We start from the raw sequence: 55,760 nt of genomic DNA, 5'->3' as shown, positions 1-55,760 counted from the left end.
CGCTGCGACGCAAGCTCGAGGAGTTCGGCCCCCGCATCCTCCACACCCGGCGCGGCATCGGCTACGTGTTGGCCGCCGACACCGTGAGTCCGACGACATGACGACCCCACCCCGTCGCGGTCTCCGCACCGGATCTCTGCGACTGCGGTTGCTGGTGTCGGTGATGTCGGTGGTGCTCGTCCTGCTCGTCGGCATCGTCGTGGCGACGACGGTGTTGCTGCAACGCCAGCTCGAGGCCTCCGCGGGAGACAGCCTCGCCGGCCGCACCGCCACCGCGCAGCAACTGCTGGACAACGGTGCCGATCCCACCGAGATCGTCTCCGCCACACAGGGAGAGAACGTGGCGGCGCAACTGGTGACGACGGACGGCCGTGTCGTCGGCGACCTCGCGCTCCGAGCGACGACACCGCCGCCCGCACTACGCCCTCCGACGACGCCGGGAGACGGTCCCCCGCCGGGACCCCCACCGGGCCCTGAGGAGACGAGGCCGACGCGGGTCTCGACGACGACCCTGACCGATGGATCGGTTCTCACGGTCGCCGTCGACACGTCCTCGATCGACGCCGTGCAGCGGCAGTTGCTCGTGGTGCTGATTCCGCTGGTGCTCGTCGCGTCGGCGGTGGCGGCACTGCTCATGGCGGTGGTCGTCGGCGCATCGCTCCGACCGTTGCGCAGCATGACGGCACTGGCCCGCTCGATCACTCGGGGTAACCGCGGTGATCGGCTCGCTCCCACCCGGTCGGACACCGAGCTCGGGAAGACCGCAACGGCATTCGACGAAATGCTCGACGAGCTCGAAGGAGCCGAGGCGCGCGAGCGTGCCACCGCCGATCGCACACGGCAGTTCGTCGACGATGCTGCTCACGACCTGAGAACGCCGGTCGCGGGGATCTCCGCCGCCGCCGAGACGCTGCTGCGGGGCGGCGTCGACACCGAGCGCGAGGTGCGGGAACGACTGCTGGCGTCCATGATTCGTGAATCACGTCGTGCGTCCCGGCTGATCGACGATCTGTTGATGTCGGCGCGCACCGACGACGACGTGGAGCTGGACAGGAGCGACCACGATCTTCTCGCTCTGGCCCGTGCCGACGCCGACCGGGCGCGGCTGCTCGCACCGGACTCGACCGTCGTGGTGACCGGCGAGAGCGTGGTCGCACCGGTCGACGCGGCACGTATCGCCCGAATCCTGGCCAACCTCAGCGACAACGCACTGCGTCACGGGCCACCGGAGGGCGTCGTCACCGTCGACGTGCGTGACGCCGGTGCCACCGCGACGATCCGGGTGTCCGACGAAGGACCGGGCATCGGCACTCGAGATCGCGAGCGGATCTTCGACCGGATGGTGCGACTCGACAGCGCTCGCACCTCGGAAGGATCGGGACTCGGCCTCACCATCGCCCGAACCTATGCGCGGGCCCACGGCGGTGACGTCGTGTACGACGGCACCGCCTTCGTCCTCACTGTGCCTCGGTGACCGATTACTCTGCGGCGGAGCGGGTTCCGAATATCACGCCTCCGAGGCCGATGATCGCGCTGACGAGCATGGTGACGGCCATGGGCACCGCGGTGCCTTCGCCGCCGAGTCCCACCAGCGGCGAGATGACCGCGGCGAGGCCGAACTGGGCCGCACCCATGACGGCCGATCCCGTGCCCGCGGCCCGGCGCGCCTCTCCCAGTGCGAGAGTCGTCGCGTTGGCGATCACCAGACCCAAGCTGGCGACGGCGAACCACAGAAGTACGAGGGTCGCCCACAGGTAGGGCCCGACCACCGCGTCGACGACGAGCAGCGCCGAGAAGGCGACCATCGCGACGAGACCGATGCGCAACAGCGCCTCCGGACGAACGCGATCGACCAGCTTGGCGTTGGCGCCACTGGCGACGACGATGCCGAGTGCGTTGGCCGTGAAGGCAATGGAGTACCACGTCGTCGAGAGCCCGTGCACCTCCTGCAGCACGAAGGGCGATGCGGAGATGTAGGCGAACATGACGCCGAAGCCGAAGGCGAACGCACCCCCATAGCCCAGGAATCGTTTGTTGGACAGCACCTCCCGTGCGTCGGCGATCATGGCGGAGAGTCCGCCCGTGCTGCGGAGCTCGGCGGGGTGACTCTCCGGCAGGACGGCGAGCACACCCACTAACATCAGGACGGACACACCGGCGAGCACCCAGAAGACTCCACGCCACCCGGTGAGACCGATGACGGCACCGCCGAGCAGCGGGGCGATGACGGGAGCGACGCCGTTCACCAGGACGAGCAGGCTGAACAGCTTCGCCGCAGCCGCACCGCGTGCACGGTCACTGATCACGGCGCGGGAGAGAACGACGCCGGCGGCACCGGTGAAGCCCTGAACGAACCGGAACACGGTGAGCCACTCGACCGTCGGAGACCACGCGCACAGGATGGTCGCGATGATGGACACGAAAGTGCCCACGAGGAGCAAGGGGCGTCGACCGAAGCGGTCGGACAGCGGCCCGATCACCAGGTTGCCGATCGCGAGACCGACGAGGAACGTCGTGAGCGTCAGCTGGATCGCCGAGGCGCTGACACCGAACTCCTCCGCCATGCGGGGGAATGCCGGCAGATACATGTCGATGGACAGGGGCGCGACGGCGGCCAGGAGCGCCAGCATCGCGATCACGCCGGGCGACACCGGACGCGCGGCGGTCGAGTCGACGGTGTCACCGGAACGGGTGTCGACGCTCATCGGACGGCCTCCATGTTAGATATAACTTTATACATACTCACATGAGTAGAATGGCAGTCATGGCGTCCGGAAGTCCAGTGAGCGAGTCCGATGTGTTCGACATCGCCCGCGAGGTGCGGGCACTCGTGTGGTCGCTGCGTCGGTTCGGTGAACGCCAGTCCGGTCTGCCCGCCCTCCCCCATTCCGAACTCGAGGTTCTGCGTGTGGTGGTGGACCACGAGGGGTCCACCGTCTCGGACGTCGCTCGCATGCTGGGCCTGCACAGCAGCAACGTCAGCACGACGGTGCGACGTCTGATCGACAAGGGACTGCTCGCACGGGACACCGATCCCGGTGACAGACGGTCGAGTCGACTGCATTCCACCGCCACGGCACGTCGACACGGTGAGATGATCGACGACGTGTGGATCGACGCGATCGGACGCCGACTCGCGGGCATGTCGCCGGAGGATGCGGCCCTGCTCACCCGTGCTGCGCCGCTCCTCGCGCACCTCACGTCCATGCCGACCGAACCCTGACGACTCCGCGGGGTGACGGAACCGTCATAGTGACGCCATGCTGATGTCGCTCCGCCTGCTCCGACAGATGGCGCCGTGGCGCACGGGACGCGGGCCGGTCCGGGTCGACCCGACCCGTACGTGGTTCCGCGTCGCGCCGTCCGATCTGGACGTGCTGATGCACATGAACAACGGTCGCTACCTGTCCGTTCTCGACGCGGGTCGAGTCGACATGTTCGTGCGCGGTGGCCTGTGGCGAGCCCTGCGCGGACGCGGGTGGCATCCCGTCGTCGCGTCACAGACCATCACGTACGTTCGCTCCCTCACCCTGGGGACGAAGTTCTCGGTGTCCACCCGCTTCCTCGGCGTCGACGCGAAGAACGCCTACCTCGAACAGATCTTCGACGTCGACGGCCGTGTCCACGCGACCGCGATCGTCGCCCTCAGGTTCCTCGACGACGCCGGATCCTCGGTACCGACCGACGACATCGTCGCCCTGTTCGACGGCGATGCAGCCCCACTCCGCCGCCCGGACGCAGAGATTCCGCTCGGCCGACGCACGCAGCATCTCGTGGTCGCCGCATTCGAGGACGCCTGACCCTTCTGCGCGCGCATGCTCCTATATGGTCTCTTTCAAACCGCATCTGCGGCGAAAGGAGCCGACATGGTCACGACGAGAACCGCAGTGCTGGGGTGCGCGGTGGTGGCGGCACTGTCGCTCACCGGCTGCTCCTCGCCCGAACCCGCCGGAGACAGCATCACCGTGTTCGCTGCCGCGTCGCTGAAGGCGTCGTTCACCGAGCTGGGTGAGCAGTTCGAGCAGACCCGCCCGGGTACCACCGTGACGTTCACGTTCGCAGGGTCGTCCGATCTGGTGTCCCAGTTGTCGCAAGGTGCGCCCGGGGACGTTCTCGCCTCGGCGGACACGATCACCATGGACAAGGCACGAGACGCCGAGTTGATCGACGGCGACCCGGTCACGTTCGCGACCAACACCTTGACCATCGTCACTCCGCCGGGCAACCCCGCCGGGATCGGCTCGTTCTCGGACCTGGCGACGTCCGGGGCCACGGTCGTCGTGTGCGCGCCGCAGGTTCCGTGCGGCGCCGCCACCGAGAAGATCGAGACGGCCGCGGGGGTGAGCCTCACCCCTGCCAGCGAGGAGTCGTCCGTGACGGACGTTCTGGGCAAGGTCACGTCCGGTCAGGCCGATGCCGGCCTGGTCTACGTCACCGACGCGGCCGGCGCCGGTGACGCCGTCGACACCGTGCCGTTCCCGGAGGCGTCGGGCGCGGTGAACTCCTATCCCATCGCGGCACTGGCCGACTCCGGCGCACCGGACATCGCGAGCGCCTTCGTCGACTTCGTCTCCGGTCCCGACGGACGGAAGGTGCTGGCCGACGCCGGGTTCGGCGCGCCCTGAGAGACCGCCGCTGCGCTGAAGATCCGCCGCCACGGGGGAATCATTCCCGCCCGGACGGGGTTGGCCGAACGAGACGTTCGTTGCACGACCGAAGGAGAAGCACGTGAAGATCGGCATCATCGGAGCAGGCGACATCGGCGGAACCCTGACCCGACGGCTGCGCGCCGTGGGCCACGAGGTTGCCGTCGCCAACTCTCGGGATCCGGAGACCCTCGCAGATCTGGCGTCCGAGACCGGCGCCACTGCGGTCTGGGCGAAGGACGCCGCCACCGACGCGGACCTCGTCATCGTCAGCATCCCGCAGAAGAACACGCCGGACCTCGCGTCCGGCATCCTCTCGGCCCGCAAGCCCGGTGCTCCCGTGATCGAGACGAACAACTACTACCCGCAGCAGCGGGACGGAAAGATCGACGCGATCGAGGACGGCACACCGGAGAGCGTGTGGGTCTCGGAACTGCTGGGCGAGCCGGTCGTGAAGGCATTCAACGGAATCTGGTGGAAGCACCTCCTGAACAAGGGCGTCCCGGCCGGCACCGAGGGCCGCATCGCGCTGCCGATCGCCGGCGACGATGCCGACGCCAAGAAGATCGTGTCCGCCGTCATCGACGAGATCGGCTTCGACGTCGTCGACGCCGGATCGTTGGCCGACTCCTGGCGCCAGCAGCCGGGTACACCCGTGTACGGCAAGGACTTCGGTGTCGACGCGACGGTCGATGCGCTCGCGCAGGCGACCCCCGAACGCACCGCGGAGTGGAAGGCCTGACACCTCTCAGGTGGTGAGCACCGCGTCGTAGGCCCAGTAGGCGCCGAACAGCGCACCCGCTACCGCGGCGGCACCGAGTCCCGCACGGATTCGTGTCGCCGCGGTGCGGCAACACGCCAGCACGAGGACGCCCGCCAACGCGGCTTCCACGAACCAGTGCGGGCCGCCGACCACAACGAGCCCGTACACGGCCTCACCGAGCACGATCCCCGCCATGACCACCGTCCCGCTCACCCGGCGGCCATGCCCGACAGCCGCACCGGCTGCGCCACACACCACGCCCGCACCGAGTCCGACCAGAACGAATACCAGCACTTCCCGCGCAGTGATCACGTTCGGGAACAACAGGATCCACGCCAGGACGAGCGCGAGCATCGACGCGACGCCGAGTGCGGCACCGCGTCCGCGCGGGGACCGGGCCGCCACCGCGAACGGCACCACGCCCCACAGCGCACTCGTGTTCACGAGCGCATCCCACGGCGGCGGCACGATGGTGAACAGAACCACGAGCGCGAGACCCGCAGCGGACCCGAGCGCGGTCGCGGCGACGAGACGCCGTGCGCCGATCAGCGCCCCGTCCACCGGGGTTCGCGCTTCTCCATGAACGCCATGATCCCCTCGACCGTGTCGGAGGAGGTGGACAGCTGCGCGAGCGCGCGGTCGGTCTCCTCCCACGCGGACGCTTCGGACGGGATGCGCCCGTCGACGATGCCCCGGGCGATGACCTTGCTGGCGCGGATGGCGAGAGGCGCTCCCGCCGCGATGGTCTCGGCCAGCCGAAGGGCTGTGTCGAGAACGGCGTCCGGTTCCACCACACGATTGACCAGTCCCCACCGCGCCGCGTCGTCCGCACTCATGGGCTCACCGGTGAGGATCAGTTCCATCGCGATCGCTCGCGGGATCGCGTCGACCAGCCGGAAGAGTCCGCCTGCACCCGCGATCAGCCCGCGATGCACCTCGGGAAGCCCGAATCGTGCAGTGGTGGAGGCGATCACGACATCACCGGACAGCGCGATCTCGGTCCCACCCCCGAGCGCGTTACCGGTGACCGCGACGACGATCGGCGTGGAGATCGGGTGCCTGGTGACACCGGCGAAGCCCCAGTGTGCCGTCTCCGGAGGCGTCACGCCGTCGGGGCCCCGCGTGCCGAGCGCCTTCAGATCGGCTCCGCCGCAGAAGGTGCCGGAGCCCGCCGCCGTGAGCACGACGGCACGGATCGACTCGTCGCCGTCCGCCAGTTCCCACGCCTCGCCCAGCAGGGTGTGCACCTCTGCGTTCACGCTGTTGGCCGCGGCGGGGCGGTTCAACGTCACCAGCAGCACGTGTCCGCGCCGTTCCGTGAGAACGACGTCCTGATCGCTCATGCCCGTACTCCCCTGCCGTTCGCCGTGATCGAGTCGAGGGTGATGTCCAGGTTCCCGCCCTCGTCCACCACGTCGATCGTGAGGCCGACCGGTGAGACGTCGCCGTCGGTGACCACCCGATGAAGCGCCGCCGCGGCGTCCGCACCGGTACGACCGGCGATGCGGTCACCCTCGGGTGTGCGGGCGACGACGAGCGCCTGTTCCGGTTTCCCGCCGCGTCCGAACATGACGGTCGCCGTCTCGATGGTCGCGCGACCGCTGTGGCCGTGCGTCACGGGTACCGCTGTCGCCGACACGGCCACCGCATCGGGGTTCCCGATGTATCCGGCCTCGTGCGGATCGGTCGACAACAGGATGGTGTGCTGGTGGGTGAGGTAGCCGCCGTTCGCATGCACCATCGCGATCGTCGGCGCGCGTCCGCCGCGGGACTGGCGCAGCAGCCGAGTCGATTCCGCGACCGCGTGCAACGAGTAGCTGCTGAGCGGCCCCCCGAAGAACGAGTGGCCGCCCAGGACCGTGGGAGTGGCATCCGACGACAGTTCCAGCTCGTCCATCAACAAGAGCGGCACGACGGGAAAGCAGCTGTAGGCATCGACGAAGGTGAGATCGGAACCCGCGACACCCGCCGCGCCGAGGGTGGTGCGCACCGCCGCTCGCAGCGCCGGTGAATGATCGAAGGTGCTGCGAGTCATGATGTCCGGTGCATCGAACGCGCCGGCGCCACCCCACAGGTACACGATGCGGTCCTCGTCCACCCCGGCCGCGCGCGCTGCCGCCAGCGAACACACCAGCACCGCGGCGGCCTGGTCGACGAACGGCATGGCGTTCATGGCGAGGGGATAGCAGTCGGACACCGCGCGATTCGACGCGTCCACGCCGGCGATGTCGTCGGGCGACCGCTCGACCGGACTCCACGCGACCGGATGCCGCGCCGCGACAGCGGAGAACCGCGAGTACAGCTCTGCCGACGCCGTCAGGGACTCGCTGGGTCGCAGACCGAGACGGTCGGCCCGAGCGCGGTCGAACAGCGGATAGATCTGGACGGGCGCCAGGATGCCCGCTCGCTGCATCTCGGCGCTGCCGAGGTCGTCCGGTGCGAAGGTCGGCGGACCGCCCGGCGCGACGGTCCAGCCGAGCTCGGCGGGATCCGTTCCGGCCTTCGTCAGTGCTCGCACGGATGCCTGCGTCTCGCCGCCGACGACGAGCGCCACAGAGTTGCGACCAGCGGCGATGTCGAGCCCCACTCGGTCCATCAGGCGCGCGGGGTGGTGACCACCGATGGTGCTGGTGGACCGCGTCGGCGCGGACGCCCCCAGCCGTGCGGCGATCAGGTTCGGGAGATCGTGGTAGTTCCAGCTCGTCGTGCGCACGGCGTGGATCGCGTCCACCGCAGCGCCGAGCGCGGACGTTCCGCTGTCGTCGAGCGCAGCACGGACCGCGCGCAGCACGAGCTCCATGGGCTCCACGGGGTCGGCCGCAGCGCCGGCACTGCCGGACACCACATCACCCACGCCCACGACGACCGGGATGCGGTCTGCTTCCTGTGACATGGGATCACCCTATTACAGACATCAGTTGTCTGTAATCTGGTGTCATGGAGTCGACCGACGGCACGCCGCGGCGGGGGCGGCCACGTGACCCCGACATGGAATCGCGGGTGTACGACGCCGTCGTGGACGTGTACTGGCGCACCGGGTGGGCGGGATTCACCATCGATGCCGTCGCCAAGAGCGGTGGCGTCGGCCGCGCGGCGATCTACCGTCGGTGGCCCACCAAGGAGGCACTCCTCACCGGAGCCCTGGAGACCGTGCTCCCCCTCGTCGACCCCATCGACACCGGCACCCTGACAGGCGATCTCACGGAGCTGGCTCGCCAACTCCTGCGGGGCTATCGAGACTCCTCGGGGCTCATCGCCGTACGCGTGGCCCTCGACGCCCGCGTGTATCCCGATCTGCTCGAGGCACTGACCGCCACCATCAGCACGAGCAGGTTCGTCGCCACTCGGGACATCGTCCGCCGCGCCGTGTCCCGCGGCGAGTTACCGGAACACGTGCGGACCACACTGCTGCTCGAGATGCTCACCGGCGCGGTTCTGAGCCGAGTATTGTTCGCACACGACGCGACCGAGGCGCCGTCCGCCGTCACCGCGGACGACACGTACATCGACGGACTGGTCGCGGCGGTGCTGGCGAGCGTTCGTCGCTAGCGCGTCGACTCGGGAGCGGACGACTGCCCGCGCGCCCTGTCCTCGTACGCGCGACGCCGTTCCGCGTCCACGTCGCCGAGGAAGATCTGCTCGGATCCGAAACGGCGACTGACGAACTCACCGAGTCGGCGCGGCATGAAGCGCTGGCTGACGACGATGGCGCCGGCCGAGGCCGGGATGCGCACCTTGGGTCGCGGCTTCTCGACGAGCCGGACCACCGCCTGCGCGATGTCCTCGGGTTCGGCCTTCTTCATGAAGGGCACGTCCCTCGTTCCCGCCGTGAGTTCGGTGTTGACGAACCACGGCAGGACCAGGGAGAACTCGACGCCCGAGGAGCGGTACTCCACCCTCGCGGCTTCGGTGAACGCGATGACCGCAGACTTGCTGGCGCAGTAGGTGGCCAGGCCTGGTGCCACCGTCTCCCCCGCCATCGAGGCGATGGAGACGACGTGTCCGCGCCGTCTCGGCACCATGCGGTGCAGCGCCGACTTGGTGCCGATGATGACGCCGTGCACGTTCACGTCCATGATCCGGCGCGCCACCGCGTCCGGCTCGTCGGTCAGAGCCCCGACCGGCATGATTCCGGCGTTGTTGACCAGGACATCGACGGGGCCCAGCTCACGCTCGACCCGGTCGAGGAAGGCGTCGAAGGACGCCGGGTCCGTGACGTCCAGTGCTCCGTACAGGTGCACCCGCGCGGACTCGGCCCCGGCGGCGAGGGCGTCCGCGTCCACGTCCCCGATCGCCACCCTGGCGCCGGCGGCGACCAGCGCGCGTGCCGTCGCGAGGCCGATTCCCCGTGCGCCACCGGTGATGGCGATGACTCGTCCCTGCAGTGATCCCGTCATCGTCTTATTACAGACACGCAGTGTCCGCAAAGTCAAGGGTCCGGAGTGCCGTCGCGGCCGCCCCGGCGATGCGAGGATCGATCCCGTGCAGAACCGTGACGACGACATCCGCCGGGTCCACCGAGTGCTCGACGACCTCCGCCTCGAGTCACTGGTGGACGTGCACACGCATTTCATGCCGCACAGCGTTCTGGCCAAGGTGTGGAACTACTTCGACTCCGTGGACGACCGCCTCGGCACCGCGTGGCCGATCGAGTATCGCGTGGACGAGGACGAACGCACCGACCTGCTGCGCAGGTACCGGGTAGGGACGTTCACGTCCCTGCTGTACCCGCACAAGCCCGGCATGGCGGAGTGGTTGAACGGGTGGGCCGCGGAGTTCGCCGACCGGACGCCCGACTGCGTGCGCACCGCCACGTTCCACCCCGAACCGGATGCTGCTCGGTACGTCCGCGCCGCCGTCGAGGACGGGGTCGGGGTGATGAAATGCCATGTGCAGGTAGGGAACATCGACGTCCACGATCCGTACCTGGACGACGTGTGGGCGGTTCTGGCCGACGCCGCCGTACCCGTCGTCATCCACTGCGGATCGGGCCCCGAACCCGGTCGCCACACCGGACCGGACCCGATCCGCGCACTACTGCACCGCTTTCCGACACTCACCCTGCTGATCGCACACATGGGAATGCCCGAGTACGAGGACTTCCTCACCCTGGCCGAGACGTTCGACAACGTCGGGCTCGACACCACGATGGTGTTCACCGATTTCACCGAACAGCTCGCGCCCTACCCGCGATCGGCGTTGCCGCGCCTGCGCGACCTGCAGCACAAGATCGTGTTCGGCAGCGACTTCCCCAACATCCCCTACTCGTACGCGCACGCGGTCGAGAGTGTGGTCGGCCTCGAACTCGGTGACGACTGGTCCCGCGCTGTGCTGCACGACAACTGGGCCCGGTTCAGCCGCCGTACGGCGCCATGACGTCGATGGTCCAGACGACACCGAAGCGGTCGGTGAGTGTGCCCGCTTGCCGACCGAAGTGCCGCGGCCGTTCCTCACCGAGTCGGACGAGTCCGTCGAGCACGTCGACGCGGACCTCGAAGACGTCTCCCCGCCCGATCTCGTGACGGCGACGGTCACGGTCGCGGCACGTCTCGGCCCCGAACGAGGCGACGCGCCCCCGGCGGGCGTTCGATCTGATACCACTGACTCGTGACGAGACTCGGCATCGTGTTCACCCCCGCCCACGACCCTGCCCGGCTGATCGCGGCCGCACGCGCCGCGGACGCGGCGGGACTCCATGAGTTCTGGCTGTGGGAGGACTGTTTCAGCCACGGTGGGCTGACGACCGCGGCCACCGTGCTGGCGAGCACCGAGCACATCCAGGTCGGCCTCGGACTCATGCCCGCGCCGCTGCGCAACGTCGCCCTGTGCGCCATGGAGGTCGCGTCGCTGCATCGACTGTTCCCCGGCCGGTTCCTCGCCGGTGCCGGACACGGCGTGCAGCACTGGATGAGGCAGGTCGGCGCCCGCGTCGCGTCTCCGATGACTCTGCTGGACGAGTACTCGACCGCTCTGCAGGCGCTGCTGCGCGGGGAGGAGGTCACCGTCGACGGCCGGTACGTCTCCCTCGATGCCGTGCGGCTGCAGTGGCCGGCGCCCGACGAACCGTTCTTTCTCGGCGGTACCGGCCCGAAGACGCTGCGCTACGCGGCATCCCACTCGGACGGCACCTTGTTCGCGGCCGCGATGTCGGACGACGAGCTGACCGCGTCGTGTGCCGAGGTGATCGCCGCGCGGCGCTCCGCCGACCATCGCATCATCGCCCCTCGACTGGTGGCGGTGGGCGCCGGCGCGGACGACCGGATTCGCGACGAGGTCGGGCGCTGGGGCAAGACCGATGCGAGCGGGCTCGCGGTCACGGGTGGCGCCGCGGAGGTGGCGGACGAGGTCGCCCGTCTGGGACACCTCGGCATCACGTCCGTCGTCGCCCACCCCACCGACGACGAGCCCGATCTCGAGGGGTTGATCGAGGTGCTCGGTCGGACGGCCGCGGCACTGCGGTAGCCGGTCGCGACCGCCCTCCGCGATGACTTCCGAACCGCTCGGTGGTCCATCTCGTCACACACAACCGAGGAGTGACGCCATGGGAACGATCACCATCGAGATGTTCGCGACGCTCGACCTCGTCGGGCAAGCTCCCGGCGGACCCGACGAGGACCCGGACGGGTTCCCGTTCGGCGGCTGGCAGGCGCCCCTGATCGACGACGTCACCGGCGCGCAGATCGATGCGGCCTACCGCGGCACCGATGCGCTGCTGCTCGGGCGGCGAACGTACGACATCTTCGCGTCGTACTGGCCGCACCAGCAGGGCGGACCGGACGACGGTATCGCAAGTCTCTTCGACAGGATTCCCAAGTACGTCGCCTCGCGCGATCGGCGCACGCTCGACTGGGCCGGATCCTCGGTACTGGGCCCGGATCTACCGACCGCAGTGCGCGAGATCCGAGAGCGGCATCAGGACATCAAGGTCGTGGGCAGTCTGGACCTGGTGCAGACGCTGTTGCGGGAGCGGTTGTTCGACCGCCTCGACCTGTGGCTGCACCCCATCGTGCTGGGTGTCGGCAAGACGGTGTTCGACACCGGCGCTCTGCCGACGAGCCTCGCCATCGTGGCCCCACCGCAGGCGAGCCCCGGCGGCACCGTGTTCCTGCAGTACGCGCTGGCGGCCGGCACGCCGACGACCGGTGACATGGGCGCTCCGGACCGGGGACTCTGACCGGCCCGTCGCAGGCGTCACACGAGGTGCCTCATCCCCCGATCGGCTTCCCGAACAGACCCGCGACGATCTCGCCCACAGCATCGACCCAGACGGGATAGGTGCGCTCGTCCAGTGCCATGGACCCGACGTCGGCGGTACGGCAACCGGGCTCCACAGGTACACCGGCGAACCGATCACGCATCCACAGAACGGCACTCGGGAACGCGATCACCTCCAGCGACAGGTGTTCGCTGAAGTGGTCGCGGGTGTAGGTGACGTTCGCTCCGGGCCGACTGCAGTACGCGTCGACCATCCCGTTCACCGGCCCGACGGGAACCAACCAGTCCGGGTTCGAGTGGTAGACGTAGACCGGCATGGTCGGCGTCGTGCCACCGAGGTTCAGCGCGTCCAGGGACTTCTTCACCACCGGTTGCTCCAACGGATCCCCCTCGGTCCGCAGGAAACCCTTCAGGTTCAGGAACGGCAGGAGGGCAGAGGTGTACCCCACGCACAGGTTGTCCTTGGCCGCGAAGAGGGCCCGACCCGCGGGATCGATGTGTTCGTCCACGAATCGCGCCAAGTTGGGGTCCTCACGGCTGGCGCCGATGATGCCGGCCGCAACGATGCCGGATCCGAGCGCGTTGTTCGCGTTGTTCACCAGGGCGGCGAGCTCGGCGGGGGTGCCGCCCTCCGTGGCGCCGACGATGCTCAGCTCCGGGGCGTAGGTCCCGGCGAGTTCGGCGGCGTGTCCGGTGGCGATCGCTCCGCCCGAGTAGCCGCTCATCCCGACCTTCGTGTCCACCCCGGACAGTCCCATGGGAGCGAAACTCTCTGCGGCCCGGATGCCGTCGAGCGTGATGCGTCCGGCGACCGGTCCGGCGGCGAACGCGTTGTTCGGCCCCTGATGGTCCGGAACCGACACCGCCCAGCCCTGGGCCAGTGCTGCCTGCACTTCGAGGAACTGCACGCCGGACGTCACGGCACCCGTCAGAGGCCACGGGATCGCGCCCTGGCGCATGACGTACGACGGCGCGCAGTACGCGGCCAGTGAGTCCTCGGCCATCTGCACCGAGAGCAGCGGACGCGGAGCCGAGGCGGCGCCGCGCGGGGTGATGACGGTGGTCACCGCCGGGATCGGCTCGCCCCGGCCGTTGTTCGACCGGTACGACAACTGCCAGGCGTCGACCTGCGTGGGGATCAGATTCAGCGTGGCCAGGTCCACGGGACGCGCGGCGATGATCTCTCCCGGGGCTGCGGCGGCGACCACGGCGTCGGGCGGCAGGTAGAAGTCGGTGTCGAACTCGGGGATCGCGGGGAAGTTGGCGGGCGCCGCGGACACGGGCGTGACCACCGTCGCGGACACCGCCACGGCGGCCACCACCACCGCGAGTGCGTACGAGGGACGGAACCGACGAGCGGACATCGATCTCACTCTTTCTGCGCCGAGCGTCGACAGCAATCGCATGTGCGCCCGGCAACAGTGTTCAGCACATCCAACATGTTGGACACGCGTGTCCATGATTGTGATCAGGACTGTAGAGCGTTGTGGGCTGGATAACAATCCCCGCTATCGGTCGAGGTCAGGAACGAACGCGCCGAGGACGGCGATCATCGTCTGGACGATCCCATCCACGGGTGGCCGGGGCGGCGGGGTGCGCGACCAGTCCGAGACCAACTCGGTGAGCGCCCCGAGGAAGGCCGTGGCGGCGAGCCGATGACCGCCCGGCGGGACGAAGTCGGCGCCGATCTCGGCACGGAGCGTCGCCTCGATGAACTCGGCCCAGGTCGCGCGGCGCCTGCTGCGGTGTTGCTCGACGTCGTCACTCACCCCGACCATCTCGAGGTACGAGATGCGTGCCCGACGTGGGTCCCGTCCCAACGACTCGATCAGCGCGGTCATCGCGGCGACGACGAGCGCTCGTCGGGTGCGGTCCGTCGCGTCGGCGAGCGCAGCGACGACCGCGGCGAGGGCATCGTCCTGCACGAGGTCGTACACGGCGACGAGCAACGTCTCGCGATTCGCGAACTCGCTGTAGAACTGGCTGCGTGCCAGACCCGCGGCCGAGCAGATGTCGGCGACCGACGTCGCGGCGTACCCCTTGTCGCCGATCACCTCGATGCCGGCCTGCAGGAACCGTCGTCGTCGGTCGGCACGTCGATCCGTCATCGACCGTCCGCCGTAGACGCGATCCACGTCCTCTGCCACGCGAGAACCCTATCGAAGCGGCTCTCGTCGATCGTCAGCCCGCGAGGCGGACCGTCCGCGCGCGCACGGCGAGGAAGAACGGGATCGCAGATCCGATGCCCACGCCGAAGGTGAGGAGCACGGTGGCCAGCCACCACCGGACGATGCCGAGTCTCCGCGCCTCCGGCAACGCCCAGACGTGGAAGGCGATCACCACCAGGATCAGATCCACCATCGCGAACCGTCCGGGCACGGTGGACCAGATCTTCCCGACGAAGAAGTCGGCGGCGGATCGTGTCCCGTGCTTCCGGACGTAGGGCAGGGCGATCGCGTTCTGCGCGACACCCGCCACTGCCGCGAGGGCCATGAGTCTGCGTTCGTCCGACGTCGTCACCGATGCTCCGTTCGTGGTGTGGATCTGATAAGTATCACCCGCCGGTGACGGTGGCCTGCCGTCTCTCGACGAACGACAGCATCCCCTCGGCCGCATCGGACGTCGAGAACAGTGCCCGGATGTCGGGGAGCAGCTGCCCCGCCGCGGGCCGCGTCCCCCTCGATCAGGCTGCGATGCGCGGACTCGAGCGTGGCCCGCACACCGAGTGGTGCAGCGGTCTCCGCGATGCGGTGAGCTCGCTTGATCGTCGCCGCCGGATCCGCGCAGACCGCCTGCACGAGCCCGCGCTGAACTTCCATCTCGGAGAACCGAGTTCCGGCTGCGGCGACCCGGATGTCGGACGCCGGCAACAGTTCGATGCCGAGCGTCATGCACCAGCCGTGCACCGCCGTCACCACCGGAGTGGTCCACGTCCCGTCGAGGCGCCACGGATCCCGCCCACCCTCGGCGAACGGCAGGCGATCGCCCGTCAGATGCTGGGCGACGTCCACGAGATCGATACCGGCGGTGACGTGCTCACTGTGGGCGAACAGCACGCCGGCACAAAGGTCGTCGTCCTCCTCCGACATTCTGTGGCGGGTCGAAACCCGGTTCCATGTTTCAGAAGTACACAGAGGCTGCCGGACCCGTACATGCAGAAAGCCGGTACCAGGGTGATCCTGGTACCGGCTTCCGTGGTGCGCCCGAAGGGATTCGAACCCCTAACCTCCTGATCCGTAGTCAGGTGCTCTATCCGTTGAGCTACGGGCGCATGCTGTGGTGCTGTTCAGTTGTCCTCCGACCGAAGTCGAAAGTGGCGGAGGCGAGAGGATTTGAACCTCCGGACCCGGTGAAGGGTCAAGTCATTAGCAGTGACTCCCATTCGGCCGCTCTGGCACGCCTCCTGGACCTCTTTCGAGGGCACCGGTCCTTGCGAACCGCCGAGAAGGAAGATTACACACGCCCCGGAGTAGACGCAAAACGGCTGGTGGGGCGGTCTTATCGGAGATGACTGTCGAACCAGTCGAAGATGCGACGTTGGGCGTCGACGATCGCCTCCTCGCCGTCCGACTCCTCCGACACGGCGGATTCCTCGTCCGCACGATGCTCGACACCGGCGTAACTGACGACGAGCGTGGCGACGGACGCCTTCGACACCGCCTCCTGCAACTGCTCCACGTGCTCCACGGGAGTGCGGACGTCGTCGCGTCCGTAGAGACCGAGCCAGGGCGCCTTGAGGGATGCCGCCGCGTCGACGAGAGCGAGCGCATCCGTGGTCAGCGCCTCGACGATGCCGGGAGCCGCGACACTCACCGCCGCGCCGATGGCTCGATCGGTGGCCACCAGGGCGGCTGCGGTTCCGGCGTCGTCGAACCCGATGACGCCGATGCAGTCGGTCGGGACGCCCCGGCTCTGCAGCCAGTCGACGGTGGCGTCGAAGTCCTCGAACAACGGCGTGCCGAACACCTCGTCGTCCCCCGCTGCCCGGTGGAACAGGTGCGGCGCCGCGACCAGCCAGCCGTCGGCGGCGAGGGACCGCATGAACTCGAGCAGGGCCTGCGGGAGCTCACGCGCCTCGTGCAACACGACGATGCCGCCGCGAGCCCTGCTGTCCGGCTCGAACGCGGTGAGCGGCACGCGATCGAGCGTGGCGGTGTCCGCACCCTCGTCGCGGGGGCGGATGGGCGCAGTGTCCTCGATGAGACCCGACATGGCTCCACGGTAATGGCACACAATGGCGAAAGCGAGGGTCGAGCGAGAGCCGCGACCACACTGTGTCCGATCGCCGCGCATAATCGGTGATCGTGACCCCACGCACGCGCCCCGATCTCGATGCCATCCCCGGTTACCTGCCCGGTCGCTCGTTCCCGGGCGCGATCAAACTCGCCAGCAACGAGACCACGGCAGGTCCGTTGCCCAGCGTTCGCGAGGCCATCGCCGAGGCGGCGGCCGGAGTGAATCGCTATCCCGACAACCAGTCGACAGCCCTCGTCGAGGCGCTCGCGGACTTCCTCGACGTCCCGGCCACCACCGTCACCGTCGGCTGCGGATCGGTCGCTCTGTGCCAGGAGCTCGTCCAGGTCACCTGCAACGCCGGGGACGAGGTCGTCTTCGGCTGGCGCTCGTTCGAGGCCTACCCCATCGTCACGCTCGTCGCCGGCGCCACCGCCGTGCGTGTGCCGCTCACTCACGACGACGTGCACGACCTCGACGCGATGGCCGCAGCGGTGACGGACAAGACCCGTCTCATGTTCGTCTGCAACCCGAACAACCCGACGGGCACGGTGGTGAACCCCGCCGACCTCGAACGGTTCCTCGACGCGATCCCCGACCACATCGTCGTGGTGCTGGACGAGGCCTACTTCGAGTACACCGACCGCGCGATCGACGGCGTGGAGATCGGACGCACCCGGCCCAACGTCGTGGTGCTGCGGACGTTCTCGAAGGCCTACGGCCTCGCCGGACTGCGGGTGGGGTACGCCGTCGGAGCACCGTCGATCATCACGTCGATGAAGAAGGTGCACACCGCGTTCAGCGTGAGCAGTGTCGCGCAGAGTGGCGCCGTCGCGTCGCTCGCGGCCTCGGACGAGCTCCTCGCACGTACGGCACTCGTGACGGCCGAGCGGTCGCGCCTCCGTGACTCGTTGCGCGACATGGGGTTCCAGGTGCCCGAGTCGTCCGCGAACTTCGTGTGGATCCCGCTGGGGGCGCAGTCGGGAGACTTCTCCGCCGCGTCCACCGAGGCCGGTGTCATCGTGCGGGCGTACGGGGACGACGGCGTACGCGTGACCGTGGGCGACCCACACGAGAACGACGCGTTCCTGGAGTTCGCCGCGTCGGCTGCCGAGAAGTTTGCCGGGGCCACGGCCTCGCGCTAGGGAGTGTGTGCACACCCCTGGCAGTGAGCGCACACCCTCAGCAGCCGGCAGAACAGGGTGTGCGGTCGACGCAGAGGGTGTGCACACCCCCGACAGCCGGGCGGATCGACGCGCACCACTCGGGCACTCGCCGAGAGCCGTTCGCTGCGGCGCACCAGAGAGTGTGCGTGCACCCCTGGCGGTGAGCGCACACCCACAGCAGCCGGCAGAATAGGGTGCGCGGTCGACGCAGAGGGTGTGCACACCCCTGGCAGCCGGGCGGATCGACGCACACCACTCGGGCACGCGCCGAGAGACCTTCACGGCGGCGCACCAGAGAGTGTGCACACCCCTGGCAGTGAGCGCACACCCTCAGCAGCCGGCAGAAAAGGGTGTGCGGTCGACGCAGCGGGTGTGCACACCCCCGACAGCCGGGCGGATCGACGCACACCACTCGAGCACGCGGCGAGAGACCTTCACGGCGGCGCACCAGAGAGTGAGCGCACACCCCTTGCGTGAGCAAACACCCTCAGCAGCCGGCGAAAAAGGGTGTGCGGTCGACGCAGAGGGTGTGCACACCCTCGACAGCTACAGGCCGAGCGCCCTGGCCACGACGGGCCACGAGTTGTGCATCTCGTCCTGCCAGTAGCGCCAGGAGTGCGTGCCGTACGGCTTGAACACGATGGTCGCCGGGACACCCGCCGCGCGCAGCGTGTCGGCGAAGCCGGTGGTGCAGATGTTCGCGGCGGCCTCGAGGGGGCCGCCGACGGTCAGCGCGTCGATGATCTCCTCACCGAAACCGCCACCCGCCTCGTACGGTCCGGGAAATCCGTTGCCCGTCGACAGGTACACCTGCTTGCCGCGGAGCGTCTCGACGCGGGTACTCGGATCGTTCTCGGCCCACAGCGGATCCGCGTTCGTGCCCCACATGTTGGTGGCGTCGCCCCCGGTGGACCCGACGGTGGCTCGCACCGCGTTCTTGGTCTCGTTGGAGCGATTGTCGTAGCAGCCGCTGAATCCGGCGATGCCCGTGTACAGATCGGGATGCTTGGTCAGCAGGTTCATCGCACCCTGTGCGCCCATCGACAGACCCATCAGCGCATTGACGCCGTTGCCGTCGAAGCGGGCATCGATCAACGGGGGCAGTTCCGACGTCAGGAACGTCTCCCACTTGTTGACGCCGAGTACGGGATCGGACTGGGCCCAGTCGGCGTAGTAGGCGCCGCGTCCCCCGACCGGAAGGACGATGTTGGCGGCCTTGTCCGAGAAGAACGACACCGCGTCCGTCTTCTGCGTCCACGTGCTCTCCGTGTAGCCGGACTCCTCGCCCGCACTGACCCCGTCGAGCATGTACAGCGACGGACGCGGTACCGATCGATCGGCGGGCAGCAACACCTGCACCTGGATCTCGCGGTTCATCGACGCGGAGAACACCGACATGACGGCCCGGCGATCGGTCGCCATGGTCACCGACACGACGCGGGTGGGTGACGACGCGTCCACGGCCGGCGTCGGGACGCCCGGCTGCGCACCCGCCACCGGCGCGGAGCCGAGAAGCGTCAGCGCGGTGAGGCACCCCGCAGCGAGCAGAGCGGGACGTCGCATCGACAGACCTTTCGTCCGATGTGGCTCGCTCGGAGCCACCGGTGAACAGAGAGACACGACGCGCGGAGCGTCCCGCGCGCCCGGAGGAACGCATACCAACTTACTTGCCGGTAGGTACGCCGCCCTCAGGTCCAAAAGACTGCTCGACGTCCTGTCTGCGGTCACAAGAACCGACGACGCGGACACCGAGACCGTGAATCGTGCCGAAAGCGTACCGCGAGACGGTCGACGACTGGCGAACCGGACTTCGAGGCACCAGTCACGTGTGTGACATTTCATGAAGTGGCTCACCGGCAATTGTGTGAAAGCAAGAGGAAAGTAGGTGAAAATGCGACTTGTTTTGCCTCAACAGGCGTCATGCATGGGTGTCATCGCAGGTCACAGCGGTTGGCCTGACAACGGGACCAAACACCGCAGTGGGCCCGAGGGCATACCGCGGCTCTCGAATAAGTATCTCGAAACAATCTCGGGACCCGTTAATGATTGTTACGGTACCCCGAGAACATGCACGACTGACATGAACTACACAGTCATGGGGGGATCGATGACCACACCGAAGACCGCGCCGAAGCCGCTTCCGGGACACATGGAGGCGGGCCTGATCGCCGGCACACGCAGCAACTCTCTGGCGATGAGCGATCTGCGAGGGGTGGCGCGTCATCTGGTCGATCACTTCCAGGCCAACACCCCGTGCGGAACGCTCCCCGGCGAGCTCCTGCACGGCGACGTCACCGAGGTCACCGTCAAGTGCCTGGGTCTCGCCGTCCGCATGCTCGAGTCGGGCAAGACGCCGTCGGACAAGGACCTCGCGAACGTCCACGACGCCGCCGCTCGCTGGGCTCGCGAGGGGGTGCCGCTGCGCTCGATCCTGCGCGCCTATCACGACGGATTCCGCTTCGGACTCACTCTCGTCAGCCGTGACGCCAAGGCTCAGAACATCGAGAACGTCACCGACAACTCACTCGTCCTGGTGAGCCTCCTCGAGGCCGTCACCACCGAGGTGTCCATGGCGTACGTGGAGGAGTACCGCTCCGTCGCGTCCGAGCACCACACCGCCACGCACACTCTGGTGACCACGTTGCTCAGCGGCGGTCAGAACGCCCTGTCGACCGCGCAGCAGTGCGGCATCGACCTCGCCGACGAGTACCTCGTCATCGCGCTGCACTTCCCGCAGCATCCCGACGAGGCGAACCCCGTCGTCGATCGCACCGTGTCCGCACGGCGCAAGCTGCGCCGCATCCAGGCGGAGCTCGCCACCATGTGCGGCAAATCGCCGCTGGCTCTGCTGAGCACCGACGGCGGCACCGTGCTCCTGCCCGCACCGCGCGAACGCGAGTGGGTGGACACTCTCATCGAGCGACTCTCCCGCGCCGGCGAGATCCCGATCACCGCCACGATGACGTCGGCCGAACGCGAGGACATCCCGGGTGCCGCCGAGCACGTCTACGAACTGCTCACGCTCACAAGGCAACTCGGCCGACCGGCCGGGATGTACCGCACCGAGGACCTGGTGCTCGAGTACCAGCTCACCCGTCCGGGCCGCGGCCGGGAGCAGCTGCTCCGTGCTCTCGAGCCCCTCGACGACGCGCCCGAACTGCTCGACACGCTGACGTCGTACATCGGTCACGAACTCAACCGCCAGCGCACCGCGCGGCACCTGTTCGTGCACGCCAACACCGTCGACTACCGCCTCAAGCGCATCGGCCAGCTCACCGGCATCGATCCCAGCGTGCCCTCGGGACTGCGCTACCTGCAGGCCGCCATCGTGGCCCGCGGACTCGCCGCCGCGAAGCAGAAGTAACGCGGCACCGACCGACACGAACGCCCCCTCCGTGCGGAGGGGGCGTTCGTCGTCGACCACGTCGCGCTGGCGGAGGTAAGTGCATGGCATTCAAACCTGTCGAAGGAAACTCGTCGGATGTTGAACAAGTGGTCTGAGCTGCAAGGCTAAGCGGCTGAGCCCTGCCGGTCGCTTAGCTCCATTGCGTCCAGTTCAGCCAGAACGAGGTCACGAGCGCTATTGAAGACCTCGAGCATCGGTCTCTCCGCCAACGAGAGAGTGATGCGCCATGCAGGTATACGGACACCTGCGTTGTCGTAGAGGTAGTCGGTCTTACCTGGGATCATGAGGAGGTGGTCGTCTTCCACCGGGATGCGGTAGGCAACATAGCCATGATCGGTGATCAGCGCGAACGCATAGCCACCCTCGAAGGCGTAGATGCCTGATCCGTCAGCTTGCGGGGCTTGTCGCATTGTGGAGGGTGCAGAGCGTTGGTCTTCGCGGGACGGAGGACTCGTTGCTTCGACAGTCGGATCGACGGCAGGCACGGGTATCGGTGGAAGCTGTCCGAGCTCACCTGACTCTTGCATCTCACGGCTGCGCTCCGCCTGTGCTAGCTGGATGTCTTTGCGGTGTTGTTCTAGCCGCTGTTCGTCGGGTATTTGATATTTAAGTTGCGTCATGGGATTACCTTCTCTGTCGTAGACAGATAAGAATAGTCATCAGCCCGTCAACTCAATTAACGGCGAGTCACTCAATATCGTTAGACTTTTGCGGGGCCGAGTAAAGCCAACGTAGAGATGACGAAGTGAGCCAAAGTTGTCAGCACCGCAGATGATTCCGTGATCATATTCGAGACCCTTGATAAGAAGAGTTCTTGAAACGATACGTTGGCGAGACTTACGGCCAGTGTATCGAAGTCGGTCACGAATAGTGGCTAGACTATCGCGTGGGCTTTGAGTTGGATCGAGCGCCGCAGCACGCAACGCAGCTAAGGTATCGCGCCATGCTTCATGGCAGTGTAGGCGACCTTCACCATTTCGCTCGATTGAGGTCATGGCTCGAACAAGATTCGTAATACTCGGATCAGCAGCCAGCGCCGACAAAACTTGGAGCGAAAGCACTATGTCCGGCCGCGATAAATCAGAGGTAGTTTCACCTCGCCGCAGCCTTCTCAAGACCGTTGAATCGAGTGTCGCAAATCCTGTAAAACACTTCTTAATGAAACCGGCCAACCAAAAAGGGTAATCCGAAAGATCTGCATCTTGGAGCACTTGCAAGCTTTCGTGCATAAATCGACCGTTCAAATCCTCCATAACAGAGTAAGCGCCTCCCAGACGATTTGCGGTACTCACATTATCCTCACGCCAGCGATTCATGATAGCTACCGACTCGTCATAGTCCTTGATCGCAAATGCTGCTGCCATCAGCTCCTCATGAGTGTTTGGACGCCAGCTCAAACCTTCGATCTGAATGGCAGAAAGGTCTATCGTATTCCCAGCTTTTAGTTCGTCGCGGATATCTAACAACCATTGACCTAGCGGCTCGTTGTAACCCTTCCACCGCCAGGCGGTGTGTGCACGAACAACCACAGGGAAGACAGGAGCAACATGAATATCCCAGTCGACCAATAGCTCGTCCTTGAAGTCAAAGATACCCTGAAGCCTGTCACCAAACACCGCGGTCGGCAGAACATTAGCAATCGCAGTGACAAGTCCATGTTGACGTACATTGCAGTCTTGATACTCATCGACCAACAAGATACTAAAGCTTGATGCGTGCATTACCTGGATAGCTTTTGCTCTTGCAACTTTCGTCGCGCCATCTACGTATTCGCTGGATTTCGACCAATCTGGCATAGGTGGTATCCGAATCCCCGCAAGTACGGGGTAGTGCCTGACTAGCTCGAACGCCCAGCTCGCGATCGTGTCGACATGGACATTGCTCTGTCTAACACCGAACTTCTTCAATCGAGTTCGCAGGGCAGCCACGCCCGCATTCGTGTGTGTCAGTATCAGGACAGATTGACCGTTATCTACAGCGACACTGGCCATTGCAGCAATCAACTGGGTCTTGCCAGTACCAGCAGGCATCTCGACCGACAAAGGAAGTTGCGCTAGAAGCTGAACCGCTTCGGACCGCAAGTTGCTATCCATCGACGTCTGACTCCGGTTCCGCATCTCCTTCTGCAGGTTCTTGCGGATACATCGCAGCCTTCACTTCCATTATTTTCGCCCAAAATTCTGAGCCGTCAAGGTCTAATTCGTGATCCAATACCCAAGCTGCAAGATTTCTTCCTTGATCTGGATTCTTAAACCAAGAGTATTCACTTGCCGCGCTAGCGATCAGTGCCCGACACTCTTCGATAGTCATCTCGTGATCTGCCACCCATGTGTCGACATCGAGATCTATCAACACTGCGCCACTAGTTAGTTTATTGTTGAGATCATGCAGAACAGTTCTCTCGTCAACTCTATTCTGAACAGCAATGTCAAGCAAATCTGTCAAAAGGTCGCTACTTAGACTTTCCACCAACTCAGCTTCAGTTGCCTTCTCGAGACTCCATCTGATTACCGTAACTCCTGCACGCCCGGCCTGCCGAACTGCTTTATCTACCCCGCGGTCGTCGTTATCCATGAGAACATAAGTCTCGTACCCAACACCTTGAAGCATCCGCGCGCGGACCGGTGCGGTAGATCCGCCGCCGCCATCAGCAAGTGCTGTACCCAGTCCAACTGCAGGCGTGTCACCCAGTACGACCCGTTCGCGGTCCCATGCCTCCATCAGCCCCAACAGCAGTCCGTACTCCGTACGACCCTCACCGAAGAACACTCGTCGCGCAAGCAATGCCGAAGGGTTCGATCTCAAGACGGCTTGCGCACTGTTGGGAGACCCGGAGAACGAGTGGACTTGCACACCTCCAGCACCGTCGGACCGCACGACGAAAACATCCGTCGCCTTCATTTGCTCGATCGCTACGGGTGAGTGTGTAGTGATGAAAGCCTGGGCGATGTCTCCCGATCCTTTGAGCTTGGAAAGCAGGAAGACGAGACGATGCGGTTCGAGACCGTACTCGACCTCGTCAATCATCAGGATCGATTTACCTGAATGTGCCAGCTGCTGGGTCGCGAGGCCGGCTAGACGTCGCGTACCGAGGCCATAGTTCATCAGAGGGACCTGGTCTTCATACAACGCCAGCAGGCCCGACGACGATGGCACTGACGTATCAAGCCCAGGACGCAGGGCCTTGAAGTTGCCGCTTCCAAGCTGGTTCATGCGGGTCTGCACTTCGCCAGTGAGAGTCTGTAGCTCAGCCGAGATTGCCTTCGTAACTGCCGCCCTAGACGCCCGAGTAGCCGCAGCCAGCGTTCCTGAGGTGTCATGCTCCGACTCTGTCAGCTTTCCGAGAGCGGAAGTCCGACTCCAGCGAAGATGTCCATCAATTCGCTCGTCTACCTTGAACACTGAGAGTTTCTTTCGTGCACCCACTCCGATCTGAGTGAACGGCTCCGTACCTCCTTCCCGATAGACAGACCATATAGGCTCTAGGTCTGCGTCAATTGACAGTTGTATCGTTAGACAGGTCTTATCACCATCTCCAGGGTCGTGCGTTAGGGTTCCATCCTCCTTAATTCCACCCATTTCCATGCCGAGAACGTTATGCTTCATGACTTCAGCACTTAACTCAATCAGCGTCACACGTATCGTGATTGGCTCATCAACGTTTCCTAAATAGAAGTCTGTGTCAGATAGCGACAATGAATAGCGTTCACTGAGGGCGAGATACAGAGCGTCGATAATTGTCGACTTAGTACTGTCACCGGGTCCAACTAGCATGAGAAGTTGGTGGTCCTCAGGGACAATCCAGCTTAGGTCGCGAATCCCGCGGTAATTTTTGATATCTAGGCGACGTATCTTCATGGCTTTCTTTCTATTTGAATTATCTCATGGATAGAACGAAAAGCGTAGGCTGACAACGAAGCCTACGCCATAGGTCTGACAGTGAAGTTTAGATGGGGTAGGTTTGTTCAAAATTAGTTAGTACAAAGTCAGCCACAACCTCTGGCCGATACTTCGCTTTATACGCGAGATCATTCTTGGACCACGAATCCCAGTACTTTTCGTTCTCATTGCCAGCATCTCGTGCGCGGCCGCGCTTGTTAGCTATATCAATCGGTGCATCTACCCAAATCTTGTAGTCGTAGTAGTGCGCAATAGAAGGGTGGTAGCAAGCTATACCTTCAATGATCAGGTATTTCGGGATACCAATCGATACGGGATCGCCGAGCGTATTTGTATCCCAGAGTAATTTTCGGTAGGTCACTGCAAGAGACTTGGAGGCGGGAGCAAGTACTTCCGACTCAAGTCGCTGCCTGTCAAAGACCAGAAGATCCCAGTCACCTGTCGATAAATTTTCTTTAACGATGAAGTCATCGACACGAATGACTGCCGCGTCGTGCAGAATTCCTGCTAGTTTCAGCGAGGTCGTAGACTTACCAGAGCCGCCAAAGCCTTCAATACCGATGAGAACCGGCTGTTTTTCAAGAGTTTGCTGCGTTATGCGCACAGCAATGTCTTCGACGTGCATGTTCCTATAATACCAAAATCGGCGGGAACGAAGATGACGGAATCTCGAAAAAGACCAAGCGAGATTTGAACCCCTACGACCTCTGGAAAACAAAAGTGCGCCGAGTTGGACCTAAAAAGTTCAAACTCGACGCACCCCTGTTATTTGAAAATGATTTTCATTTGGCGGAGCTAAGTGCATGGCATTCAAACCTGTCCAAGGAAACGCGTCGGATGTTGAGCAAGTGGTCTGAGCTGCAGCTCTAAGCGGCTGAGTCCTGCAGGTCGCTCCGCATCGTGCGTCGAGTTACAGATTGACGACGTCGCGGGTGCGTCCGCGAGACTTTTGAAGTATCAGTACTCAAGACGAGAGTGATGCGCCAGTCCATGTCTTGTGCGTGACCTGAAGTCCGGCGTTTCTTAATAACGCCAATAGAGCTGAGGCACGTGAGCGCGTCGCGACACGCCGGTATGTGGATCAATGCCGGTCGCCAACTTGTTCTGCGACTACTGTTTGGTGCACAGCTCTATTCACCGGTTATCCCCGGGCTGTCAGCAGCTGACCTGCCGCAAGCGCTTGATCCACAGACCTTGCCTGCAGCTTATCCCCAGGCAAAGTCCACCTCGTACGAGAACTCAGCCATTTGCGATCCCGATACGAATGACATCTGTGTCATCCCGACCAGGTAAACTGTGCACAGCACGAAGCCCAGACCAAAGCTCTGGGGTGCGGCCTTGGTCTGGGAACTTCGGATCTGCTGGCAGGCAGGATTCGAAGTTAACACCGCCGACGTGCGGGCAGTTCGGCGACCCGCCGACTTGTGACCTAGGTCTCATTGAGACGTGCGTGAGTTAATCCCGGCCTCTGTCGGGAGGCTCGAATATGACCAAGGAGGTCATCGTGGGTTACAGGTTCCACATCGGCGATAGCAAGGGCGGTCAACCGTCATGGTGGCTGTATGCGGGCAACAACGAGAAAGTTGCCTGGGCGGGTGAGACGTTTGCCAGCCTCTCGAATGCCAGACGTGCAGCGGTCGCATTCAAGGCCGGTGCGAGTGCTGCTTCATTCGAGGTATACGAGGACGCCGGAACGAAGTGGCGCTGGCGGGCGATCCGCGGTGGCAACAAGGTCGCTGCGTCCGGCGAATCCTTTGCCAGCCGGTCGAACGCTCAGCGCGCGGCAGACAACGTGCGTGACAACGCACGTTTCGCCACGATTGACTGAGCGGGCGCCGAATTGAGTCTCAACGAGGCACCTGGAGGGTCATACCCTTCGGGTGCCTCGTTGAGGTCGCGGCGAAAGGTGCTGTCAAGCCCCACACGGGGCGCAGCCCGCCGCTGAAAACTATGACGGGAAGGCACGCGAGTTCTCGTCAAGCAGCAGTTAACCAAACTTCGCGTGCAGGGGTTCGACGCTGGCCACGTGCCGTTCGTGCGTACCGTCGAGTCGGGGTCGAGCGTGACGGCGATGTAGGTAGATACTTTCAGATAGTTCCGCCTACCGTTTGCTTTGCAAATAGCACAACTTGTTTTCTTAATCTCGACTCAGACTAGCGTTATTGTGGTCTTGAGCTATACAATCCTACCGCAATGCGGCAACCTCACCCGCGCATTCGTTACCCGCTAGACCGGCAATCCGGGATTAAAGGGCTGTGAGCAGTTCGTCGAAGACAGCATTCTGTACGTACAGGAAGCTCTGGGGTGGCACGCCACTAAGGACGACATCCGCTAGCAGTAGCGGCGTTTCTAGCTCCACGACCGTTCCGATACGAATCCCGACGCCAGACGCGTGCTTCGCGTAATATTTATCGAAGTCCCCGCGTGAGATACACCCGCCTTTCCCAAATTGTTGCCATAATAGCGTCGGACTCATCTCTACTATTTCAAGAATCTCAAATCGGCCTATAACTCGTCGAATGGGTGTCGTTGCATAAACCCAGACTGTAGCAATGTCGTCCGCAAGTCTCCGCTTACGGAATTCTATCGTTTTCCGCCCACTCATTATTGCCGCAGCGTATACGGGATGTATCGACATCAACGCTGATCTACTAGCTGCGTGTTCACCCATGTGTTGCCGCGCTCCTTCACTTTCGTCACAGTTTGTGGCGGACCAACTACAACTGAGTTGGCGATCAGCTCACCGATTGACCACCCTGGATCCAACAGCCTGTCTTGACGGAACAGAACAACTAGGACACCCGAGGGATGGTCGCACAGCCCACCGACAGCCTCACGGCTATACACCGTCCGCCCCGCTACCGCGTTTAGAACCTCGTCTGCACTGTGGGATCGGAACGTGTGCTCGATCACGCCGACGGCTGTTACTGAGGCCGCACCATGCGATCTGTAAAAAAGGACAGTATCGCCGGGCCGCATCTGGTTGGTCGGTGCGTTGCAAAGATACGCTTTTCGTATCGCATTGCCCCACGGGTGGGTTGTCGTCCCTATCAGCTCTGGGAATGCCAGCTGGTCGTCGCGGTCCTCGATCACGTCGGGAAACAACTGCGAGTGCCATCGCGGAACAATGGGGATCACGAACGATGACGAGCCTTGTTGAATCGCTGGCGGGCCGTACAGGACGTGGTAGTCGAATGCTGAGATCTCAGCTACGTTACCCGTAGGTGGCCGATATCTCTTAGAGAACACAAGTTCATCTCGCACCGTGGTTGCCTCTTGGCGCTCGAATCCGAAGAGTCCTAGAAAATCAATCAATCTTTCGTGTTTAGGGAACACTTCGACGTACGTCGACGCAATCCCAAGGGCGTGGTGCGCGAGGAAGACGGCCTTGAGTAGCAGTTCGCCGTACCGGTTGCCGGCCCTCGGGCCAGCAACCTTGAAAGTGGATACCTTAGACACAGGCTTTGCTAATGCGTACCCGCAATCGTCCTCTACCAACTTAACGAGTGCGATCGCGCCGTAGGAGCCGTCCTGTTCACGAATGACAAAGCAAGCGCGATTCTCGGAATCTTCACGAACTTTGTTTATCCAGTTCGAGAACTCTGCGTAGTCTTGGCGTAGCTCATCAAACAGAGGCTGGTCGAGGTCGAGGGCGTACGCCTCGATTCGTTCGACTCGTGGCGGCTGCGTCGCAATTCCGGGCTCAAGGTCAACGAGCATCGCGGCAGCATCCGCGAGCGTCAGGACGCGGTCACCGACACCTGCGCGAACGGCACGACGACGGAGTCCAGCGTCGTTGCTAACTAGAAAGTGCGCCGCGTTTGCATGTAGCCCAGCGAGGATACGAAGGTCACGGTGGTCATTTGTATCGACTTCACTGTTACCGGCCGCTTCACGGAGCGCAGCCGCGATTGGCGATTCGCTAACCATCGTAAACTTAGCCAGCTCGGCGAGACGCTGAGCGGTCCGCGTCTTGTTCATCGCTCCAGCCAACTCATCACGAGTTGCTGGATGTACCAGAAGCAAGTGCCCCTGCCGTTGAGCTAGACGTACAAGCGTGGTGGCTGCGTCCATCTCCCTCTCAAGATCACCGGAGTACGGCTCCATGGCGATGAACGCGTTCGTATCCAGAAGAAAGCGCAGAGCCGACGGTTTCGCGATCGCACCGCCGTTGCTCTCCACGTATAGATGATCGACTGCCAAGCCCTGCCGATCAAAGTGCCACGCCGTCGGTAAGGCAGTTAGTTCGCATACCCGCGACGCTTTTCAACGAACTCAGCGATCACCCGCAGTTCCGATCCAATGGCCTCAGCTACGTACTTGAGTTCGATGATGTCGAGCCGCCGCTCCCCTGACTCGTACTTGCTGACGAACGACTGCGGCTCACCAAGTCGGCGGGCAACCTCGACCTGTGTCAGGCCAGCGTCCAGCCGCAGCTGGCGGAGGAGAGCGCAGAGCTGCTGGTACTCGGCCGAGTAGATCGACTTTTCCACCCCGCAAGCGCACCTTGCGGGATCGATTATCCCAATTTAGGATATTCATCTCCACGGGTGCTCGTCCGGTCAGTGGATCCAGCGAGAGCAGGGGAGGTGCACCATGAGCGGAGGCGGCGGATTCGTCAGCGGCGGTGGAGGCTTCATCTGATCCTCCGAGCCCAACCAAGCGGCCCCTGTACCCATCTGTGGATACAGGGGCCGCTTGCGTACGTGTCAGAAGGTCGGAAGCGAGAGAAGGTTGTCGTTGTAGTAACCGTTGGCGTAGGTGCGTAGGTAGGGCGTCGCACCGGCTTCGTGAACGGTCCCTACGTCCGATCGTGACTGTTGGCCCTGCACGTAGGCGTGACCGTTCTTGTTGTCGATCCAGTCCACCATCGTGGCCTTGCTGCTGTAGTTGACCTCGCCATCCGCGTCGTCCCTCCACTTCACATCGGTGATGTGCTCGTTGGGCGTCCCACCGGGCGACATCCGCCGGTGTGTGATTCTGAGTGCCGTCGCTGCTCCTCGTTCCTTCCGGGTTCCGACCCGTTCTAGGTCTACCCCCGGCGACCGACACGACCAGCAGCTCACCGTGTTCACCCAGGTCAGACTGCAATTCCGTATACACAAGCGTCTTCAACTTTGGTATAATTCGGACAGTTCATGCGTGACCCACTCCAACGAATCCACAACTTCAAGCTCGCGCTGATTGCCGTCAGTGTCAGCTTCGTTGGGTTCGTCCTGATGGTCTTCGCGCGGTGGCTGGATGGCCAACCGCTTCTCGCCGATATCACGTTCCTCCCGTGGGGCGAGGTCGGCGGAACCCTGTTCACGGCCGGAATCTTGAGCATCGGGATCGACTACCTCCTGAGTAAGGACGATGACGAGCGGGCAGAGGAGCGTATGCGCCGCATCCTCGCGACCCAAGCGCCGGCCATGAAGGCCGCTGTCATCGATGGGTTCGCCTTCAACGCCGAGGATCTTGCAGGCGTTGCGACACCCGACATGCTTGATCGCATCGTGCGCAACAGCCTGGCGCTCCGGCTGCATGATGCCGAGTTCGCTCGCGAGATTTACGACGACGTGCGTGACCAGGCCATCACCGCAACCGAGCGCTGGCACGATGTGAAGATCTCCATCCGCCTATCCATGGATAGGAACACGAGCGAAGCGAGTGTTCCTGCCTACGTCGCCACCATCCGGTGGGAGTACACCGTCGTCCCGAAGCACGCGGTTCGGCGCTTCGCCGTCGTGTCGGACAGGGCAGAGTATCGGGATCTCATGGCAGACCCGGAGGCCACATCGACGTGGTACATGCGCAAGGACAGCGGCATCGACGCTGGATCAACCGAGGCGTTCGAGATCGTCCAGTTCACCGTCGACGGTGAACACCGCGCTATCCGCCGCTCAGCACGCAAGCAGGGCCAGATCTACAGCGCGTCAATCGGCAAGGACGCCGTTGACGCCGGAGTCCCTGTCACCGTCAGCTACACCCAACGAGTCAGGCTCTTCAAGCATGGGCACCTGTTGCACCTCGACATGGAGCAACCGACCAGAAATGTCGACATCGATCTCGACTACAGCGAGACAGACATCGACTATATCAACGTGCTCGACTTCTTCGTCAGCAGCCACAAGACCCGTGTCGAACACATGCCACCGAGCGTGCCGGAACGGTCAATCTCGGTGTCGCATGACGGGTGGGTATTTCAGAGAAGCGGGGTGGCGTTTGTATGGGTAGCTACAATCGACCACGAACGGCGCGCCTCCCAACAGGAAACTTATGCCAGTCGGGGCTTAAGCCTAGCGTCAACCGCAGCTTCGCCTAGAGACCACTCATCAAATCTGTTGTGAACCACTCAGACCAAAGTGAAGCGATTTTCTCGCGGGTGGTATTGCCAATTTCTTGGATATTACCGAGGTGCGGCAGCTGACGCTTAGACAACATGGCGACGGCGGCAATCTTCTCGGCGTTGATCAATTCTAATGCGGGACCCTCGACAGCGCCGTGCAAAAAATTTGCAGGATCGCCCTTATTCACTAGAAAGAAACTGTTTCCATCGGGACCTATCGGCCGATATTCATCTAGACCATCTACGATCTCACTACTAGAGTAGGACTCGTCAATATTCTCGAATTGCAGTTCGGAATCCGCCGATGTGACTGTCGCAAGAATAGTCCCAGATCGTAGACCGTAGACAATCGGCATTGTGATCGCACCGGCACCGGTGGCGCTCACTATCATGTCGACGCGCGCGAGGACCTCGGGCAACGCACCGACTACTTCATACCCGTACGCTGAAGCCTCAGCGCGTCTAATCGCGTTCCTCTCGCAGACCACGGTAGGCACGCCTCGACCCCTCAACGCGTGGGCAACACCCGCTCCGATCTTTCCGAAACCCACCACACACGCCCGACGCCCTTGGAGCAGCTGCGTCATTGAACGCAAGACAGATTCAATGGAGAATACCACCCCCGCACCAACAAGATGGTCTTCCGCATTTTTCAGAGGACTCCGTGCAACACTAACGATGGGGACACTAGCTGGCACATTTTCTTCATAGCTCTTCAACCCGTTCTCGGTTCCTTCAAGAACACCAATAACGTCTACACCTTCAGCTAACAAAGCGTCCACCGTGCCCGAAAAGTAGCCACCGACGTCTGCGATTATGACCGGCCTTTCTCCGCAATACTCGCGAATTAGGCGAGCGGCCCGCTGGGGGTTAGCGGTAACCGTACGATCTCCTTTGATGACCGGGATTTTCAGGCTATTTTCGATAATTTCACGTTCGCGGGTATGATACGAATTGCCCTTGGCAAGCACAACACCGACATTGCCTATTGCAGACAATGCTCTCACAAATTGAGGCGAGTTTCCGACCGTGTGAGTAACACAAATTATCGAAACTTCCGGGTTCGACGGGAGTATATTGTTAAGCCTATTGTAAAAACCCCTAACTCGGCCAGCGGCTTCAGTCATCGTAACTCCCTTACTTTACGCATATGAACGACAAATTAGTATCAAGTTCCATCTGTCAGAACCAGAGGCCCGCTATAGCCGCGCAAATTTAGGCGCAAAGCCGACGTTTGCGCATCTGTAATCGAGCATAAATAATCGACAACGACTCGGCGCGCAGCCTTACCATCCTCGTTTGGGGATCCGTGCCGAGTGTAATGCTCTCTCAAACTGGGAGGAAGTTCCGCTGGATGTGTCACATCCGTTATCCAGTCCAAAATATCTGGAAGCAGTTCCATTACGATCGATTTGTGTGCACGCTCTTGTGTAGACACCGCACTCGATCGGATAATATAGGTTTGGGACACTTCTTTCATGATTTGGGTGAGAAACCATTGTTCAGGGGAAGGCATGATGACAGGTCCACCATCCCAGTACGGTTTATCGAGAACCTTAATCGACCGAATTATTTTGCCGAGCATTACCGTAAAGACTTGAGATATAACCTCACGAGGGTCAGAATACTGGTGCTGCACCAGTCCAGCAAGCCGTTTGAGTTGTGAAGTCGCAGAACGTAGAGCGGAAGTACAATGCTCCAGAGTCACTGGACTTGTCTCTTTCGGGTTCAAAAGAACAATGCTTTGGATCAACACATTGGGATCTTCGCGCAGGTCCCCAAGCTCTAGGTCGGATAACGTCTGACTGGTTATTGATAGCATTTCAATAACCTCGTTTATATCAAGCAAACCCAATCGTAAAAAATCTTCTAAATCGTGAGTGGCGTACGTGATGTCATCTGCCAATGACACTATGTTCGCCTCTAGAGATTGGCGCTCAGAAGCGCGAAGCACTCCATTCCGATCACTCTCTGGTAGTGCATCACGCGCAAACTTTAGCAGTTCTGGCTGGCCAGAATACATTGAAAATTTGTCGCTGCCAGCTTTGCGTGTATACGGATACTTCAACAAGGCAGACAAGGTAACGGCTGTCAGATCCAACCCGTGTGCACTCTCTGGCTTCGGCGCAAGCTCAGTAACAATGCGCAGCGTCTGGGCGTTGCCTTCATAGCCGTCGGTGTCAACTTCCCGAATCCAACTGTCCAGCAACCGCCCGACTGCATGACCATACGGAGAATGCCCAATATCGTGTGCAAGACCCGCCGCAGCACACGCCGTGATATCGATACCACCCGATTTAGCAATACCAACTGGGCTACGCACCCCACCGCGTCCCGCAGACTCCTCTAGGCGCGCGAAACGAAGAATGTCAACTGCAATCTCTCTTGATAGTTGAGATACGCGAAGAGAATGGCTTAATCGATTATGCGTCGATGTATCACGCAAAGACGGGCTTACGATCTGCGTAACGCCTGCCAGGCGCCTGAAATTTTCGCTATACAGCACCCTTCCGAGATCACGCTCGGTGGGAGTACGAAAATCGCCGCCACCTCGATCGATCTCAGCAGGACCAGAGCGTCTAGCGTACCGGGTTGCTATTAGTTCTTCAGCACTGAGGCTTCCGTCTGACATCCATCTGTACATTCCGCTTGCACTCTATTCTATGCGTTAACATCGGAAGCTGGCTCAGTACGCTCTAATCTATCTGCAATGCCGCTATCCGCTATCGATATATTATCATCCGGATCACATTTCAAGAGTCCACGATATATTCCACTTTCAAGCCCAAAACCTACAACGGCTGCATTGTTATAAACATTTTTTACCAATTTATGAACTAGAACTGGACGCGGCAGCAGACCGTCATCAGCATCGATCAACTGCGCAAGTGCAGCTTCTGCTATCTGATGCTTTATCTTTAGCCGGTCATCTCTGGGAAGATCTTGAAATTCTGTTTTCCGTGATCCGATACTTTCAATGCTCATCTAGTCCTCCAAATTTATGGTTTCATTACTCGGAACGGTTTGTGCGCCACTTCAAACAACTCCTGCCTCTATTTTAACTTCATTGCACAAAGCAGTCGTTGTGCAATTCGCTACAAGAGCAGTCTCTAGACATCCTTTCCCCTGGTCGTGGCCGCATCCCGTGACCCTACTAGCACCCACTGACACGTTCGACTCGAAGAGGCGTACATGGAACGACGCCGTAGGACACACCGCTCTTGGCCTGGCAAGCATCAAGGAGGGGCACCTACCGGAATAACGGACACCGATACAAACCGGCTGACACCTCCGCATGTGGCCGCCTGACCAGGTCGTCCGGCGTGTCGTCGGACACCCGGCACCCACACTTCCAACATTGATGCATCGTAGAGCGAATACCCGCCGACGTGTTGTAGAACACGCTAATTTATGCGCAGGGGGTCTGTAGATTCCATAGAAGCTAGTCGCACCGAAGACACGCTGGTCGTCGTCAGCTCCATGTTGCGAGGAAGGCGCGGGCAACCCAGCAAGTCGGACCGTTCCAATCCGAAGTGGCAAATGCTGAGTACAAGGAGAGCAATATGGCATTGGAAAGCAATAAGGCACCCCGCCGGTACGTGTCCCGGAAGAGATGGGACGACCTGTCGTGCGTGCATAGAAACTGGAGGGGCGCTGAGCGAATGCAAGTGCTCCACGGATACGCGCGAAGCGTCGAAATAGAGTTCATTGCAAGTCACCTCGACCATTCGGGGGTGGTGATCGACTTCTCGTCACTATCTTCGGTGAAGCATATTTTAGAAGATCAGTTTGATCACACTTTACTAGTTGCCGAAGACGACCCACTCAGGGAGTCTTTGACATCCCTGGCCGACCAAGGCGCAGCCGATATTCGGTTAATGCAGAGCGTGACTCTGGAAGGATCGGCAGCATGGGTTGTTGAGCATGTATCCATTGTTGTCCGAAAGCTCACGGACGGTCGGGTCAGCATAAGTCGAGTCGAAATTAGAGAAGGGCCCAAGAACGCAGTCATCATGAACGTTTAATACCACAGGTTTCCACTAAGACCGCGTGGCCTGCGCGTACGTTTTGTTCGATATTTTTACTGTGACAACAGTCCTGCTGACCGCGAATTCTACTTTAAAGGCAGTGCCCGGAAGAGTGTTTTCGAGAATAAAATGCGGAATAGGCGAAGACCGAGCCGCAATCTCTACGAACGTATCGGATTGTCGTGAGCACGACAGGTCGGCTAGCGAGTTCAACTCAATCAGATAGCCTCTGGTTTCATGCCTCATCCACATTGTGCGCAATGGGAGCGTTCGCCTCTAGATCAACCACCATCATCTGATCGGACGAGTGGTGTTTGATATCTCCGATTAACACATGCGGCGCTCTTCGCTCCAGCTGCACCGATGCCACTTGGACGACCTGGATCGCAATGGTGCCGGCCGTTCCCAGCAGTACACAGACGCCAATGAGGTCTTGCCCCAAGTTGCCGCGCATTTCCGCGAACTCGACCAAGTCGCGTGCGAGTCCATGCATTCCCCGGTCGCTCCATGTGCGGGCAGAACGCTGGTCCTTCGCGTCCTGGCCGTCGACGGCCAGAAATTCGGCAGTCGCCACCAAGCGATCCATCACCGATTCGTAATCCGCCAGGATTGACCAAGCTGCGGCAGCCTCGTGCTTGTTGCTGCGTGTGTACCGCTCCAGATCGCGCTTCAACCCTATGTAGGCGTCCATGATGTCGCCATCACCGCACAGCTGGATGAGTGCGTTGCGCCCTACCAGCTTGTGAACGGTAAACATGCCGAACCCCTTGCGCAGCTGAAGTAGGTCGGTGAGAACGTCTTCGACTGAAGGTAGGGGCGAAACACCGGAGTCCGACATGGCAGCGAGTTTTCCGTAGAACAGCTCGTTTTGCACTTTTTCTTCATTACAGACCCGAGAGATGCTTCCTACGGTGTGTTCACCAGGTTGACGCAGACCGCGCAACCGCCGCACCGAGGAAGCAAAATGTCTGAACTGATCCCAAGGCCGTCCAGTGCATCAACCGATCGAGCCCCTGCAAGCTTCAACAAGCGGGAGCGAAACAATCTCGATCGACGCGTCAACGCTGAGATTACGAACGGGCTCACGGCGTCTGCACGGCTGCAGGCAGCGGGCTGGGTTACCGCAGTGGCTATCCAATCCACTGCCATGCTCTCCCGCGAGGCGGTGATCGCGGCCAATGGCGATGAACGCACCGCCGAGCGGCTAGAACACATCGTGGACGGATTCGCGATGTACGCCCGTTCCGAAGTCAACAGGTTCATGCAGTGACCGCCAACCACACCGGTGCCGATCGCACGGGGGCCGGATTCGTCCGTCCTCCGCTCGACGAGCCCGGCGCGATCGAGTTTCTGCCCAACTACGCGATGCAGGTCGTCACCGACGCGGTCGAACAGATCATCGCAGCGGCCGACGACATGTTTCTTGAGCACCCATCCGGTGCACATGCAGGGCACGAGCTTGGCAGTCGTCTGGCGCACCTCACGCTGGAGTGGCTGCGGGAGTACCCGTCATGAGCGCCCTTGCAGCGGTCGTCATGTTAATCCTGCTGTGGGCGGCAATGGCAGCACTTTTTGCAGCGCTGTACGGGCTGTGGGTCGTGCTCGTGCTCGATCCACTGTGGATATGGCAGGAACGTCGTCGCAGAGAAGCGGACGCCATCAAAAGGCATCAGCGAGCACTTGCTGACATCGATGAACAGGCGAACCTTGTCGTCCATCGACTCGCCGAACGCTACGACGCTGCACGAAATGAGATTCGCCGGCAAGGACGGCAACAGTGATCTTCACGTCGGTCGGGGTACTCGCCCAATCGCTCGACAGTGCTGCGTCCGATCTCGATGATCTGGTGCTGTGGCTCATCGTCGGCCTGGCGTTCCTGTGGGTCATCGCCATGGCGGCAGAGGTGACGTTGAACAAGGTCAAGCCCGTCCTCATGTTCATCGTCGTCGCCGCTCTCGTGGGATTCCTGGTCATCAAGGCGTTCACAGCCCTGTAGATACATCTCCCTACCAGTCGATGTTGTGGAATGGTCCATCACTCTTGACGGGTCATGCGTTGCCCCGCATAGTGATTCACGAGACGTGCGAGTCGCATCGTGACCCGTGTCGACTGAGCCACTGAGAGATTCGCCGCCAAGCCAGGTCGCGCTCCACTCGCAGCGAGCACGATCGTTTCCCACGACGGCACCGTTCCGGCCAGTCCAGCATCGTCAGCACCGCATCCAGCCCGAATACCGCTTCAATGCAGGTAGGGCACCAACCAGCGCTCCACGTAAAGCTCCTCCACGCGTCTTCGTCATCAGGAGGTGTCTTTCGTGTACCCGAAATCAGGCGGGTTCGGGCTGGATGCGTTCTCCATCAACTAATCCGAAAGGAGATGCCAATGAGTACAGACCCGTTCAACGAACACGAAGCTGTCCGTATTTCCGCCGTTCGCCGCGATGAGAGCAGCGCCGCGCTTCGCAAGATCGCTCGGGCGTGCATCGCCATCGCCCGGCAACAGATCAAGGACGAGCAGGCGCACCGGCCATCCGACGCTTCACCGACACCAAGACCAGACAGCGAAGAGGACGACCATGCGTGAGCTGCAGTGGTGGGAACTGTTTCCGCCTAGCGGGATGACCATCGAGACCGTCGCGAGCTTCGTCCGCCCCCTGGCATCGCGACCACGCATCGGGGTGCTGAGGAGGACACCGATCGTCGTGCTCGAACAGTGGCAGCTCGGCGGCACGACTCGGTTCCTCATGGGCCTCGACATACCGCTGGGAGCAGGCTTCGCACGCCAGCAGGCCGATACCGTTCCTGGCCTGGTCATTCGGCAGCTCGACGGCACCGACCGACCCATCATCCGGATCGCGGCCGATATCTCGCTCCGCAGTGCCGCCGCCTCGCTGCGCACCGACACCGCGGTCGACGTCAGCCGGGCAGTGGGAGCCGCGCTCTCCCACACAGCGAAGACGCATGCGTCCGTGCTGCAGTGGATCATCGGACCGGCTCAGCAGCGGGTAGTGAAGCCTGGTGAGTTCAGGATCGCCGAACAGCTCGGCTTGACGCAGCGGCGCATCTCATCGGCGCTCGATTCGTCGCAGTGGCGAAGAAAAGCAAGCGAACCACTGTTCGCGGTGAGGGGCCGCATCGGCACGACGGCCGAAGCCGTTGCGCTGGGTGGACTACGCCGCGCCATCCAGCTCGCCGACAGCGCCGAAGGACACCTGCACGTCGGCAAGGGCACCAAGTACAACGCTCAAGCGCTCAACACCATGCAGTCGAACACGTGGGGCGGCATCCTGAGCGCCACCGAGCTTGCCGGGATGCTGGCGCTCCCCCTCGACGGAACTGATCGCGCGCTGCCGATCGGCGATCCAACGCCGCCGATCTCCCCCACCGATGGCCGGCTGCTGGGCAGCAGTCTTCACCCGGCTTCGCTGGATGCCCCCGTCATGTTCCCGACGGCTGCGATACCGACAGGACTGCTCGTCATCGGTCCTACCGGTAGCGGGAAGTCGAACTTGCTCGCGGCAATGGCGCTCGCGGACGTTGCAGCCGGGCGCGGGCTCGTCGTCATCGAGCCCAAGGGAGATCTCTGTGACGCCATCATGGAACGACTCGACCCAGCTCAGCGGCGTCGCGTGATCGCCATCGACGCCGGTGAGACAGATCATCCCGTCGGTAGCAACGTACTGGCCGGTGATCCCGGCAATGCCGAGCGGCGCGCCGATGACATCGTCGGGTTGTTTCGCTCGATGCACGGGGCCGCCCTCGGACCACGCAGCACCGACGTCTTGCTCCATGCGGTCCTGATGGCAGCCCGAATGCCCGGTGGCACCCTGATCGACGTCCCAACACTCCTGACCAACGCCTCGTTTCGCCGTCGCGTGGCAGCCCAGGTGTGTGATCCGATCGTGGTCGGGCCGTGGTTGGCGTGGTTCGACAACCTCAGCGAAGCCGAGCGCAGTCAGGTTGTTGCGCCAATCCTCAACAAGCTCCGCGGCTTCACCTCACGAAGCAGTATTCGCCGGCTGCTGGGGCAGTCGGATCCTGGGTGGAGTTGGGACGATGCCCTCAACTCGGGTGGCATCGTGTTGGTCTCGCTCAACCGTGGCGTCGTCGGTGCTGAGGCTGCATCCGTTGCCGGTTCGCTGCTACTGGGGCAGTTGTGGAGCGCGCTGCAGAGGCGGAGCCGTCTCGGCGAACGAGATCGGCGGCTTGCCTCGATCATCGTCGATGAGTGGCAGCTATTCATCGGAGGCCTCGACTTCGCTGACGCGCTGGCCACGGTTCGCGGGGCCGGGGTGGCAGGCCTGTCGCTCGCGAACCAGAATCTGGCGCAACTGACCCCGGAGCTCCGCGCGGCGGTCGCCGCCAATGCCCGCAGCAAGATCTCGTTCACGCCGAGCATCGACGACGCCAAGACGCTCTCGGCGTGGATCGGCAGCCCGAATGTCGCACCCCAGGATCTGCTGCGGATCGGCCAATATGAAGCGGTTGCAGCCATTCATACCCATGCCGGTGCAGCTCACTTTCGGACGCATCGGCTGCCCACTCGTCGTATCGCCGCACCGACCGTTCGTGTCCAGAGTCGGCAGCAGTTCGGCCGATCGGGCGAAGCGGTCGATGCGGAACTGCTCGCCAAATGGCAATCACCGGAACCTGACGCCGGTATCGGGCGGATGAAGCGGGGTCAGCAATGATGTCCGCGCACCCCGCCCAGTGGCCTACCGCTCGCACTACCGGTCGCCTCACGTCAATGACCATGCGGGCCTGCGTTTTTCCGTCGAAAGTGGCGGCGAATCTCCGCGCTCTTCACAGGGAGTGCTCATGAGCGCATCGTCGTCGATGCGGCGGAGCCGGTCGTCGGCACTGTCGGATCGTGATCTGGCGGTACTGCGGACACTGCAAGGATTTCGATTGGCGACAGGCGGCCACCTTCGCCGCCTGCACTTCACCGAGGGATCACCGATCACACGAGATCGTCGGTGTCGATCGGTGCTGAAGCGACTCACCGACGCCGGCCTGATCGGTCGCCTGGATCGACGCGTCGGCGGACTGCACGGCGGCTCGCAGGGATTCGTCTACAGCCTGAAGGGCAGAGGATCCGGTGCGCTGGCACGTCTCGACGGCACAGTGCCGCACCGTCCACGGGGCGAACCCGGTGAGCGGTTCGTCGCCCACGTCCTGGCGATCACCGAGACCTACGTTCGGCTGCGCGAAGCCACGGGGCCGGGCCGTCGCCATGAGCTGGTGGAATTCGACCCTGAACCGGCGTGCTGGCGGCGCTACCCGGCACCACACGGCGGTGTCGCCGTCCTCCGACCGGATGCGTACGTCCGGGTCGCCGATGTCGACTACGAGGACCTGTTCTTCATCGAGATCGACAGAGCCACCGAAAGCCTGGCGACAATTCGAGCGAAGTGCCAGGCCTACACGGCGTACTGGCGGTCAGGAACGGAGCAAGCCCTCTCGGGCATCTTTCCCAAGGTGGTCTGGATCGTTCCCAGCGAGCACCGCGCCGACGGGATCCATCGAACCATCGCCCGACTGAACCAGCCGGACCAGCAGCTCTTCACTGTCACCACCGACGCCGACGCACCCACCACGTTGCTGCCACTCAGCGACGTGCCACCAACAACACACCTGAGAGGAGGTACGACCCCATGAATCCGAACACGATCACCGTCGGCGACGTCCGAGAGGTACTCGACCTGTACGCCGATGCCAGTGTCGATTGCATCGTGACATCGCCGCCCTATGTGGGTCTGCGCGACTACGGCCATCCCGACCAACTCGGAGCCGAGCAGTCGGTCGACGACTGGGTCAAGAATCTCCGTCTGGTTGCGCAGGGGCTGCAGCGCGTCCTGACCCCGAGCGGCTCCCTGTGGCTCAACGTCGGCGACAGCTACTCGGCACATCCACGGGAAGGAGCCGCGCGAAAGTCGTTGCTCCTCGGACCCCAGCGACTCGCGCTGGCCCTGGCCGACGAAAACTGGCTAGTGAGGAACGTCCTGGTCTGGGCCAAGCCGAATCCCATGCCGTCCTCCGTGACGGATCGCCTCAGTACGACGTACGAGACCGTCCTGCTCTTGGTCCGCTCCCCCACGTACTACTTCGACTTGGATGCGATCCGCATTGCGCCCGTCGACAAACGCATGCGAGCACACCGCAAGACGACGGTTGGCTATCCGCCGGTCTCTGCCGTCCCGGTCGGCGGCGGGGTCGATCGCAACCTCGGGCTCGACGTCATGAAGCGGAGGGGGCTGAGTGCGCACCCGCTCGGAAAGTCACCAGGAGACGTCTGGACGATTCCGACGGCCGGCTACAAGGGTGCCCACTTCGCGACGTACCCGCTGGCACTGCCCGAACGAGCCATCCTGGCGGGTTGTCCCGAAAGAGTCTGCACCACCTGCGGATCGGCATGGCGACGGGCGCAGGAGCGGGTGGGTAACCGCCTCCTACGCACGGGCGCACTCCAGGCGGGTTGCTCGTGTCCTGGTTCGCCGTGGCGTCCCGGCATCGTGCTCGATCCCTTCATGGGCTCCGGCACCACCGCGCTCGCTGCCCAGAAGCATCGACGGAACTGGCTCGGAATCGAACTGAATCCGGACTACGCAGAACAAGCACGATCACGGATCGCGCAGCACAACAACATAACTGAATAGAGGAGTCCAGACCATGGAACACAACGACACACCGAACACCAACCAACACGAACAACCGGAAGCCCGTGAGGTCGAGTCGACGCCTCGCACCGCACCACTGATCTACGTGGCGTCGCTGAGCGATTACAACAACGGCGAACTCCACGGTCGATGGATCGACGCTCGTCTCCCTGTCGACGAGATCCACGAGAAGATCATCGCCATGCTTGCCGCCTCGCAGGATCCGGGCGCGGAGGAATACGCCATCCACGACTACGAAGGCTTCTACCAGTTCAGGGTCGGCGAGTACGACCGGATCGAGACCGTGCATGCCATCGCCGAAGGAATCCAGGAGCACGGCGAACCTTACGCCGCGTTCGTCGACCTGGTCGGCACCGAAGACGCCAGTCTCGACACCTTCGAGGACTGCTACCGGGGTACCTACCCGACGCTGACGGCGTTCGTCGACCAGTTCGTGGACGACATGGGCTGGCAGCAGGAGATCGAGAAGTTCGGCCAGCGAACGGGACTCGGGCCGTACCTGTCGATCGACTACAGCGATCTGGAGATGGCGCTACGTACGGAATGGGACGTGATCGACGGTGAGGCTGGCGTCCACATCTTCACGAGATAGTCACTGCGCGTTGCTAATTCCACAACGGGTCTGCTATTGCCCCGTCGTGGTCGACCTGAGAAAATGATGAAAAGGAAACCCATCACAATGAAGGATCGATCACCAACCCGCACCCCACTGGCACTCCTGCTCGAAGAGCTCCGCACCGACGCGGGTCTGAGTCAATACGCACTGGCAGCCAAGTGCGGGTTCGATCGCTCCAACATCCGCCGCATCGAAGACGGATCAGTCGCCGACATCACCGAAGAGCGGATGCGGGTACTTGCCGACGCACTCGATGTCGACGTCGAGCGCTTCTACGAGGCGCATTGGCTGACCGTCCGTCGGCCGCTGCCGAGCCTGCCGACCTACTTCCGCAGCAAGTACCAGGATCTGACCCCCGCGCAGATCGCCGAAGTCGAAGCCATCGTCGACACCATGCGGACCGAGAACGCGGACGATCACACGCAGTAGGGCAGGCAGCCACATCCGAGTCACATGAAACGAAGGGAGGGGGAATGCACAAGAAACTATCAACACCATCACTGAGGCGGCTGCGAGACATGATGCCGCGTTACTCGATCAACTATCACCAAGCGCTCCGAGTCGCCGAACGCCAAGCCAGTCGCTTGGCCCGAACGTGGGAAGCAGAACACCGGGCGATCCGCGAAGCGGACATCTCCAGCCTGACGCGGATGACGATTCTGCGTCGACCGTGCCCAGGCACGTCGATCACTGACTGCCCATCTGGAGTCTCACGCTACGAGCAGGGGAGGTGGATCGTCTGGCTCAACCCCAGCGAAACCACCTCACGACAACGCTTCACGCTTGCGCACGAACTCAAGCACATCATCGACAACGGTGCCGCGCACACGACCGTATACAAGCAGTTGACCCCGCCCGAGATCGAAGCGGTCTGTGACCACTTCGCCACTAACCTCCTGATGAGCCGACACGCCGTTTACCACCTGTGGGGCGACGGGCTGCGAACACCCGAATCGCTCGCGATGGCCTTCCACATCTCCGTCAACGCCATGCGCCGCCGGATGACCGCGCTCGGGCTCCCGACCGATCTCGACGAACCGTCCGTCCTGGACTACACCGACGCCTTCCCAGCCACGCCCGCACCCGATACCCTGCCGGGTCACTTCTTCACCGAGCCGCCCAATACCACGTTCCCAGGAGTAGCCGCATGAGCCGACATGGCACGCCCAACTCGCCGTTCGGAACTGCAGACGACGCCGACGTGTCACCACCAGAAACTGTCCGGCGGAATCGAAGCGCCAGCCGCTACGCCGGTGCTCGGAAGTCGATTCTCGAAGAGCTCCGCGCCGGCCATGCTCCGACGCAACACGCGCAGATCATTGCGCCTGCGGTCCGCGTCGAGCGTCAAGCACGCGGCCGTGCCGTCATCTATGTTCGCGTCAGTACCGAGGAGCAAGCCCGTGTCGGTGGAGGCGCAGAAGGTTACTCGATCCCGTTTCAACGCGACGCCTGCCGTCGGAAGGCCGAAGAACTGAACCTCACGGTCGTCGCCGAATACGCGGAACTCGGTCGATCCGCGACAACCGTCAACCGACCCGAGTTCCAACGGATGTTCGCTGAACTCGACGGTCTCGGTGTCACGCACGTCATCGTGCACAAGCTCGACAGGCTCAGCCGGAGCTCGAAGGCCGACTACTACGTCGATTCCGGCCTGGAGGCGACCAGGGCGGCGCTGGTATCCGTCAGCGAGTACATCGATGACACCCCGCAGGGAAAGCTCAACCTCCAGATCCAGCGCGGCATGGCCAGCTACTACTCGAACAACCTCGCGACCGAAGTGATCAAGGGACTGAAATCGAAGCTCGACGCGGGCGGTACCCCCGGCCGCGCGCCGATCGGGTACCTCAACAAGCGCCGCCTCGAAGGCAGCGCCGACATTCGCTGGGTCGAACTCGACCCCGAACGAGCCGACCATGTGAGCTGGGCATTCACCGAGTACGCGAAAGGTGAACTCAGTCTCGCAAATCTGGCCGATGCGCTCGAAGACCGAGGATTGCGCACCCGTGCGACGCCGAAAGTGCCGAGCCGCGCGATATCGATCAGCTCGCTCCATCGCCTGTTGATCAACCCTTACTACGTCGGCATCGTGGCCTACAAAGGCGTCTACCACCAGGGAACTCATGAAGCACTTGTCGATATGGACACCTGGCTGCAAGTTCAGGACGTCATGCACGCGCACAACACCGCAGGCGAGAAGGACCGGACACACAACTCCTATCTGCGCGGGACGATCTGGTGCAGCCACTGCGGCACCCGGATGGTGTACTCCAAGAATCGCGGCAAGAGCGGGAACATGTACGAGTACTTCTTCTGCATGGGCCGAAAAGACAAGAAGAATCCGTGCCCGCGCGGATTCGTCAAATTGCCCGCGATCGAAGCGGGCATCGAAGAGTTCTACAAGCTCATGCAGATCAAGGGCACGACTGCCGAGAAGATCCGCGCAATCGTCCTCGACGAACTCGATATGGCCACGCGTGAAGCTGCCGGAGCAGTGGCCGCAGCGACAAGGACCAAAGCCCAGCTCGAACGAGAACGGGCAAAGCTGCTCGAAGCGCACTATGCCGGGGCAGTGCCACTCGACATGCTCAAGAGTGAGATGGATCGGCTGACGAGAGGGTTGAACGCTGCTGAGCGGGATCTTGCCGAAGGCAGCCAGTCACGAGCCGAGGTGAAGATCCTGCTCGACCGAGCGGTCGAGGCGATCAAGACCTGCCACCGGGTGTACGCCGAGACGAAGCCTCCCATCCGCCGGATGCTCAACCAGGGGTTCTTCAGCAAGCTCTACATCAACGAAGATGGCAGCGTCAGCGACGGTGAGATCCAGGAGCCCTTCGCGCATCTCGTGGCACACCTGTCCACCGTCTTCTTCGACAGGCGAAAGAACCGAGTGCCACGCGTCATCCGGAATCAGGTGCTCGAACTCGAACAGACGGGAACAGACAGCCTCTCGAACCGAGCGGCATCGGCACTGCTCAGAGCCGTCGAGGCAAGCGAGAGTGCGACGCTGCTGAGCTTCGACCGGGGCAAACAAAACCGGCCCACCCTTGCGGGTGGACCGGGTTTGAACAACGAACATTTGGCGGAAGCGGAGGGATTTGAACCCCCGGACGCTTTCACACGTCTCTCGCTTTCAAGGCGAGTGCATTGGGCCGCTCTGCCACGCTTCCGCGATCGATACTAGTGGTCTCCCGTGAGCAGTCGTCGATCGACCTTCTCGAACACCTCGGCCATCATCGCGAGTTCGTCGGCCGTGAGCAGATCGATCAGGCATCGCCGTACCGCGGCGACGTGCGACGGTGCCGCTGCGGCCAGGCGGGCACGTCCGTCGTCCGTGATGACGGCCAGGACACCACGCCCGTCCTCGTCGCAGGTGTCTCGAACCACCAAGCCCTGCTCCTGCATTCGGCGGATCTGGTGCGTGAGCCGACTCCTCGACGAGAGCACGCCGTCGGCGAGCAGGCTCATCCGCAACGAACCGTCCGGAGCCTCGTTCAATCGCACCAGGATGCGGTACTCGGCCAGCGTCAGACCTTCTCGCGTGTGCAGGTCGCGGTTCAGGGTGTCCATGAGGCGGTAGTCCGCATCGATGAACGCGCGCCACGCGCGAGCCTCCGCCTCGTTCAACCAGGCCACCGGCGGGGCCGCGGTGTGTGACTCAACGGGACGCGCACTGTGAACGACCATGACGGAAGGCTAGACCGCCGTGTCCCCCGCGCGTGCCGACCTGCGCATCTTCAGGACCGGTACAGAATCGACTGGTCCACCTCGGTGACCGACGACAGCCCGGCCAGTCCCATGGTGATGTCGAGGTCGCCCAACAGGCACCGCAGCGCATGGACGACACCCTCCCGGCCCGCGAGTCCCAGGCCGTACACCCACGGCCGCCCGTAGAACACCGCATCGGCGCCGAGGGCCAGCGCGACCACCACGTCGGCGCCGGAGCGGACACCGGAATCGAGCAGCACGGTCGCGTGATCCCCGACGGCCGCGGCGACGGGTTCGAGCGCGTCGAGCGCGGCGATCGAGTTGTCCACCTGTCGCCCACCATGATTCGAGACGACGACACCGTCGGCACCCGCGTCGACGACGGCGCGGGCATCGTCGGGGTGCAGGATCCCCTTGACCACGACGGGCAGATGCGTCCACTCACGCACCCGTGCGACGTCGGACGGACGCAACGTGTGGTTGCCGAACATGCCGACCCAGGTGAGCACCGCGATCTGCAACGCCTCGGCACTCTCCTCGGGAGGCGACGCCAGGCGTGAGCGAAAGACCGGGTCGGACAGGTAGTTCGCGATGCCCTCGGCGCGGAGGAAGGGCAGATGACCGAGCGTGAGATCGCGCGGACGCCAACCGATGCCGGGGGTGTCCGCCGTGACGACGATGACCTTCGCACCCGCCGCGGTGGCGCGACGCACCAGTGACTCCGCGACGCCGTCGTCCGACGGCCAGTACAGCTGGTACCACCAGTTCTCGCCGGACTCCGCCGCGACGTCCTCGAGTGGGGTGGACGATGCGGTGGACAGCACGGAGCCGATTCCGAGCTCGGCAGCGGCCGACCCCACGGCGGGTTCCGCCGCGGGGTGCACCATGCCGAGGACCCCGATGGGCGCGGTGAGCACCGGTGCGGCGAGGGTGGTCCCCAGCACGGTCACCGACAGGTCGCGAGCATCCGGTGCGCTGGCCCCGCGCCACATCCGGGGAACGATCCTGCGGGAGGCGAACGCGTCGACGTTCCCGCGCGCCGTGCGTTCCGTGGACGCACTCCCGGCGATGTACGCGAAGGCGGCCGCGGACAGCGTCTCGCGCGCCCGCTCCTCGAGACCGTCGGCCGTCATCGGCAGGTCGGGGGTCGTACCGCCGAGCCCGGTCAGGTAGATCTCGTTCTGGAAGTTGCCGAAAGTGCTCACATGCAAACGCTAGCGAACGCGCACGCCCGGCAACACGATTTCACGCTGGCGACCGTCAGATGTCCGGCAGGATGACGCCATGCCGGATCCCTATGTCGCCTCCCCCGACCGCTACGACACCGACCGCCCGACAGCGATGCCATACCGCCGCACCGGCGAGAGTGGACTGAAGCTGCCCGCCATCTCGCTGGGACTGTGGCACAACTTCGGTGACGACGTGCCGCTCGCCACGCAGCGGGCCGTGCTCCGCCGCGCGTTCGACCTCGGCATCACCCACTTCGATCTCGCGAACAACTACGGGCCGCCGTACGGCAGCGCGGAGATCAATTTCGGCCGCATCCTGCGAGAGGACTTCGGGCCGTACCGCGACGAACTGGTCATCTCGACGAAGGCCGGGTGGGACATGTGGCCGGGCCCGTACGGCTTCGGCGGGTCGCGCAAGTACCTGCTGAGCTCACTGGATCGCTCACTCGAGCGGATGGGGCTCGACAGCGTCGACATCTTCTACAGCCACCGCCCAGACAAGGACACGCCCGTCGAGGAGACCGCGGGCGCGCTGGTCAGTGCCGTCGAGCAGGGCAAGGCGCGCTACGTGGGCATCAGTTCGTACTCGGCGGCGCGTACCCGCCAGATGGCGGCACTGCTGTCCGACGCCGGCGTGCCGCTGCTGATCCACCAGCCGAGTTACTCGATGCTCAACCGCTGGATCGAGTCCGATCTGCTGCCGGCCGTCGACGAGCTGGGAGTCGGCGTGATCGCGTTCTCCCCTCTCGCGCAGGGCATGCTGACCGACAAGTACCTCGGCGGCATCCCCGACGAATCGCGCGCGGCACAGGGGAAGTCGTTCGATCCCGAGTGGCTGACCGAGGACATGCGCGGGCATCTGAACGCATTGAACGACATCGCCGCGGCGCGGGGTCAGTCGCTCGCCCAGATGTCGTTGGCCTGGGCGTTGCGGGACCCGAGGGTCACGACGGTGCTGATCGGCGCCTCCTCCGTCGAGCAGCTCGACGACAACGTGGGTGCACTCGCGCGACTCCGCTTCGACGACGACGAACTGAGCCGCATCGACGAACACGCCACCGAGGCCGGGATCAACCTGTGGGAGGAACCCTCCCGCATCTGAGGGCGGCATACGATCGAGACGTGTATGCCATCACGCTGACCGAGTACGGCGACCCCGAGGTCATGGTCTGGACCGAGGTACCCGATCCGGTGCCCGGCCCGGGCGAGGTCCTGATCTCGGTGTCCGCGTCCGCCGTCAACCGCGCCGATCTGCAGCAACGGCAGGGTAACTACCCGCCGCCCGCCGGCGCCTCGGACGTGCTCGGTCTCGAGTGCTCCGGTGTGATCGCCGACGTCGGTGCGGACGTCACCTCGTGGAAGGTCGGCGACCGAGTCTGCGCGCTGCTCGCGGGCGGTGGCTACGCCGAGCAGGTCGTGGTACCGGCCGGGCAGGTGCTGCCCGTTCCCGACGGGCTCGACCTGCACGTCGCCGCATCGCTGCCCGAGGTCGCGTGCACGGTGTGGTCCAACGTCGTCATGTACGCCGGGTTGTCCGCCGGGGACACGCTGTTGGTCCACGGCGGTGGCAGCGGTATCGGCACGCACGCCATCCAGGTGGCCAAGGCCCTCGGCGCGCGCGTCGCGGTGACCGCCGGCTCGGCGGAGAAGCTCGAGATCTGCCGCTCGTTCGGCGCGGACATCCTCATCGACTACAAGACCACGGACTTCGTCGAGGAGATCCGCACCGCGACGGACGGCCACGGCGCCGACGTCGTGCTCGACAACATGGGCGCGAAGTACCTGGCCCGCAACATCTCCGCGCTCGCGATGGACGGGCGCCTCGTCACGATCGGCATGCAGGGCGGCCGAGTCGCCGAGTTCGACTTCGGCGCTCTGATGGCCAAGCGCGGCACTGTGCACTGCGCCGGGTTGCGGGCGCGTCCCCTCACCGGCCCGGGCGGCAAGGCCGACATCGTGCGCCAGGTGCGCGAGCACGTGTGGCCGATGATCGCCGACGGTGCCGTCGTGCCCGTCGTGCACGCGGAGGTGCCGGTGACGGACGCATCGCAGGCCCACCGCATGCTGGACGATCACGCCACGGTGGGCAAGGTGATCCTGCGCGTCCGCTGACGGGAGCGGATCAGGTCAGCGTCTCGAGAACCGTGACGAGCTGGTCGATCTCGTGCCGCGTCGTGTACGGGGCCAGACCCACCGTGATCGCGCCACCGGCATCGGCGACACCCAGCGACTCGAGCAGGCGGCTTCCGCCGTGCAGGCCACCGACCACGTCGATCCTGTTGTCCGCCAGCCGCGCCGCCACCTTGTCGGAGTCGACGCCGTCCACGCTGATGCTCAGGCACGGGATGCGGCTGGACGCCTGACCGATGGCCATGACGTGCGGCAGTGCCGCCACGCGTTCCTGCAGGTACTCGAAGAGCCGATCCTGGTAGTCCTGCAGCGAGCCGATGGACATCTCGAGGCGCTGTCGACGCGTCCCGCTCGCGTTCTCGTCGAGGGCGGCGAGACAGTCGACGGACGCGGTCATGCCCGCGAGCAGTGAGTAGTGCAGACCGGCGACCTCGAGCCGTGCCGGGCCCTTCGCATCGGTGTCGAGAGCCTGTGACGGCAACCGGTCGAGCAGCTCGGGATCCCGGAACACCAGCGCCCCGACGCGAGGCCCACCCCAGGCCGCGGCGTTGACGGCGACGACGTCCGCCCGGAGTTCCTCGATGTCGAGCACCGCGTAGGGAGCTGCACCCACGGCGTCGACGACCAGCAGCCCGCCGGCGTCGTGCACGAGGTCGGCGGCGACACGGACATCGGGGGCCGACCCCACCACCGTCGACGCCGCGGTCAGCGCGACGAGCCGAGTGTTCGCCGCGATGAGTTCACCGAACTGCCAACTGGGGAGCTCACACGTCTCGATGTCCACCTCGGCCCACTGCACCTGGGCGCCGTACCGATTGGCGATGCGCAGCCACGGCGACACGTTCGCCTCGTCGTCCAGCCGGGACAGGACGATGCCCGTACCGAGGCCGAGACGCGTGCTGAGGGCTTCCGCGAGCGCGGTCAGGAGGATGCCGTGGTCCGGACCGAGGACCACGCCCTCGGGGGATCCACCGACCAGATCTGCGACGGCCTGCCGGGCGTCGTCGGCGACCTTCGCGCTGCGCTGCGCGTAGGGGTGCCGGCCGATGTGCGTCGATGCGGTCCCGCGGAAGGTGGTGGACACTGCCGTGGCCACCCGGTCGGGGATCTGCATGCCCAGCTGCGGATCGAGATGGATCCAGCCGTCGCCGAGCGAGGGAAACAGCCCTCGTACGCGGGCGACGTCGTAGGTCATGCCGCACACTCTAGGCGCCGACGGCGACAGGGCGGGCACGCACGGGCACGCCCCGGACCCCACCCTGGTGAGCGACCCGGGTCAAGATGGATACATGACGTCTTCACACGAGCAGAACTCGGACGGCGGCCGCGCGGACGACAGCGCCGACCACGTCGTCGTCATCGGTCCGGACGGGCAGCCGATCGCGCTGAGTCCCCGCGAGGCGGCGGCGGCCGCAGCCCGCGCGAACGTCACCGGGGCCGGCGACTCGTCGGACGGCGACGACCAGGAATCGCTGGCGGACATGGTCGAGCAACCCGCCAAGGTCATGCGTATCGGCACCATGATCAAGCAACTCCTCGAGGAGGTCCGCGCGGCACCGCTGGACGACGCCAGCCGCACCCGCCTCAAGGAGATCCACACCTCCTCCATCCGTGAGCTCGAGCAGGGTCTCGCTCCGGAGCTGCGCGACGAGCTGCAGCGCCTGGCCCTTCCCTTCGGCGAGGACGCGGTGCCGTCCGACGCCGAACTCCGCATCGCCCAGGCTCAGCTGGTGGGCTGGCTCGAGGGACTGTTCCACGGCATCCAGACGGCGCTCTTCGCTCAGCAGATGGCGGCGCGCGCCCAGCTCGAGCAGATGCGCCAGGGTGCACTGCCGCCCGGTGTGTCCATCGGCGGCGGCGGTCAGGGCCAGCACGGGCAGGGCACCGGCCAGTACCTCTGACGGTTCTCGTCTGTAGGGTCGTCGGTCGTGGCAGCACCAGCGATCGACTCGAACACCGGGGACTCGAACTCCGGGGATGCACCCGCGTCCGATTCGCAGACGTTCCGCCGCGCCGTCCGCGATCTCCGGCAGGGATACGCGCAGCGTGAGCTGTGGCTGAGCCTCGGATGGCAGGACATCAAGCAGCGGTACCGGCGCTCCGTCATCGGACCGTTCTGGATCACCATCGCCACGGGTGTGCAGGCCGTCGCCATGGGCCTGCTGTACTCGGTCCTCCTCGACATCGACCTGAAGTCGTTCCTGCCCCACGTCACGGTCGGGCTCATCATCTGGAACCTCATCAGCGCGTCGATCCTCGAGGGTGCCGACGTCTTCGTGGCCAACGAGGGCCTGATCAAACAACTGCCGTCGGCACTGAGCGTGCACATCTACCGGCTCGTGTGGCGCCAGGTGCTGCTCCTCGGCCACAACATGTTGATCTACCTCATCATGCTCGCGGTGTTCCGTCCGGAGCTGCACTGGACCATCGTCATGGCGATCCCGGCGTTGGCCCTGATCGTGGTGAACATGGTGTGGGCATCACTGCTGTTCGGCATCATCGCCACCCGCTACCGCGACCTGTCCCCGATCCTCGGCAGCATCGTCCAGTTGCTCTTCTTCATGACGCCGATCGTGTGGACCACGGCCAACCTCGAGAAGATGGGCGGCGCCGCGGCGGACCGCGCGCGGCTGGTGGAGATCAATCCGTTGTTCCACTACCTCGACATCCTGCGTGCACCCCTCATCGGTGAGGACCAGCAGGCGTACCACTGGTACATCGTGCTGGCGTTCACCGCCGTCGGCCTCGCCGTCACCATGGTGGCGATGCGTACGTTCCGGGCCCGCGTGCCCTACTGGGTCTGATCGGACGAGACACACATGACAGTCAGCATCGAGACGCACGGCGCGTGCGTCGACTTCCCCATCTTCGACGCCAAGACCCGGTCGCTGAAGAAAGCGTTCCTCGGCAAGGCCGGCGGCACCATCGGACGCAACAGCAGTGACGTCGTCGTCGTGGAGGCGCTGCGCGACATCACACTCTCGCTGAAGGAGGGCGACCGCGTCGGACTGGTCGGCCACAACGGTGCGGGCAAGTCGACGCTCCTGCGCCTGCTGGCCGGCATCTACGAACCCACCCGCGGCAGCGCCGTCGTCCGGGGCCGCGTCGCTCCGGTCTTCGACCTGGGCGTCGGCATGGACCCGGAGATCTCCGGCTACGAGAACATCATCATTCGTGGCCTGTTCCTCGGCCAGACGCGCAAGCAGATGATGTCGAAGATCGACGAGATCGCCGACTTCACCGAGCTCGGCGAGTACCTCGACATGCCGCTCCGCACCTACTCGACGGGCATGCGCGTGCGCATCGCCATGGGCGTCGTCACGAGCATCGACCCCGAGATCCTGCTGCTCGACGAGGGCATCGGCGCGGTCGACGCCGAGTTCATGAAGAAGGCGCGTACTCGTCTGCAGAAGCTCGTGCAGCGCTCTGGCATCCTCGTCTTCGCCTCGCACTCCAACGAGTTCCTCGCCCAGCTCTGCGATTCCGCGATGTGGATCGATCACGGCCATGTGCGGCAGCAGGGCGGCATCGAGGAGGTCGTGCGGTCGTACGAGGGTGACGACGCGGCAGACCACGTCGCGCACGTCATCCGTGAGCTGGAGGCCGCGGATCGTGGCCAGACCGATCACGACCCGCATGCCTGAGTTCATCGTCGGCGTGGTGGTCACCCACCGGCGCCGCGAGCTGCTGGCCCAGTCCCTCGCCGTCCTGACGTCGCAGACACGTCCGCTCGACCATCTGATCGTGGTGGACAACGCGGACGAGACCGCGGTCCGCGAGCTCGTCGAGAGCGCAGATGTGCCGACCACCTACCTCGGGAGCAAGCACAACCTCGGCGGGGCCGGCGGCTTCGCGCTGGGGATGCTGCACGCGCTGTCCCTCGGTGCCGAGCGGGTGTGGCTCGCCGACGACGACGGCAGGCCGGAGGGGCCGGACGTCCTTGCCACGCTCCTCGACTGCGCGGTGCGCCACGGCCTCGACGAGGTCTCCCCCGTCGTGTGCGACATCGACGATCCCGATCACCTCGCGTTCCCGCTGCGACGCGGCACCGCGTGGCGACGGTGGCGGTCCGAGCTCGGTGACGAGGAACTGCTGCCGTCGTACGCGTCGTTGTTCAACGGTGCGCTGTTCTCGGCCGCTGCGATCGACGCCGTCGGTGTCCCCGACCTCCGGCTCTTCGTCCGCGGCGACGAGGTCGAGATCCACCGTCGCCTCACGCGCTCGGGGCTGGCGTTCGGCACGTGCCTGCAGACCGCGTACCTGCATCCGAACGGTGCCGACGAGTTCAAGCCGATTCTCGGCGGCCGGATGCACACGCAGTATCCGGACGACGCCACCAAGCGCTACTTCACCTACCGCAACCGCGGATACCTGATGGCCCAACCGGGCATGCGCAAGCTTCTCCCGCAGGAATGGGTTCGCTTCGGGTGGTATTTCGTGGTCACACGACGAGACCTCCGCGGCCTGCGCGAGTGGTTGCGTCTGCGCAAGCTCGGCCGGGATGAGTACTTCCGCAAACCCTGAACTACGGTATGTCCCCATGACGAGTGGACGGTGCGGGTGATGCGGTGGAGCCGACGCGTCAGAGCCTCGGCGCGGGGCAAGGTCGTGCAGGCAGTCCAGGACGCCGTGGCACCCGAGGCCGACCGCCGTCACAGTGAGCTGATCGACCTGATCACGGGTCAGGCGAAGACGATCGCCGACCTGCAGGAATCCATCACCACGCTGGAGTTCCGGATGCGCCGCGACATCCCGTTCGCCTCGGACCTCGAGGCCACGGCGTCGAGTGCCGACTTCGTGGAGGACAACCTCCCGCGGACGCCGTCGTTCACCCGTCCCGACCTCACGTTGCGGCACGCCCTGGGTGCGGTGTCCATCGACGGCATGGCACTCGAGTTCGGCGTCGCCACCGGGACCACGCTGGCGATCATCGTCGACGAGTGGCGCCGCGCCGCCAACGTCGGAGTCATCGCCGGCTTCGACACCTTCGAGGGCCTGCCCGAGGACTGGCGCACCGGCTTCGAGGCCGGGACCTTCGCTCAGGACGCGCTACCGGACGTTCCGGGAGCGCATCTGGTGAAGGGCATGTTCCAGCAGACCCTCGGGCCGTTCCTGTCGAAGAACCGCGGCCCGGTCGCGTTCCTGCACCTCGACGCCGACCTGTACTCGTCGACCGACTTCGTCCTGCGCCGTCTCGAGTCACGATTGGTGCCGGGCACCGTCATCGTGTTCGACGAGTTCTTCAACTTTCCCGGCTGGGCCCTGCACGAGTACAAGGCGTGGACCGAGTTCGTCCACCGCACCGGGGCGACGTTCGAGTACCTCGCCTACACGTCCAACAACGAGCAGGTGGCGGTCCGGCTCACCTGACCGATTCGGTGACGGCAGTGTCGATTCCGTAGAGACGCGCCCAGTTCTCGCGTGCGATGAGATCGGCACCGGCCGCGCGGTACTGCTCCTGCAGAGCAGGAGCCTCCCGCCGCAGACGCCGCATCACCTTGACGGCACGCACCATCAGCGCGACTCCACGTGCCTTGTCCCGCTTGCGGATTCGAACGCCGCCCTGCGATGCGTCGGTGACCACGACGTGGTCGAACCTCGCGATGTGCCACCAGTGCGCGTCCTCGCGCGTGACGCCGACGAGACCGCCGATCGTGCGTCCGAGGAACTGGTCGACACCGCGCTTGGCCAACACCGCTCGCATCGCGCTCGGCTCCCC

The 55,760-nt window shown here is 63.7% G+C and carries 61 protein-coding genes, 3 tRNA genes and 2 pseudogenes (2 of these 66 only partly in view); 34 read left to right on the top strand and 32 right to left on the bottom strand.

Features of this window, described 5'->3' with window-relative positions:
- Positions 1-101, top strand: partial view of a response regulator transcription factor gene (locus JOE30_RS21620; protein ID WP_307806064.1) — the final stretch only. The gene continues 604 nt to the left of window position 1, outside the view; only the last 101 of its 705 coding nucleotides appear in the window; its start codon lies off the left edge, out of view; it ends in the stop codon at positions 99-101.
- Positions 98-1,474 (top strand): ATP-binding protein, encoded by a 1,377-nt coding sequence (locus tag JOE30_RS04680; protein WP_204869585.1) that lies wholly within the window; start codon positions 98-100, stop codon positions 1,472-1,474. The genes JOE30_RS21620 and JOE30_RS04680 overlap by 4 nt, the downstream gene beginning before the upstream one ends.
- Before the next feature lie 4 nt (positions 1,475-1,478).
- On the opposite strand, the gene JOE30_RS04675 is transcribed toward JOE30_RS04680, so the two are convergent.
- Positions 1,479-2,705 (bottom strand): multidrug effflux MFS transporter, encoded by a 1,227-nt coding sequence (locus JOE30_RS04675; protein WP_204869584.1) that lies wholly within the window; start codon positions 2,703-2,705, stop codon positions 1,479-1,481.
- 59 nt (positions 2,706-2,764) lie between these two features.
- Between JOE30_RS04675 and JOE30_RS04670 the strand changes: the two genes are divergently transcribed.
- From JOE30_RS04670 to JOE30_RS04655, 4 genes and pseudogenes are all read left to right on the top strand, one after another.
- Positions 2,765-3,223, top strand: coding sequence for a MarR family winged helix-turn-helix transcriptional regulator (locus JOE30_RS04670; RefSeq protein ID WP_245217935.1), 459 nt, complete (start codon positions 2,765-2,767; stop codon positions 3,221-3,223).
- Between the two features lie 37 nt (positions 3,224-3,260).
- Complete coding sequence (locus JOE30_RS04665) at positions 3,261-3,800, top strand: thioesterase family protein (RefSeq protein WP_204869582.1); 540 nt, start codon at positions 3,261-3,263, stop codon at positions 3,798-3,800.
- A gap of 66 nt (positions 3,801-3,866) precedes the next feature.
- Entirely contained in the window at positions 3,867-4,625 is a 759-nt protein-coding gene (gene modA, locus JOE30_RS04660) for a molybdate ABC transporter substrate-binding protein (RefSeq protein ID WP_204869581.1), read from the top strand.
- A 97-nt stretch (positions 4,626-4,722) separates the two neighbouring features.
- Positions 4,723-5,388 (top strand): annotated as a pseudogene (locus JOE30_RS04655) (NADPH-dependent F420 reductase); the annotation flags it as partial.
- A 6-nt stretch (positions 5,389-5,394) separates the two neighbouring features.
- Here JOE30_RS04655 and JOE30_RS04650 read toward each other — a convergent pair.
- The 3 genes from JOE30_RS04650 to JOE30_RS04640 are packed head-to-tail and all read right to left on the bottom strand — an operon-like array spanning position 5,395 to position 8,302.
- Positions 5,395-5,970: a DUF6518 family protein gene (locus tag JOE30_RS04650; protein ID WP_204869580.1), complete on the bottom strand. Its 576-nt coding sequence runs from the start codon at positions 5,968-5,970 to the stop codon at positions 5,395-5,397.
- Positions 5,955-6,752, bottom strand: a complete 798-nt coding sequence (locus JOE30_RS04645; protein WP_204869579.1) for an enoyl-CoA hydratase-related protein — start codon at positions 6,750-6,752, stop codon at positions 5,955-5,957. Before JOE30_RS04645 ends, JOE30_RS04650 begins: the two co-directional genes overlap by 16 nt.
- The gene (locus JOE30_RS04640; protein WP_204869578.1) at positions 6,749-8,302 is read right to left on the bottom strand and encodes an acetyl-CoA acetyltransferase; all 1,554 of its coding nucleotides are present in this window, start codon (positions 8,300-8,302) and stop codon (positions 6,749-6,751) included. Before JOE30_RS04640 ends, JOE30_RS04645 begins: the two co-directional genes overlap by 4 nt.
- A gap of 44 nt (positions 8,303-8,346) precedes the next feature.
- On the opposite strand from JOE30_RS04640, the gene JOE30_RS04635 reads away from it, so the two are divergent.
- Positions 8,347-8,958: a TetR/AcrR family transcriptional regulator gene (locus JOE30_RS04635; protein ID WP_204869577.1), complete on the top strand. Its 612-nt coding sequence runs from the start codon at positions 8,347-8,349 to the stop codon at positions 8,956-8,958.
- On the opposite strand, the gene JOE30_RS04630 is transcribed toward JOE30_RS04635, so the two are convergent.
- Positions 8,955-9,806 (bottom strand): SDR family oxidoreductase, encoded by an 852-nt coding sequence (locus JOE30_RS04630; RefSeq protein ID WP_204869576.1) that lies wholly within the window; start codon positions 9,804-9,806, stop codon positions 8,955-8,957. The two genes, JOE30_RS04635 and JOE30_RS04630, sit on opposite strands and share 4 nt — an antisense overlap.
- An 85-nt stretch (positions 9,807-9,891) precedes the next feature.
- Here JOE30_RS04630 and JOE30_RS04625 point away from each other — a divergent pair, with 85 nt between their 5' ends.
- Positions 9,892-10,785 carry an amidohydrolase family protein gene (locus JOE30_RS04625; protein ID WP_307806063.1) on the top strand — a complete coding sequence of 298 codons (894 nt, stop codon included), beginning with the start codon at positions 9,892-9,894 and terminating at the stop codon, positions 10,783-10,785.
- Here the strand turns inward: JOE30_RS04625 and JOE30_RS21470 are convergent.
- Positions 10,763-10,888, bottom strand: a complete 126-nt coding sequence (locus JOE30_RS21470) for a hypothetical protein (RefSeq protein WP_275581310.1) — start codon at positions 10,886-10,888, stop codon at positions 10,763-10,765. The two genes, JOE30_RS04625 and JOE30_RS21470, sit on opposite strands and share 23 nt — an antisense overlap.
- Positions 10,889-11,016: 128 nt before the next feature.
- Between JOE30_RS21470 and JOE30_RS04620 the strand changes: the two genes are divergently transcribed.
- A complete protein-coding gene (locus JOE30_RS04620) occupies positions 11,017-11,871 on the top strand; it encodes an LLM class flavin-dependent oxidoreductase (RefSeq protein ID WP_204869574.1) in 855 nt (284 codons plus the stop codon).
- Positions 11,872-11,950: 79 nt separating this feature from the next.
- Complete coding sequence (locus JOE30_RS04615; protein WP_204869573.1) at positions 11,951-12,583, top strand: dihydrofolate reductase family protein; 633 nt, start codon at positions 11,951-11,953, stop codon at positions 12,581-12,583.
- A 31-nt stretch (positions 12,584-12,614) separates the two neighbouring features.
- Here JOE30_RS04615 and JOE30_RS04610 read toward each other — a convergent pair whose 3' ends face one another.
- The 7 genes from JOE30_RS04610 to JOE30_RS04580 form a co-directional block, all read right to left on the bottom strand.
- The gene (locus JOE30_RS04610; RefSeq protein WP_204869572.1) at positions 12,615-13,988 is read right to left on the bottom strand and encodes a lipase family protein; all 1,374 of its coding nucleotides are present in this window, start codon (positions 13,986-13,988) and stop codon (positions 12,615-12,617) included.
- A 144-nt stretch (positions 13,989-14,132) separates the two neighbouring features.
- Positions 14,133-14,771 carry a TetR/AcrR family transcriptional regulator gene (locus JOE30_RS04605; protein WP_307806062.1) on the bottom strand — a complete coding sequence of 213 codons (639 nt, stop codon included), beginning with the start codon at positions 14,769-14,771 and terminating at the stop codon, positions 14,133-14,135.
- A gap of 34 nt (positions 14,772-14,805) precedes the next feature.
- Positions 14,806-15,144, bottom strand: a complete 339-nt coding sequence (locus JOE30_RS04600; protein ID WP_371831705.1) for a DUF2834 domain-containing protein — start codon at positions 15,142-15,144, stop codon at positions 14,806-14,808.
- Entirely contained in the window at positions 15,141-15,713 is a 573-nt protein-coding gene (locus JOE30_RS04595; protein WP_239532483.1) for an enoyl-CoA hydratase-related protein, read from the bottom strand. The genes JOE30_RS04600 and JOE30_RS04595 overlap by 4 nt, the downstream gene beginning before the upstream one ends.
- 106 nt (positions 15,714-15,819) lie before the next feature.
- Positions 15,820-15,895 (bottom strand) — tRNA-Arg (locus tag JOE30_RS04590).
- 43 nt (positions 15,896-15,938) lie between these two features.
- Positions 15,939-16,028, bottom strand: a tRNA-Ser gene (locus tag JOE30_RS04585).
- A 94-nt stretch (positions 16,029-16,122) separates the two neighbouring features.
- Positions 16,123-16,836, bottom strand: coding sequence for a dienelactone hydrolase family protein (locus JOE30_RS04580; RefSeq protein WP_204869571.1), 714 nt, complete (start codon positions 16,834-16,836; stop codon positions 16,123-16,125).
- A 92-nt stretch (positions 16,837-16,928) separates the two neighbouring features.
- Here JOE30_RS04580 and hisC point away from each other — a divergent pair, with 92 nt between their 5' ends.
- Entirely contained in the window at positions 16,929-18,002 is a 1,074-nt protein-coding gene (gene hisC, locus JOE30_RS04575) for a histidinol-phosphate transaminase (RefSeq protein ID WP_204869570.1), read from the top strand.
- A gap of 567 nt (positions 18,003-18,569) precedes the next feature.
- Here the strand turns inward: hisC and JOE30_RS04570 are convergent.
- Positions 18,570-19,586: an alpha/beta hydrolase family protein gene (locus tag JOE30_RS04570; protein WP_204869569.1), complete on the bottom strand. Its 1,017-nt coding sequence runs from the start codon at positions 19,584-19,586 to the stop codon at positions 18,570-18,572.
- Between the two features lie 544 nt (positions 19,587-20,130).
- Between JOE30_RS04570 and JOE30_RS04565 the strand changes: the two genes are divergently transcribed.
- Positions 20,131-21,387 (top strand): CdaR family transcriptional regulator, encoded by a 1,257-nt coding sequence (locus JOE30_RS04565; protein WP_239532482.1) that lies wholly within the window; start codon positions 20,131-20,133, stop codon positions 21,385-21,387.
- Between the two features lie 146 nt (positions 21,388-21,533).
- On the opposite strand, the gene JOE30_RS04560 is transcribed toward JOE30_RS04565, so the two are convergent.
- From JOE30_RS04560 to JOE30_RS04545, 4 genes are all read right to left on the bottom strand, one after another.
- Complete coding sequence (locus JOE30_RS04560) at positions 21,534-22,049, bottom strand: hypothetical protein (RefSeq protein ID WP_204869568.1); 516 nt, start codon at positions 22,047-22,049, stop codon at positions 21,534-21,536.
- Between the two features lie 39 nt (positions 22,050-22,088).
- Positions 22,089-23,522, bottom strand: coding sequence for a UvrD-helicase domain-containing protein (locus tag JOE30_RS04555; protein ID WP_204869567.1), 1,434 nt, complete (start codon positions 23,520-23,522; stop codon positions 22,089-22,091).
- Positions 23,515-25,287, bottom strand: coding sequence for an ATP-dependent endonuclease (locus JOE30_RS04550; RefSeq protein WP_204869566.1), 1,773 nt, complete (start codon positions 25,285-25,287; stop codon positions 23,515-23,517). The genes JOE30_RS04555 and JOE30_RS04550 overlap by 8 nt, the downstream gene beginning before the upstream one ends.
- A gap of 88 nt (positions 25,288-25,375) precedes the next feature.
- Positions 25,376-25,954, bottom strand: coding sequence for a uridine kinase (locus JOE30_RS04545; RefSeq protein WP_204869565.1), 579 nt, complete (start codon positions 25,952-25,954; stop codon positions 25,376-25,378).
- 861 nt (positions 25,955-26,815) lie between these two features.
- On the opposite strand from JOE30_RS04545, the gene JOE30_RS04540 reads away from it, so the two are divergent.
- A complete protein-coding gene (locus JOE30_RS04540) occupies positions 26,816-27,157 on the top strand; it encodes a DUF1508 domain-containing protein (RefSeq protein WP_204869564.1) in 342 nt (113 codons plus the stop codon).
- A gap of 417 nt (positions 27,158-27,574) precedes the next feature.
- On the opposite strand, the gene JOE30_RS21775 is transcribed toward JOE30_RS04540, so the two are convergent.
- The 4 genes from JOE30_RS21775 to JOE30_RS21465 all read right to left on the bottom strand — a co-directional run bounded on the left by JOE30_RS21775 (position 27,575) and on the right by JOE30_RS21465 (position 30,395).
- The gene (locus JOE30_RS21775) at positions 27,575-27,967 is read right to left on the bottom strand and encodes an ASCH domain-containing protein (protein WP_371831742.1); all 393 of its coding nucleotides are present in this window, start codon (positions 27,965-27,967) and stop codon (positions 27,575-27,577) included.
- A complete protein-coding gene (locus JOE30_RS04530) occupies positions 27,967-29,511 on the bottom strand; it encodes a GNAT family N-acetyltransferase (protein ID WP_307806061.1) in 1,545 nt (514 codons plus the stop codon). The genes JOE30_RS21775 and JOE30_RS04530 overlap by 1 nt, the downstream gene beginning before the upstream one ends.
- 59 nt (positions 29,512-29,570) lie before the next feature.
- Complete coding sequence (locus tag JOE30_RS04525) at positions 29,571-29,822, bottom strand: helix-turn-helix transcriptional regulator (RefSeq protein WP_204869562.1); 252 nt, start codon at positions 29,820-29,822, stop codon at positions 29,571-29,573.
- Positions 29,823-30,038: 216 nt separating this feature from the next.
- Complete coding sequence (locus JOE30_RS21465) at positions 30,039-30,395, bottom strand: DUF3892 domain-containing protein (RefSeq protein ID WP_307806284.1); 357 nt, start codon at positions 30,393-30,395, stop codon at positions 30,039-30,041.
- A gap of 72 nt (positions 30,396-30,467) precedes the next feature.
- On the opposite strand from JOE30_RS21465, the gene JOE30_RS04515 reads away from it, so the two are divergent.
- A complete protein-coding gene (locus JOE30_RS04515) occupies positions 30,468-31,658 on the top strand; it encodes a hypothetical protein (protein ID WP_204869560.1) in 1,191 nt (396 codons plus the stop codon).
- Here the strand turns inward: JOE30_RS04515 and JOE30_RS04510 are convergent.
- Genes JOE30_RS04510 through JOE30_RS04500 form a run of 3 tightly spaced genes read right to left on the bottom strand, consistent with a single transcriptional unit; the run spans position 31,630 to position 34,642 of the window.
- Positions 31,630-32,784 (bottom strand): NAD(P)-dependent oxidoreductase, encoded by a 1,155-nt coding sequence (locus tag JOE30_RS04510; protein ID WP_204869559.1) that lies wholly within the window; start codon positions 32,782-32,784, stop codon positions 31,630-31,632. The two genes, JOE30_RS04515 and JOE30_RS04510, sit on opposite strands and share 29 nt — an antisense overlap.
- 41 nt (positions 32,785-32,825) lie before the next feature.
- Positions 32,826-34,301, bottom strand: coding sequence for a dGTP triphosphohydrolase (gene dgt, locus JOE30_RS04505; protein ID WP_204869558.1), 1,476 nt, complete (start codon positions 34,299-34,301; stop codon positions 32,826-32,828).
- A gap of 17 nt (positions 34,302-34,318) precedes the next feature.
- Complete coding sequence (locus JOE30_RS04500) at positions 34,319-34,642, bottom strand: hypothetical protein (RefSeq protein ID WP_204869557.1); 324 nt, start codon at positions 34,640-34,642, stop codon at positions 34,319-34,321.
- 578 nt (positions 34,643-35,220) lie between these two features.
- Here JOE30_RS04500 and JOE30_RS21770 point away from each other — a divergent pair.
- Complete coding sequence (locus tag JOE30_RS21770) at positions 35,221-35,682, top strand: 6-carboxytetrahydropterin synthase (RefSeq protein ID WP_204869556.1); 462 nt, start codon at positions 35,221-35,223, stop codon at positions 35,680-35,682.
- A 238-nt stretch (positions 35,683-35,920) separates the two neighbouring features.
- Here JOE30_RS21770 and JOE30_RS04490 read toward each other — a convergent pair whose 3' ends face one another.
- The gene (locus JOE30_RS04490) at positions 35,921-36,559 is read right to left on the bottom strand and encodes a hypothetical protein (protein WP_204869555.1); all 639 of its coding nucleotides are present in this window, start codon (positions 36,557-36,559) and stop codon (positions 35,921-35,923) included.
- Between the two features lie 90 nt (positions 36,560-36,649).
- Between JOE30_RS04490 and JOE30_RS04485 the strand changes: the two genes are divergently transcribed.
- The 12 genes and pseudogenes from JOE30_RS04485 to JOE30_RS21765 form a co-directional block, all read left to right on the top strand.
- Positions 36,650-36,955: a hypothetical protein gene (locus JOE30_RS04485; RefSeq protein ID WP_204869554.1), complete on the top strand. Its 306-nt coding sequence runs from the start codon at positions 36,650-36,652 to the stop codon at positions 36,953-36,955.
- Positions 36,952-37,200: a hypothetical protein gene (locus tag JOE30_RS04480; RefSeq protein WP_204869553.1), complete on the top strand. Its 249-nt coding sequence runs from the start codon at positions 36,952-36,954 to the stop codon at positions 37,198-37,200. The genes JOE30_RS04485 and JOE30_RS04480 overlap by 4 nt, the downstream gene beginning before the upstream one ends.
- Positions 37,197-37,466, top strand: coding sequence for a hypothetical protein (locus JOE30_RS04475; RefSeq protein WP_204869552.1), 270 nt, complete (start codon positions 37,197-37,199; stop codon positions 37,464-37,466). The genes JOE30_RS04480 and JOE30_RS04475 overlap by 4 nt, the downstream gene beginning before the upstream one ends.
- Complete coding sequence (locus JOE30_RS04470) at positions 37,463-37,681, top strand: hypothetical protein (RefSeq protein ID WP_204869551.1); 219 nt, start codon at positions 37,463-37,465, stop codon at positions 37,679-37,681. The genes JOE30_RS04475 and JOE30_RS04470 overlap by 4 nt, the downstream gene beginning before the upstream one ends.
- A gap of 386 nt (positions 37,682-38,067) precedes the next feature.
- Positions 38,068-38,268 (top strand): hypothetical protein, encoded by a 201-nt coding sequence (locus tag JOE30_RS04465; protein WP_204869550.1) that lies wholly within the window; start codon positions 38,068-38,070, stop codon positions 38,266-38,268.
- Positions 38,261-40,375, top strand: coding sequence for a type IV secretory system conjugative DNA transfer family protein (locus JOE30_RS04460; RefSeq protein WP_204869549.1), 2,115 nt, complete (start codon positions 38,261-38,263; stop codon positions 40,373-40,375). Before JOE30_RS04465 ends, JOE30_RS04460 begins: the two co-directional genes overlap by 8 nt.
- Positions 40,376-40,502: 127 nt before the next feature.
- Complete coding sequence (locus JOE30_RS04455; protein ID WP_204869548.1) at positions 40,503-41,342, top strand: replication-relaxation family protein; 840 nt, start codon at positions 40,503-40,505, stop codon at positions 41,340-41,342.
- Entirely contained in the window at positions 41,339-42,340 is a 1,002-nt protein-coding gene (locus tag JOE30_RS04450; RefSeq protein ID WP_204869547.1) for a site-specific DNA-methyltransferase, read from the top strand. The genes JOE30_RS04455 and JOE30_RS04450 overlap by 4 nt, the downstream gene beginning before the upstream one ends.
- A gap of 13 nt (positions 42,341-42,353) precedes the next feature.
- Complete coding sequence (locus JOE30_RS04445) at positions 42,354-42,953, top strand: antirestriction protein ArdA (RefSeq protein ID WP_204869546.1); 600 nt, start codon at positions 42,354-42,356, stop codon at positions 42,951-42,953.
- An 87-nt stretch (positions 42,954-43,040) separates the two neighbouring features.
- The gene (locus tag JOE30_RS04440; RefSeq protein ID WP_204869545.1) at positions 43,041-43,406 is read left to right on the top strand and encodes a helix-turn-helix transcriptional regulator; all 366 of its coding nucleotides are present in this window, start codon (positions 43,041-43,043) and stop codon (positions 43,404-43,406) included.
- A 44-nt stretch (positions 43,407-43,450) separates the two neighbouring features.
- Positions 43,451-44,128 carry an ImmA/IrrE family metallo-endopeptidase gene (locus JOE30_RS04435; RefSeq protein WP_204869544.1) on the top strand — a complete coding sequence of 226 codons (678 nt, stop codon included), beginning with the start codon at positions 43,451-43,453 and terminating at the stop codon, positions 44,126-44,128.
- Positions 44,125-45,312, top strand: a pseudogene (locus tag JOE30_RS21765) (recombinase family protein); the annotation flags it as partial. The gene JOE30_RS04435 and the pseudogene JOE30_RS21765, both read left to right, overlap by 4 nt.
- 321 nt (positions 45,313-45,633) lie before the next feature.
- Here JOE30_RS21765 and JOE30_RS04420 read toward each other — a convergent pair.
- The 4 genes from JOE30_RS04420 to JOE30_RS04405 form a co-directional block, all read right to left on the bottom strand.
- The gene (locus tag JOE30_RS04420) at positions 45,634-46,053 is read right to left on the bottom strand and encodes a hypothetical protein (protein ID WP_204869543.1); all 420 of its coding nucleotides are present in this window, start codon (positions 46,051-46,053) and stop codon (positions 45,634-45,636) included.
- Between the two features lies 1 nt (position 46,054).
- Positions 46,055-46,144: transfer RNA gene (locus tag JOE30_RS04415), tRNA-Ser, on the bottom strand.
- 10 nt (positions 46,145-46,154) lie between these two features.
- Positions 46,155-46,661, bottom strand: a complete 507-nt coding sequence (locus tag JOE30_RS04410; RefSeq protein ID WP_204869542.1) for a MarR family winged helix-turn-helix transcriptional regulator — start codon at positions 46,659-46,661, stop codon at positions 46,155-46,157.
- Positions 46,662-46,711: 50 nt separating this feature from the next.
- Complete coding sequence (locus JOE30_RS04405; protein ID WP_307806060.1) at positions 46,712-47,887, bottom strand: alpha-hydroxy-acid oxidizing protein; 1,176 nt, start codon at positions 47,885-47,887, stop codon at positions 46,712-46,714.
- Between the two features lie 79 nt (positions 47,888-47,966).
- Between JOE30_RS04405 and mgrA the strand changes: the two genes are divergently transcribed.
- Positions 47,967-49,013, top strand: coding sequence for an L-glyceraldehyde 3-phosphate reductase (mgrA, locus tag JOE30_RS04400; protein WP_204869541.1), 1,047 nt, complete (start codon positions 47,967-47,969; stop codon positions 49,011-49,013).
- A gap of 20 nt (positions 49,014-49,033) precedes the next feature.
- Entirely contained in the window at positions 49,034-50,023 is a 990-nt protein-coding gene (locus JOE30_RS04395) for an NAD(P)H-quinone oxidoreductase (protein WP_204869540.1), read from the top strand.
- Between the two features lie 10 nt (positions 50,024-50,033).
- Here JOE30_RS04395 and JOE30_RS04390 read toward each other — a convergent pair whose 3' ends face one another.
- Positions 50,034-51,236 (bottom strand): cysteine desulfurase-like protein, encoded by a 1,203-nt coding sequence (locus JOE30_RS04390; protein WP_204869539.1) that lies wholly within the window; start codon positions 51,234-51,236, stop codon positions 50,034-50,036.
- Positions 51,237-51,330: 94 nt separating this feature from the next.
- Here JOE30_RS04390 and JOE30_RS04385 point away from each other — a divergent pair, with 94 nt between their 5' ends.
- Genes JOE30_RS04385 through JOE30_RS04365 form a run of 5 tightly spaced genes read left to right on the top strand, consistent with a single transcriptional unit; the run spans position 51,331 to position 55,411 of the window.
- Complete coding sequence (locus tag JOE30_RS04385) at positions 51,331-51,942, top strand: bacterial proteasome activator family protein (protein WP_051613544.1); 612 nt, start codon at positions 51,331-51,333, stop codon at positions 51,940-51,942.
- A gap of 27 nt (positions 51,943-51,969) precedes the next feature.
- Positions 51,970-52,845 carry an ABC transporter permease gene (locus JOE30_RS04380; protein ID WP_204869538.1) on the top strand — a complete coding sequence of 292 codons (876 nt, stop codon included), beginning with the start codon at positions 51,970-51,972 and terminating at the stop codon, positions 52,843-52,845.
- Positions 52,846-52,860: 15 nt separating this feature from the next.
- Positions 52,861-53,685, top strand: a complete 825-nt coding sequence (locus JOE30_RS04375; protein WP_204869537.1) for an ABC transporter ATP-binding protein — start codon at positions 52,861-52,863, stop codon at positions 53,683-53,685.
- Positions 53,678-54,565: a glycosyltransferase gene (locus JOE30_RS04370; protein WP_204869536.1), complete on the top strand. Its 888-nt coding sequence runs from the start codon at positions 53,678-53,680 to the stop codon at positions 54,563-54,565. The genes JOE30_RS04375 and JOE30_RS04370 overlap by 8 nt, the downstream gene beginning before the upstream one ends.
- 39 nt (positions 54,566-54,604) lie before the next feature.
- Entirely contained in the window at positions 54,605-55,411 is an 807-nt protein-coding gene (locus tag JOE30_RS04365) for a class I SAM-dependent methyltransferase (RefSeq protein WP_204869535.1), read from the top strand.
- Here the strand turns inward: JOE30_RS04365 and JOE30_RS04360 are convergent.
- A protein-coding gene (locus tag JOE30_RS04360; protein WP_204869534.1) for a glycosyltransferase crosses the window boundary here: on the bottom strand, positions 55,404-55,760 show its 3' end. The gene runs 1,512 nt beyond the window's last position; 357 of the gene's 1,869 nt are visible here — the last part of the coding sequence; its start codon lies off the right edge, out of view; its stop codon occupies positions 55,404-55,406. The genes JOE30_RS04365 and JOE30_RS04360 overlap by 8 nt on opposite strands.

It is taken from the genome of Rhodococcus sp. PvP016 (assembly GCF_017832185.1).
Taxonomy (GTDB): domain Bacteria; phylum Actinomycetota; class Actinomycetes; order Mycobacteriales; family Mycobacteriaceae; genus Rhodococcoides.
This window is presented reverse-complemented; position numbering and strand designations above follow the sequence as displayed.

Bases quoted from the DNA above. Each gene is read 5' to 3' on its own strand.
- JOE30_RS04550 (WP_204869566.1), bottom strand. From the start codon at position 25,287: ATGAAGATACGTCGCCTAGATATCAAAAATTACCGCGGGATTCGCGAC.
- JOE30_RS04515 (WP_204869560.1), top strand. From the start codon at position 30,468: ATGCGTGACCCACTCCAACGAATCCACAACTTCAAGCTCGCGCTGATT.
- JOE30_RS04630 (WP_204869576.1), bottom strand. From the start codon at position 9,806: ATGACGGGATCACTGCAGGGACGAGTCATCGCCATCACCGGTGGCGCA.
- JOE30_RS04555 (WP_204869567.1), bottom strand. From the start codon at position 23,522: ATGGATAGCAACTTGCGGTCCGAAGCGGTTCAGCTTCTAGCGCAACTT.
- JOE30_RS04420 (WP_204869543.1), bottom strand. From the start codon at position 46,053: ATGTTCGTTGTTCAAACCCGGTCCACCCGCAAGGGTGGGCCGGTTTTG.
- JOE30_RS04375 (WP_204869537.1), top strand. From the start codon at position 52,861: ATGACAGTCAGCATCGAGACGCACGGCGCGTGCGTCGACTTCCCCATC.
- JOE30_RS04455 (WP_204869548.1), top strand. From the start codon at position 40,503: ATGAGCGCATCGTCGTCGATGCGGCGGAGCCGGTCGTCGGCACTGTCG.
- JOE30_RS04510 (WP_204869559.1), bottom strand. From the start codon at position 32,784: ATGACTGAAGCCGCTGGCCGAGTTAGGGGTTTTTACAATAGGCTTAAC.
- JOE30_RS04615 (WP_204869573.1), top strand. From the start codon at position 11,951: ATGGGAACGATCACCATCGAGATGTTCGCGACGCTCGACCTCGTCGGG.
- JOE30_RS04365 (WP_204869535.1), top strand. From the start codon at position 54,605: ATGCGGTGGAGCCGACGCGTCAGAGCCTCGGCGCGGGGCAAGGTCGTG.
- mgrA (WP_204869541.1), top strand. From the start codon at position 47,967: ATGCCGGATCCCTATGTCGCCTCCCCCGACCGCTACGACACCGACCGC.
- JOE30_RS04595 (WP_239532483.1), bottom strand. From the start codon at position 15,713: ATGTCGGAGGAGGACGACGACCTTTGTGCCGGCGTGCTGTTCGCCCAC.
- JOE30_RS04680 (WP_204869585.1), top strand. From the start codon at position 98: ATGACGACCCCACCCCGTCGCGGTCTCCGCACCGGATCTCTGCGACTG.
- JOE30_RS21775 (WP_371831742.1), bottom strand. From the start codon at position 27,967: ATGTCGATACATCCCGTATACGCTGCGGCAATAATGAGTGGGCGGAAA.
- JOE30_RS04390 (WP_204869539.1), bottom strand. From the start codon at position 51,236: ATGACCTACGACGTCGCCCGCGTACGAGGGCTGTTTCCCTCGCTCGGC.
- JOE30_RS04610 (WP_204869572.1), bottom strand. From the start codon at position 13,988: ATGTCCGCTCGTCGGTTCCGTCCCTCGTACGCACTCGCGGTGGTGGTG.
- JOE30_RS04665 (WP_204869582.1), top strand. From the start codon at position 3,261: ATGCTGATGTCGCTCCGCCTGCTCCGACAGATGGCGCCGTGGCGCACG.
- modA (WP_204869581.1), top strand. From the start codon at position 3,867: ATGGTCACGACGAGAACCGCAGTGCTGGGGTGCGCGGTGGTGGCGGCA.
- JOE30_RS04410 (WP_204869542.1), bottom strand. From the start codon at position 46,661: ATGGTCGTTCACAGTGCGCGTCCCGTTGAGTCACACACCGCGGCCCCG.
- JOE30_RS04635 (WP_204869577.1), top strand. From the start codon at position 8,347: ATGGAGTCGACCGACGGCACGCCGCGGCGGGGGCGGCCACGTGACCCC.
- JOE30_RS04580 (WP_204869571.1), bottom strand. From the start codon at position 16,836: ATGTCGGGTCTCATCGAGGACACTGCGCCCATCCGCCCCCGCGACGAG.
- dgt (WP_204869558.1), bottom strand. From the start codon at position 34,301: ATGTACAGATGGATGTCAGACGGAAGCCTCAGTGCTGAAGAACTAATA.
- JOE30_RS04465 (WP_204869550.1), top strand. From the start codon at position 38,068: ATGAGTACAGACCCGTTCAACGAACACGAAGCTGTCCGTATTTCCGCC.
- JOE30_RS04570 (WP_204869569.1), bottom strand. From the start codon at position 19,586: ATGCGACGTCCCGCTCTGCTCGCTGCGGGGTGCCTCACCGCGCTGACG.
- JOE30_RS04440 (WP_204869545.1), top strand. From the start codon at position 43,041: ATGAAGGATCGATCACCAACCCGCACCCCACTGGCACTCCTGCTCGAA.
- JOE30_RS04565 (WP_239532482.1), top strand. From the start codon at position 20,131: ATGACCACACCGAAGACCGCGCCGAAGCCGCTTCCGGGACACATGGAG.
- JOE30_RS04670 (WP_245217935.1), top strand. From the start codon at position 2,765: ATGGCGTCCGGAAGTCCAGTGAGCGAGTCCGATGTGTTCGACATCGCC.
- JOE30_RS04675 (WP_204869584.1), bottom strand. From the start codon at position 2,705: ATGAGCGTCGACACCCGTTCCGGTGACACCGTCGACTCGACCGCCGCG.
- JOE30_RS04370 (WP_204869536.1), top strand. From the start codon at position 53,678: ATGCCTGAGTTCATCGTCGGCGTGGTGGTCACCCACCGGCGCCGCGAG.
- JOE30_RS04385 (WP_051613544.1), top strand. From the start codon at position 51,331: ATGACGTCTTCACACGAGCAGAACTCGGACGGCGGCCGCGCGGACGAC.
- JOE30_RS04475 (WP_204869552.1), top strand. From the start codon at position 37,197: ATGAGCGCCCTTGCAGCGGTCGTCATGTTAATCCTGCTGTGGGCGGCA.
- JOE30_RS04645 (WP_204869579.1), bottom strand. From the start codon at position 6,752: ATGAGCGATCAGGACGTCGTTCTCACGGAACGGCGCGGACACGTGCTG.
- JOE30_RS04435 (WP_204869544.1), top strand. From the start codon at position 43,451: ATGCACAAGAAACTATCAACACCATCACTGAGGCGGCTGCGAGACATG.
- JOE30_RS04445 (WP_204869546.1), top strand. From the start codon at position 42,354: ATGGAACACAACGACACACCGAACACCAACCAACACGAACAACCGGAA.
- JOE30_RS04460 (WP_204869549.1), top strand. From the start codon at position 38,261: ATGCGTGAGCTGCAGTGGTGGGAACTGTTTCCGCCTAGCGGGATGACC.
- JOE30_RS04545 (WP_204869565.1), bottom strand. From the start codon at position 25,954: ATGCACGTCGAAGACATTGCTGTGCGCATAACGCAGCAAACTCTTGAA.
- JOE30_RS04640 (WP_204869578.1), bottom strand. From the start codon at position 8,302: ATGTCACAGGAAGCAGACCGCATCCCGGTCGTCGTGGGCGTGGGTGAT.
- JOE30_RS04560 (WP_204869568.1), bottom strand. From the start codon at position 22,049: ATGACGCAACTTAAATATCAAATACCCGACGAACAGCGGCTAGAACAA.
- JOE30_RS04540 (WP_204869564.1), top strand. From the start codon at position 26,816: ATGACCAAGGAGGTCATCGTGGGTTACAGGTTCCACATCGGCGATAGC.
- JOE30_RS04500 (WP_204869557.1), bottom strand. From the start codon at position 34,642: ATGAGCATTGAAAGTATCGGATCACGGAAAACAGAATTTCAAGATCTT.
- JOE30_RS21770 (WP_204869556.1), top strand. From the start codon at position 35,221: ATGGCATTGGAAAGCAATAAGGCACCCCGCCGGTACGTGTCCCGGAAG.
- JOE30_RS04450 (WP_204869547.1), top strand. From the start codon at position 41,339: ATGAATCCGAACACGATCACCGTCGGCGACGTCCGAGAGGTACTCGAC.
- JOE30_RS04485 (WP_204869554.1), top strand. From the start codon at position 36,650: ATGTCTGAACTGATCCCAAGGCCGTCCAGTGCATCAACCGATCGAGCC.